The 57,671-nt window shown below is 46.4% G+C and carries 50 protein-coding genes, 1 other RNA gene and 2 pseudogenes (1 of these 53 only partly in view); 18 read left to right on the forward strand and 35 right to left on the reverse strand.

Going from position 1 to position 57,671, the window contains the following annotated elements; all coding sequences use genetic code 11:
- The 17 genes from Q365_RS0112810 to trmJ all read right to left on the reverse strand — a co-directional run.
- Window positions 1-268: the 5' portion of a YfgM family protein gene (locus tag Q365_RS0112810; RefSeq protein ID WP_028023712.1), read on the reverse strand. The gene continues 338 nt to the left of window position 1, outside the view; 268 of the gene's 606 nt are visible here — the first part of the coding sequence; it begins with the start codon at window positions 266-268; the stop codon falls past the left edge of the window.
- Window positions 269-281: 13 nt separating this feature from the next.
- Window positions 282-1,550: a histidine--tRNA ligase gene (hisS, locus tag Q365_RS0112815; RefSeq protein WP_028023713.1), complete on the reverse strand. Its 1,269-nt coding sequence runs from the start codon at window positions 1,548-1,550 to the stop codon at window positions 282-284.
- 54 nt (window positions 1,551-1,604) lie between these two features.
- Window positions 1,605-2,723 (reverse strand): flavodoxin-dependent (E)-4-hydroxy-3-methylbut-2-enyl-diphosphate synthase, encoded by a 1,119-nt coding sequence (ispG, locus tag Q365_RS0112820; protein ID WP_028023714.1) that lies wholly within the window; start codon window positions 2,721-2,723, stop codon window positions 1,605-1,607.
- Between the two features lie 15 nt (window positions 2,724-2,738).
- On the reverse strand, window positions 2,739-3,764 hold the full coding sequence (gene rodZ / locus Q365_RS0112825) for a cytoskeleton protein RodZ (protein WP_028023715.1): 1,026 nt from the start codon (window positions 3,762-3,764) through the stop codon (window positions 2,739-2,741).
- Window positions 3,754-4,509, reverse strand: coding sequence for a type IV pilus biogenesis/stability protein PilW (gene pilW / locus Q365_RS0112830; protein ID WP_028023716.1), 756 nt, complete (start codon window positions 4,507-4,509; stop codon window positions 3,754-3,756). The genes rodZ and pilW overlap by 11 nt, the downstream gene beginning before the upstream one ends.
- 25 nt (window positions 4,510-4,534) lie before the next feature.
- Window positions 4,535-5,656: a bifunctional tRNA (adenosine(37)-C2)-methyltransferase TrmG/ribosomal RNA large subunit methyltransferase RlmN gene (locus Q365_RS0112835; RefSeq protein WP_028023717.1), complete on the reverse strand. Its 1,122-nt coding sequence runs from the start codon at window positions 5,654-5,656 to the stop codon at window positions 4,535-4,537.
- A gap of 452 nt (window positions 5,657-6,108) precedes the next feature.
- A complete protein-coding gene (ndk, locus tag Q365_RS0112840; protein WP_028023718.1) occupies window positions 6,109-6,540 on the reverse strand; it encodes a nucleoside-diphosphate kinase in 432 nt (143 codons plus the stop codon).
- A gap of 154 nt (window positions 6,541-6,694) precedes the next feature.
- Window positions 6,695-7,996 carry an aminopeptidase PepB gene (gene pepB, locus Q365_RS0112845; protein WP_028023719.1) on the reverse strand — a complete coding sequence of 434 codons (1,302 nt, stop codon included), beginning with the start codon at window positions 7,994-7,996 and terminating at the stop codon, window positions 6,695-6,697.
- Window positions 7,997-8,425: 429 nt separating this feature from the next.
- Window positions 8,426-8,626 carry a Fe-S cluster assembly protein IscX gene (gene iscX / locus Q365_RS0112850; RefSeq protein WP_028023720.1) on the reverse strand — a complete coding sequence of 67 codons (201 nt, stop codon included), beginning with the start codon at window positions 8,624-8,626 and terminating at the stop codon, window positions 8,426-8,428.
- A 22-nt stretch (window positions 8,627-8,648) separates the two neighbouring features.
- On the reverse strand, window positions 8,649-8,987 hold the full coding sequence (gene fdx / locus Q365_RS0112855; RefSeq protein WP_028023721.1) for an ISC system 2Fe-2S type ferredoxin: 339 nt from the start codon (window positions 8,985-8,987) through the stop codon (window positions 8,649-8,651).
- Between the two features lie 2 nt (window positions 8,988-8,989).
- Window positions 8,990-10,837, reverse strand: a complete 1,848-nt coding sequence (gene hscA, locus Q365_RS0112860) for a Fe-S protein assembly chaperone HscA (protein WP_028023722.1) — start codon at window positions 10,835-10,837, stop codon at window positions 8,990-8,992.
- Between the two features lie 37 nt (window positions 10,838-10,874).
- A complete protein-coding gene (gene hscB, locus Q365_RS0112865) occupies window positions 10,875-11,390 on the reverse strand; it encodes a co-chaperone HscB (RefSeq protein ID WP_028023723.1) in 516 nt (171 codons plus the stop codon).
- 16 nt (window positions 11,391-11,406) lie between these two features.
- Window positions 11,407-11,730 (reverse strand): iron-sulfur cluster assembly protein IscA, encoded by a 324-nt coding sequence (iscA, locus tag Q365_RS0112870; RefSeq protein WP_028023724.1) that lies wholly within the window; start codon window positions 11,728-11,730, stop codon window positions 11,407-11,409.
- A 24-nt stretch (window positions 11,731-11,754) separates the two neighbouring features.
- Complete coding sequence (gene iscU, locus Q365_RS0112875) at window positions 11,755-12,138, reverse strand: Fe-S cluster assembly scaffold IscU (protein ID WP_028023725.1); 384 nt, start codon at window positions 12,136-12,138, stop codon at window positions 11,755-11,757.
- A gap of 28 nt (window positions 12,139-12,166) precedes the next feature.
- A complete protein-coding gene (locus Q365_RS0112880; protein ID WP_028023726.1) occupies window positions 12,167-13,381 on the reverse strand; it encodes an IscS subfamily cysteine desulfurase in 1,215 nt (404 codons plus the stop codon).
- Window positions 13,382-13,411: 30 nt separating this feature from the next.
- The gene (gene iscR / locus Q365_RS0112885) at window positions 13,412-13,933 is read right to left on the reverse strand and encodes a Fe-S cluster assembly transcriptional regulator IscR (protein WP_028023727.1); all 522 of its coding nucleotides are present in this window, start codon (window positions 13,931-13,933) and stop codon (window positions 13,412-13,414) included.
- 110 nt (window positions 13,934-14,043) lie between these two features.
- Window positions 14,044-14,775 carry a tRNA (cytosine(32)/uridine(32)-2'-O)-methyltransferase TrmJ gene (gene trmJ, locus Q365_RS0112890; RefSeq protein ID WP_028023728.1) on the reverse strand — a complete coding sequence of 244 codons (732 nt, stop codon included), beginning with the start codon at window positions 14,773-14,775 and terminating at the stop codon, window positions 14,044-14,046.
- A 218-nt stretch (window positions 14,776-14,993) separates the two neighbouring features.
- Between trmJ and suhB the strand changes: the two genes are divergently transcribed.
- Window positions 14,994-15,797 (forward strand): inositol-1-monophosphatase, encoded by an 804-nt coding sequence (gene suhB, locus Q365_RS0112895; protein WP_028023729.1) that lies wholly within the window; start codon window positions 14,994-14,996, stop codon window positions 15,795-15,797.
- Window positions 15,798-16,007: 210 nt separating this feature from the next.
- Here suhB and secF read toward each other — a convergent pair whose 3' ends face one another.
- The 8 genes from secF to Q365_RS0112935 all read right to left on the reverse strand — a co-directional run bounded on the left by secF (window position 16,008) and on the right by Q365_RS0112935 (window position 25,314).
- The gene (secF, locus tag Q365_RS0112900) at window positions 16,008-16,958 is read right to left on the reverse strand and encodes a protein translocase subunit SecF (protein WP_028023730.1); all 951 of its coding nucleotides are present in this window, start codon (window positions 16,956-16,958) and stop codon (window positions 16,008-16,010) included.
- A gap of 12 nt (window positions 16,959-16,970) precedes the next feature.
- On the reverse strand, window positions 16,971-18,824 hold the full coding sequence (gene secD / locus Q365_RS0112905; RefSeq protein ID WP_028023731.1) for a protein translocase subunit SecD: 1,854 nt from the start codon (window positions 18,822-18,824) through the stop codon (window positions 16,971-16,973).
- 26 nt (window positions 18,825-18,850) lie between these two features.
- Window positions 18,851-19,180, reverse strand: a complete 330-nt coding sequence (gene yajC, locus Q365_RS0112910) for a preprotein translocase subunit YajC (protein WP_028023732.1) — start codon at window positions 19,178-19,180, stop codon at window positions 18,851-18,853.
- An 81-nt stretch (window positions 19,181-19,261) separates the two neighbouring features.
- Window positions 19,262-20,389 carry a tRNA guanosine(34) transglycosylase Tgt gene (tgt, locus tag Q365_RS0112915; RefSeq protein ID WP_028023733.1) on the reverse strand — a complete coding sequence of 376 codons (1,128 nt, stop codon included), beginning with the start codon at window positions 20,387-20,389 and terminating at the stop codon, window positions 19,262-19,264.
- 183 nt (window positions 20,390-20,572) lie between these two features.
- A complete protein-coding gene (gene queA, locus Q365_RS0112920; protein ID WP_028023734.1) occupies window positions 20,573-21,628 on the reverse strand; it encodes a tRNA preQ1(34) S-adenosylmethionine ribosyltransferase-isomerase QueA in 1,056 nt (351 codons plus the stop codon).
- A 108-nt stretch (window positions 21,629-21,736) separates the two neighbouring features.
- Window positions 21,737-22,807, reverse strand: coding sequence for a S1 family peptidase (locus Q365_RS25700; protein ID WP_081796247.1), 1,071 nt, complete (start codon window positions 22,805-22,807; stop codon window positions 21,737-21,739).
- Between the two features lie 291 nt (window positions 22,808-23,098).
- Window positions 23,099-24,139, reverse strand: coding sequence for a S1 family peptidase (locus tag Q365_RS0112930; protein ID WP_028023735.1), 1,041 nt, complete (start codon window positions 24,137-24,139; stop codon window positions 23,099-23,101).
- A 164-nt stretch (window positions 24,140-24,303) separates the two neighbouring features.
- The gene (locus Q365_RS0112935) at window positions 24,304-25,314 is read right to left on the reverse strand and encodes a S1 family serine peptidase (protein ID WP_035024967.1); all 1,011 of its coding nucleotides are present in this window, start codon (window positions 25,312-25,314) and stop codon (window positions 24,304-24,306) included.
- Between the two features lie 191 nt (window positions 25,315-25,505).
- Between Q365_RS0112935 and Q365_RS0112940 the strand changes: the two genes are divergently transcribed.
- Window positions 25,506-25,964: a CBS domain-containing protein gene (locus Q365_RS0112940; protein WP_028023737.1), complete on the forward strand. Its 459-nt coding sequence runs from the start codon at window positions 25,506-25,508 to the stop codon at window positions 25,962-25,964.
- A gap of 99 nt (window positions 25,965-26,063) precedes the next feature.
- Window positions 26,064-26,663: an acyl carrier protein phosphodiesterase gene (locus tag Q365_RS0112945; protein ID WP_028023738.1), complete on the forward strand. Its 600-nt coding sequence runs from the start codon at window positions 26,064-26,066 to the stop codon at window positions 26,661-26,663.
- A gap of 138 nt (window positions 26,664-26,801) precedes the next feature.
- On the opposite strand, the gene aceA is transcribed toward Q365_RS0112945, so the two are convergent.
- From aceA to Q365_RS0112960, 3 genes are all read right to left on the reverse strand, one after another.
- Window positions 26,802-28,106, reverse strand: coding sequence for an isocitrate lyase (gene aceA, locus Q365_RS0112950; RefSeq protein WP_028023739.1), 1,305 nt, complete (start codon window positions 28,104-28,106; stop codon window positions 26,802-26,804).
- An 88-nt stretch (window positions 28,107-28,194) separates the two neighbouring features.
- Window positions 28,195-29,802, reverse strand: coding sequence for a malate synthase A (gene aceB, locus Q365_RS0112955; protein ID WP_028023740.1), 1,608 nt, complete (start codon window positions 29,800-29,802; stop codon window positions 28,195-28,197).
- Between the two features lie 721 nt (window positions 29,803-30,523).
- Window positions 30,524-31,420: a hydrogen peroxide-inducible genes activator gene (locus Q365_RS0112960; RefSeq protein WP_028023741.1), complete on the reverse strand. Its 897-nt coding sequence runs from the start codon at window positions 31,418-31,420 to the stop codon at window positions 30,524-30,526.
- Window positions 31,421-31,548: 128 nt separating this feature from the next.
- On the opposite strand from Q365_RS0112960, the gene Q365_RS0112965 reads away from it, so the two are divergent.
- The 4 genes from Q365_RS0112965 to Q365_RS0112980 all read left to right on the forward strand — a co-directional run bounded on the left by Q365_RS0112965 (window position 31,549) and on the right by Q365_RS0112980 (window position 37,354).
- A complete protein-coding gene (locus Q365_RS0112965) occupies window positions 31,549-32,151 on the forward strand; it encodes a peroxiredoxin C (protein WP_028023742.1) in 603 nt (200 codons plus the stop codon).
- A 189-nt stretch (window positions 32,152-32,340) separates the two neighbouring features.
- Window positions 32,341-33,075: a copper homeostasis protein CutC gene (locus tag Q365_RS0112970; RefSeq protein WP_028023743.1), complete on the forward strand. Its 735-nt coding sequence runs from the start codon at window positions 32,341-32,343 to the stop codon at window positions 33,073-33,075.
- 171 nt (window positions 33,076-33,246) lie between these two features.
- Window positions 33,247-34,083, forward strand: coding sequence for a polyphosphate kinase 2 (gene ppk2 / locus Q365_RS0112975; RefSeq protein ID WP_028023744.1), 837 nt, complete (start codon window positions 33,247-33,249; stop codon window positions 34,081-34,083).
- A 208-nt stretch (window positions 34,084-34,291) separates the two neighbouring features.
- Entirely contained in the window at window positions 34,292-37,354 is a 3,063-nt protein-coding gene (locus Q365_RS0112980) for a M66 family metalloprotease (protein ID WP_028023745.1), read from the forward strand.
- A 182-nt stretch (window positions 37,355-37,536) separates the two neighbouring features.
- Here the strand turns inward: Q365_RS0112980 and Q365_RS0112985 are convergent, their stop codons facing one another.
- Both Q365_RS0112985 and Q365_RS0112990 read right to left on the reverse strand, forming a co-directional pair.
- Window positions 37,537-37,887 (reverse strand): RnfH family protein, encoded by a 351-nt coding sequence (locus Q365_RS0112985; protein ID WP_028023746.1) that lies wholly within the window; start codon window positions 37,885-37,887, stop codon window positions 37,537-37,539.
- Window positions 37,880-38,311, reverse strand: a complete 432-nt coding sequence (locus tag Q365_RS0112990; protein WP_028023747.1) for an SRPBCC family protein — start codon at window positions 38,309-38,311, stop codon at window positions 37,880-37,882. The genes Q365_RS0112985 and Q365_RS0112990 overlap by 8 nt, the downstream gene beginning before the upstream one ends.
- Before the next feature lie 192 nt (window positions 38,312-38,503).
- On the opposite strand from Q365_RS0112990, the gene smpB reads away from it, so the two are divergent.
- The 8 genes from smpB (at window position 38,504) to Q365_RS0113030 (ending at window position 48,068) form a co-directional block, all read left to right on the forward strand.
- Entirely contained in the window at window positions 38,504-38,989 is a 486-nt protein-coding gene (gene smpB / locus Q365_RS0112995; protein WP_028023748.1) for an SsrA-binding protein SmpB, read from the forward strand.
- Between the two features lie 46 nt (window positions 38,990-39,035).
- Window positions 39,036-39,403: a transfer-messenger RNA gene (gene ssrA, locus Q365_RS26480) on the forward strand.
- 26 nt (window positions 39,404-39,429) lie between these two features.
- Window positions 39,430-41,001, forward strand: a complete 1,572-nt coding sequence (locus tag Q365_RS25705) for a site-specific integrase (protein ID WP_081796250.1) — start codon at window positions 39,430-39,432, stop codon at window positions 40,999-41,001.
- A gap of 73 nt (window positions 41,002-41,074) precedes the next feature.
- On the forward strand, window positions 41,075-43,282 hold the full coding sequence (locus tag Q365_RS0113005; protein ID WP_028023749.1) for an AAA family ATPase: 2,208 nt from the start codon (window positions 41,075-41,077) through the stop codon (window positions 43,280-43,282).
- Window positions 43,283-44,722: 1,440 nt separating this feature from the next.
- The gene (locus Q365_RS0113015; RefSeq protein ID WP_028023750.1) at window positions 44,723-45,100 is read left to right on the forward strand and encodes a hypothetical protein; all 378 of its coding nucleotides are present in this window, start codon (window positions 44,723-44,725) and stop codon (window positions 45,098-45,100) included.
- A gap of 220 nt (window positions 45,101-45,320) precedes the next feature.
- Window positions 45,321-45,887: a recombinase family protein gene (locus Q365_RS0113020; RefSeq protein WP_017098053.1), complete on the forward strand. Its 567-nt coding sequence runs from the start codon at window positions 45,321-45,323 to the stop codon at window positions 45,885-45,887.
- Between the two features lie 619 nt (window positions 45,888-46,506).
- Window positions 46,507-46,752 carry a type II toxin-antitoxin system antitoxin HipB gene (gene hipB / locus Q365_RS0113025; RefSeq protein ID WP_028023751.1) on the forward strand — a complete coding sequence of 82 codons (246 nt, stop codon included), beginning with the start codon at window positions 46,507-46,509 and terminating at the stop codon, window positions 46,750-46,752.
- A complete protein-coding gene (locus tag Q365_RS0113030; RefSeq protein WP_028023752.1) occupies window positions 46,752-48,068 on the forward strand; it encodes a type II toxin-antitoxin system HipA family toxin in 1,317 nt (438 codons plus the stop codon). Before hipB ends, Q365_RS0113030 begins: the two co-directional genes overlap by 1 nt.
- A 365-nt stretch (window positions 48,069-48,433) precedes the next feature.
- On the opposite strand, the gene Q365_RS0113035 is transcribed toward Q365_RS0113030, so the two are convergent.
- Window positions 48,434-49,474 (reverse strand): IS630 family transposase, encoded by a 1,041-nt coding sequence (locus Q365_RS0113035; protein WP_028023753.1) that lies wholly within the window; start codon window positions 49,472-49,474, stop codon window positions 48,434-48,436.
- A 1,113-nt stretch (window positions 49,475-50,587) separates the two neighbouring features.
- On the opposite strand from Q365_RS0113035, the gene Q365_RS25710 reads away from it, so the two are divergent.
- Window positions 50,588-51,238 carry an NgoBV family restriction endonuclease gene (locus Q365_RS25710; protein ID WP_035024972.1) on the forward strand — a complete coding sequence of 217 codons (651 nt, stop codon included), beginning with the start codon at window positions 50,588-50,590 and terminating at the stop codon, window positions 51,236-51,238.
- Between the two features lie 39 nt (window positions 51,239-51,277).
- Here Q365_RS25710 and dcm read toward each other — a convergent pair whose 3' ends face one another.
- The 4 genes and pseudogenes from dcm to Q365_RS27180 form a co-directional block, all read right to left on the reverse strand.
- Window positions 51,278-52,552 carry a DNA (cytosine-5-)-methyltransferase gene (dcm, locus tag Q365_RS0113045; protein ID WP_035024975.1) on the reverse strand — a complete coding sequence of 425 codons (1,275 nt, stop codon included), beginning with the start codon at window positions 52,550-52,552 and terminating at the stop codon, window positions 51,278-51,280.
- 60 nt (window positions 52,553-52,612) lie between these two features.
- Window positions 52,613-53,095, reverse strand: a complete 483-nt coding sequence (locus Q365_RS0113050; protein ID WP_028023755.1) for a DNA N-6-adenine-methyltransferase — start codon at window positions 53,093-53,095, stop codon at window positions 52,613-52,615.
- 187 nt (window positions 53,096-53,282) lie between these two features.
- Window positions 53,283-54,077 (reverse strand): annotated as a pseudogene (locus tag Q365_RS25715) (class I SAM-dependent methyltransferase); the annotation flags it as partial.
- Window positions 54,078-54,318: 241 nt separating this feature from the next.
- The gene (locus Q365_RS27180; RefSeq protein ID WP_245621547.1) at window positions 54,319-54,693 is read right to left on the reverse strand and encodes a hypothetical protein; all 375 of its coding nucleotides are present in this window, start codon (window positions 54,691-54,693) and stop codon (window positions 54,319-54,321) included.
- Between the two features lie 273 nt (window positions 54,694-54,966).
- On the opposite strand from Q365_RS27180, the gene Q365_RS0113070 reads away from it, so the two are divergent.
- Window positions 54,967-55,485, forward strand: coding sequence for an Hcp family type VI secretion system effector (locus tag Q365_RS0113070; RefSeq protein WP_028021530.1), 519 nt, complete (start codon window positions 54,967-54,969; stop codon window positions 55,483-55,485).
- 152 nt (window positions 55,486-55,637) lie between these two features.
- Window positions 55,638-57,545: pseudogene (gene tssI / locus Q365_RS27445) on the forward strand (type VI secretion system tip protein TssI/VgrG); the annotation flags it as partial.
- Window positions 57,546-57,671 lie beyond the last annotated feature (126 nt).

The raw sequence follows: 57,671 nt of genomic DNA on the forward strand, positions 1-57,671 counted from the left end.
CCAATGCCGAGTAAGAGCTATCGCTAGACTGAATAAATGCAGCGGCTTTCTCTTGTGCGTCAGCATCACCAGCAGCCAATGCGCTCACAACTTGCATGTACGCTTCTGACGCCTGCTCGCGGCTCGTTTCTTGTTCTGACTGGTAGTAGCGCCATCCATAAAGACCGCCCAGACCAATCACTGCGCCGAGGATGATGGCTTTGCCATTCTCCCGCCACCACGTTTTAATCGCTTCGACTTGTTGTTCTTCTGTGGTGTAGACGTCCACGTTTAGTCCTCTCTTAAACTCGTTGAGCCAATTTTTCGGCTACATCATCCTGAGAAATGGTCAGTTGCTCGCCACCTTTAAGATCTTTATAGGTCACAACCTTGTTCGCCACTTCGTCTTCACCCAATACCAATGCCACGGACGCGCCCACTTTATCAGCACGTTTAAATTGCTTCTTAAAGTTACCGCCACCGAAGTGAGTCATCACACGAAGGCCCGGTACACGTTCACGCAAAGTTTCTGCCAACTGCATGCCCGCTGCCATTGTTCCTTCACCCGCGGTGACCACGTAAACATCAACAACAGGGCGAGTTTCATTTAATTCCAATGTTTCCATTAGAAGCACAAGACGTTCAACACCCATGGCAAAACCCACTGCTGGTGTCGCTTTGCCGCCCAGTTGTTCAACCAGACCATCATAACGACCACCACCGCATACGGTGCCTTGCGATCCTAAACTCTCAGTGATCCATTCAAAAACAGTACGGTTGTAGTAGTCAAGACCACGAACCAGTTTCTCATTTACTGAGTATTGGATGCCTGCAGCGTCCAACAGTTCACACAAACCAGCAAAATGTTGTTTTGATTCGTCATCTAGATACTCAGATAGCTTCGGCGCATCCACCAGCACGGCTTGAATCTCTGGGTTTTTAGAATCCAGAACTCGCAGTGGATTGGTGTGCATACGTCGCTTGCTGTCTTCATCCAAAATAGCTTCATGCTGCATCAAGAACGCGACCAATGCTTCACGGTAGCCTGCACGCGCTTCCAACGAACCAATAGAGTTCAGTTCAAGGCGTACATGTTCATGAATACCCAGCTCACGCCAAAGGCGTGCTGTCATCATGATAAGTTCCGCGTCAACGTCTGGGCCATTCAGGCCAAACACTTCTACACCAAACTGGTGGAATTGACGGTAACGGCCTTTTTGAGGACGCTCATGACGGAACATAGGGCCCATGTACCATAGGCGCTGTTCTTGGTTGTACAGTAGACCGTTTTCAATACCCGCACGCACACAACTCGCCGTCCCTTCTGGACGCAACGTTAGGCTATCGCCATTGCGATCTTCAAAGGTATACATCTCTTTCTCGACTACATCGGTCACTTCACCGATGGCGCGACAAAAAAGATTGGTCATTTCAACGATAGGCATACGGATTTCGCTGTAGCCATATCCGCTGATCACGTTTTTAACCGTACCCTCTACTTTTTGCCAAAGAGGAGTTTGTGTTGGAAGGCAGTCGTTCATGCCTCGAATTGCTTGAATTGTTTTTGCCACGTTTACTCTCGAAACCGATCTTTTATTTATTCTGTTAGAAGTGAGCCTGAGGGCTTACTTCTGCGTGTTTACGTCAATGCGGTTGTTTTCATCCAGCATTGAGGCTTTAGCCCGGATCTTCGCTTCCAGCTGGTCGATCAGGTTGTCATTGTCAAAACGTTCTTTCTGACGAATACCATCGTCGTAATATGCGCTGCGCTTATTGCTGCCTGCTACACCAAGGTGTGACACCTCAGCTTCACCAGGGCCGTTAACCACGCAACCAATGATGGACACATCCATTGGTACCACAACGTCTTCCAGACGCTGTTCTAGCGCATTAACTGTCCCAATCACATCAAACTCCTGACGGGAGCAAGTTGGGCACGCAATAAAATTAACACCGCGCGAGCGAATGCGCAGTGATTTCAATATATCAAAACCGACTTTAATCTCTTCAATCGGGTCAGCCGCCAGCGAGATACGCAGCGTGTCACCGATACCTTCACTCAGCAGCATACCCAAACCGACCGCAGATTTCACTGCGCCAGCACGAGCACCACCCGCTTCGGTGATCCCCAAATGCAGAGGCTGGTCGATGCGTTTGGCTAATTGGCGGTAAGATTCAACTGCGAGAAACACATCAGAGGCTTTCACACTGACTTTGAATTGGTCGAAATTCAATCTATCCAGAATGTCCACATGACGCATGGCCGATTCTACCAGTGCTTCTGGTGTAGGCTCGCCATATTTTTCTTGGATTTCACGTTCCAGCGAACCACCATTCACACCAATACGGATAGGAATGTTTTTATCACGCGCAGCATCAACCACTGAGCGAATACGTTGTTCGTTACCGATGTTTCCTGGGTTAATGCGTAAGCAATCCACACCGAACTCTGCAACACGTAACGCAATGCGATAGTCGAAATGAATATCAGCAACTAAAGGTAAGTTGGTTTGTTCACGGATCAGCTTAAAGGCATCCGCAGCTTCCATTGTTGGCACAGAAACACGCACAATGTCGGCACCGACTTTTTCTAGCGCGTTAATTTGTGCAACGGTAGCAGCCACATCCGTGGTGCGCGTGTTAGTCATTGATTGAACGGCAATGGGAGCACCGTCGCCAATGGGCACATTGCCCACGTAAATACGCGTGGATTGGCGGCGTTTAATAGGAGATTCGCTATGCATTTGGTGTTCTCTGAATTACTTCGGTAGGCTCAAACGGGCAACACGCCCAGAAGGGTAACCACTTAAATCAACGTTGTCGCCATTGTAAACAAGACGCACAGCTGATGGCGCGCCTAATACAATCTTGAACGGCGCTTCGCCCGATAGGTCAACGGTTTCACCAGCAGACTTTATGCCAGTCAGAAGGCGTTTACCACTAGCATCACGTATATCAACCCAGCAGTCACCGTCAAAAGACAACGCCAACGTAGGTTGTTTGTTTAACGCTTCGCCATTGGTCGTCACGTCGTTCGTTGCCACTGTCGCTAGTGCCGAACCATTTGTTTCTGAATTTGGGGATGTTTCTGATGATGCGTTATTACTCGACTCGGCTTGTTCAACGACAAGCTCTTGAGCAGTACTTTCAACCTGCGCCATCTCTTCAATGACATCATCACTGGTATTTTCTACGACAGGTGTATCAACCGTCGTGTCACTAGGTACAGAAGCGTCAGTCTGCGCCACATCAGGTTGTGTCACTTGTTCAACTTGAGCGTTGATGGACAGATTATCGTTACCGTCGTCAGCGCCGACGACTTGAGCCATTATCGAGGTATTTTCTGATAGCGACATCAGAGGATCATTTTGCTGATTCTGCCACCACCAAAATGTGGTAATACCAACGACCACCGTCAAGATAACCCACGTTAGGCTCATTACACGGCTATCATGTTTATCGATACGTGTTTTACGCGAAAAACTCTGCATCTTTTGTGCTGATTCTTCGGTTTGAGGCGGCGCTTGATAGTCACAGATAAGCTCGTCAGCATTCAAACCGACCAGCTTGGCGTAAGAACGAATATAACCACGTGTAAACGTGGCTATTTGTTTGTTTTCGCAACAGTTTTCTTCAAGATCTAAAATAACGGATACACGAAGCCTTAGACGATCAGCCACGTCTTGAGCAGAAAGCCCGATAGCTTCACGGGCTTGCTTTAACACCTGTCCTGGGTGTGCGGACTCAACGTCTAACACTTGCTCTTCGTTTTGTTCAGTATTCATTCGCTAAGTACTGTCTATATTCGTTAGATTCGGGAAATTGTCTGGCCAACACATTGGCATATCGTGTCACTTCATTGGGACGTTCTGCTTTGCTTTCCAACTCAATGAGCGTCAGTAGCGAGTTCGGGCGATAACCATATCGCTTATGAAATTTAAACAAGCGTATTCGTGCATCATTCAATTCGCTGTCTTCAACTTCTAAACGCGCAAGTTGCACAGAAGACAGTGGGCGGTTGGGTTCATGATCAATCGCCTTTCCAAACCATATTTTCGCTTGTTGCCTTTCACCCGCTTTTAATGCACATAGTGCTGCATTCTCAAAGCTACCAGACATTTTGTAATAGTACGGCTGGTCTATTGCCTTCGCAAACGCCCTCTGCGCTTCACTATAACGTTCTTGGCGACACAAAAAGACACCATAATTGTTCTGAACGTCCCCGTTCTTAGGGGAATGGCGCAGTGCAGTAATATATTGCTGCTCGGCTTGGTCAAACTCTTCTACTTTTTCTAAGTAGTGGGCAAAGGAAATCAAGGAACGGTAGTATTTGGGGGCAAATTGCACCGCCATTTCTAGGTTTTGTCTCGCCCGTTCCCATTGACCCGCGTTTAAATAAGCAATACCGAGTGAAATTCTGGATTCAGCAGCCTGAATACTATCAAACTTCACGTTGCTTTGCTTATCCGTTACTGTGACACAGCCTGCTAATAATCCCATCAATAACAGTGTACTAAGCGTCCTTGCCATCATCCCATCCTATCAGTCTATGCGATCAGACTGATTTTACAGGGATTTGCTCCTCTACATTCAGTCTGCTTTGCGTGCGTTTGGTACGGTCGATAACATCACCAACAAGCTGTCCGCATGCCGCATCAATGTCATCACCGCGAGTTTTTCGCACGGTTACCGTGTAATCGTACTGCATCAGTGTTTTCATAAAACGATCGATGCGCGAATTACTCGGCTTCTTGTATGGTGACCCAGGATAAGGGTTAAAAGGAATCAGGTTTATCTTCGCAGGGGTATCTTTTAACAGCTCTGCGAGTTGGCGCGCATGGTCCATATCATCATTGACGTGATCTAGGAGAACATACTCTACAGTCACACGCCCACGGTTAGCATTTGATGATGCAATATAGCGGCGAACCGATTCCAAAAACGTATCAATGTTGTAACGATCATTGATTGGCATGATTTGGCTGCGAAGCTCGTCATTTGGTGCATGAAGAGAAATCGCGAGCGCAACGTCGATTTTGTCTGTCATTTGATCCAAGCCTGACACGACACCCGAAGTCGACACGGTAACGCGACGCTTCGAAAGACCAAAACCCAAATCATCCAGCATGATGTTAAGCGATGGGATCAGGTTTTTCATATTAAGCAAAGGCTCACCCATCCCCATCATCACGACATTCGTGATAGGGCGACGGCCTGTGTCTTTCTCAATACCAATCTCTTTCGCTGCACGCCAAACCTGTCCGATAATTTCAGACACTTTTAGGTTACGGTTAAAGCCTTGCTGTGCGGTTGAGCAAAATTTGCAATCCAACGCACAACCCACTTGAGAAGACACACACAGGGTCGCACGATCTTCATCAGGGATATAAACGGTCTCTACGTCTTGGTTACCCACACGCATTGCCCATTTGATGGTGCCGTCGCTTGAATGCTTAGCTAGCGTCACTTCTGGTGCGCGAATTTCACATTTCGCGTTCAGCTTTTCACGAAGCTTTTTATTGATGTTGTTCATCTGATCGAAGTCATCAACACCAAAGTGGTACATCCACTTCATGATCTGATCAGCACGAAACGCTTTCTCGCCTAACTCATCAGCGAAAAATGCTCGCAGCGCTTGCCGATCAAAATCGAGCAGGTTGATTTTTTCCGTTGTCATCAGATTGCCTCGTGAAACAGGTTAAATACAGGTTGGTATACCCAAACAACCTGAGGATGCAGGATTCAGCGAGCTTGACTGACGTTATGATCAAGGCGTCCCTTTGCCGATGTAGTAACTCTCCATCAAAAAGGGATAACACCGAGCATAGCGTCAGTCAACTCGCCCGAAGGGAGGTCCTCAGCGCGTCCACTTCGTCGTTAAATTCCTGTGAAATAGAATGACTATTCCTACAGGAATTTGCCTCGAATTGAACGCGCTGATGCCCTCTGAAATCGAGCATCTTCAGGTTGCTTGGGTATAGGGGCTTACAGCCTTAAATCAAGGCGCGAAATTGTACAGCCTTTGTGATCCGGATTCCACCTGTTACTTATGTGGCTTTTATTAGTCCAGAATAGAACAAAATAAAAAAAGGGAGCTCCAGCTCCCTTTTTATGTTCAATCACAATGCATTAGGCTTTGCGAGGGCAAATCTCATCACTGGCGAAAAAATAAGCAATTTCGCGTTCGGCAGAGGTTGGGCTGTCAGAGCCGTGTACTGAGTTAAAACGCATGCTCACCGCGTAATCAGCACGCAATGTGCCACATGCTGCTTCTTCAGGGTTAGTTTTACCCATCAACTCACGGTAATTGGCAATCGCATTTTCGCCTTCCAGCACTTGTACCATGACAGGGCCAGACGTCATAAACTCAACCAGATCATCATAGAAAGGCTTGCCTTCATGCTCTGCATAAAAGCCCTGGGCTTTCTCTTTGCTCAGGTGAAGCATTTTTGCTGCGACAACTCGCAGCCCCGCAGCTTCAATACGCTGATAGATAGCGCCAATCAGATTGCGTTCAACGGCGTCGGGCTTCACGATTGAAAAGGTGCGCTCAATAGTCATTCTATCTTCCTTATTATATTTTCAGACAGCAGGTAGAAAACGAGTTATCTGCTTGTAATGTCAAAGGTAGCCTACCAGAGCGCAATGTTAGACCCTACCCCAACATTGCGGAATCGTTAACTGTGTTGATAATTACCAGACACTTTTGTTTGAATTATCGTGAAGATTCATCCATCAAAATACGCGATAGGGTTTTCACGCCCATACCAGTCGCGCCCACGGCCCATTTATCACTGGCCCCTTTGCGGTAAGTACCAGAGCAGTCCAAGTGGACCCAACCGTTTTTATAGTCATCAACAAAGTACGAAAGGAAGGCTGCCGCCGTGCTCGCACCCGGTGAGTATTGGCCTGCACCCACGTTAGCCAGATCAGCAAAGCTTGATGGCAGCATGTTGCGATGGAAATCCGCGACTGGCAATTGCCACATGCCTTCGTTCTCTGCGTTCGCCGCGACAAGGCAACGCTCAGCCAAAGACTGATCAAAGCTAAACAGTGCATGATAATCGTTGCCTAACGCCATTTTCGCTGAGCCTGTGAGGGTGGCACAATCGATTGTCAAAGTCGGGTTAAACTTATTGGCGTAAAGCAGACCATCAGCCAAAACAAGACGCCCTTCTGCATCCGAGTTGAGCACTTCTACCGTCACACCGTTCTTGTAGGTGATGATGTCGCCCAGCTTATAAGCGTTGCTGGAAATCATGTTCTCTGCACAACATAAAATCAGTTTTACACGCTTGTTCAAGCCTTGAGCAATCGCAAGACCTAAACCGCCCGTTGCCATGGCTGCGCCGCCCATGTCTGCCTTCATGGCATCCATGAAACTTGATTGCTTAATGCTGTAACCGCCTGAGTCGAAGGTAATCCCTTTGCCTACGATACAAGCAAATACTTCGGCATCGGCATCGCCCGTTGGGTTGTAGTCCAGTTGAAGCATGGCAGGTTTACGCGCGGAGCCACGGCCAACGGTGTGAACACCTACCCAACCGTGTTCAAGCAAATCCGCACCAGAAACGATTTTGTAAGTCACGTGCTCAGGGCTAGGCGCTTGTGATTTAATGAACTCGCCAGCACGAACTGCTAATTGCTGAGGGCCGACTTCTTCTGCGGTTTCATTGATGATCTGGCAAACCCAGTCAATCGCGGTGATACGATCATTGAGGGCTTTCTGTGATGAGGATTCAAGCTCAGGTGTTTCAAACTCGACACCCGCTTTAGGACCACGTATCCCTTGATAGAATGCCCAAGCAGTTTCAAGGTCCCAGTTGTTACCCACCAAGCTGACTTTACGAATGCCTTGCATTTCAAGCTTACGCGCAGCTTGTTGAACGGGAGAAAGGGTATCCTCCCCTACCGCGTGGACGACCGCACCATCTTGACCAAAAGACACAACAGCATTATTTCCCCAAACCTCTGCCGCTGACTCGGTAGATAACGCAATACGCATTTTTTCTGTCATGCTGAACTCCTTTTTCAACTCGCCTTGCCAATCTCGGGCAACACGTAATGTTATTCTCGACTGATTTTAGTTATACACCCAAACGACCTGAAGATGCTCACATTCAGAGATCGTCAATGCGTTCAATTCGTGGCGAATTTTACGAGGAATAGTCGTTCTATTCCCGTGGAATTTAACGAAGAAGTGGACGAGTTGACTGACGCAGTGCTCTTTGTTGTCACTTTTTGATGGAGATGACTACACCTGTAAAGGGACGTCGCGATCACAATGCCAGTCAAACCCGCTGAATCCTGCATCTTCAGGTTGTCTGGGTATAGAGTACGCCATATATGTGACGTTTTATCAGATAAAACAAAGCGGGCATCCGCCCGCTTCAATATGATCAATGTGCCTTCAATATTCCGCTAACACAAGCGGAATAACCAAAGATTAATCCATTTCATCCATCCAACACAGGATGATCGCCTCTAGGATTTTCTCGTTAGAGTGATTAGGATCATCGGAGAAATCTTCCAGCTCCATCACCCAACGATGCAGATCCGTAAATCGTACCGTTTTAGGGTCAGTATCTGGAAATTTTTCAACAAGCTCTATCGCGATATCGCGAGTATCAATCCATTTTAAGCTCATAGCCCCGGCTCCCTATTTTGAATTAATGGTTCTCAGACGCGTGATTCAAGGTGTAACGAGGAACTTCCACAACCAAGTCTTGTTGCGCGACTTTCGCTTGGCAACCTAAACGAGATTCAGGCTCTAGTCCCCACGCTTTATCCAACATGTCGTCTTCAAGTTCATCGCTTTCGTTCAATGAATCAAAGCCTTCACGAATGATCACGTGACAAGTTGTACACGCACAAGATTTTTCACACGCATGTTCAATTGCAATGCCGTTGCGAAGTGCAACGTCTAATACTGTTTCTCCGGCTTCTGCTTCCAGAACTGCGCCTTCAGGGCAAAGGTCTTGGTGTGGCAGAACAACAATCTTTGGCATGTTTAAACCTCGTCAATGGAATGGCCAGCCAGCGCTTCGCGGATGGATTTATCCATTCGACGCGATGCAAATTCCTGGCTCGCTTTATCTGTATCTTTAATACCTTGATCAATCGCTGCGGCGTTATCACCATTACGCAGCGCGATAAGCGCTTCAATGGCAACGACCAAGGTTTTTTGTTCTTCATCATTCAACAATGTGTCAGCATCAGACTGCATAGCAACGAGCAGCCCTTCAATCACTCGATCTGCTTCGACACGTTGTTCCGCCAAATAGCGGGCATCTTTGTCTTCTTGCGCGTGAGTGAACGATGATTTGATCATGTCCATCACTTCGTCGTCACTCAGGCCATAAGAAGGCTTCACTTGGATCGAAGACTGCACCTCAGTGCTTTTCTCCATCGCCGTGACAGACAACAAGCCATCCGCATCAACTTGATAGGTCACACGCACATGCGCAGCACCTGCCGTCATCGGCGGAATACCTTTCAAGGTGAAGTTGGCTAGCGATCGGCAATCATCAACCATCTCACGCTCGCCTTGCACCACGTGAACCTTCATGCCGGTTTGGCCGTCTTTGAAGGTGGTAAATTCTTGAGCGCGAGCGACAGGAATGGTGGTATTACGTGGAATGATTTTTTCAACCAAACCGCCCATGGTCTCAATGCCGAGCGATAATGGGATAACGTCCAGCAACAGCATCTCACCATCTGGCTTGTTGCCGACCAAAATATCAGCTTGCGTTGCAGCGCCCATGGCAACCACTTTGTCAGGGTCAATGCTGGTCAACGGTGTGCGGTTGAAGAACTCGCCCACTTTCTCGCGAACCAAAGGTACACGTGTTGAACCGCCTACCATGACTACTTCCAACACTTCTTCTGCGCTGACGCCCGCATCTTTCATTGCACGGCGACAAGAAAGTAGGGTTTTCTTCACCAACGCGCCAATCAAATCATCGAACTGCGCGCGGGTGATTGAGCCACTCCAGCCCAGTACTGAAATGTCAGCACTGTCATTACCGCTCAAAGACACTTTGGTCGCGGTTGCAGCATTAAGCAGACGGCGACGGTCATCGCCAGACAAAGTCTCAAAGCCTGCTTGTTCAGCAATCCAATCTGCCACTAAGTGATCGAAATCATCACCACCAAGTGCAGAATCACCGCCCGTCGCCAATACTTCGAACACGCCTTTCGACAAGCGAAGGATAGAAATATCAAACGTACCACCACCCAAGTCATAGACGGCAATGACGCCTTCTTGACCTGAATCCAAGCCGTAAGCAATGGCAGCCGCGGTCGGTTCATTCAACAAGCGAAGCACATTAAGGCCAGCGAGTTTGGCTGCATCCTTGGTACCAGCACGCTGCGCATCATCAAAGTAGGCAGGCACAGTGATCACCACGCCTTCTAGCTCACCACCTAACGCAGCTTCTGCACGCGCATTCACCGTACGCAATATGTCAGCAGACACTTCAATAGGGTTTTTGGTGCCTAAACGCGTTGCAATCAAAGGCAACCCATTTTCAGAGGCGGACAACTGGTAAGGAAGGTGCGGATAACGCGATTGAACGTCAGACAATGAACGTCCCATCATACGCTTGATAGAAATTACGGTGTTGGCACTGTCCGTTTCAGACATTGCCTGCGCTTCGTAGCCGACGCTCACTGCGTCGCCATAGTGAACGACTGACGGGATCAGAGAGCGACCATCTAGGTCGTCTAACGTCGTTGCGGTGCCACTGCGAACAGAGGCCACGAGCGTATTGGTTGTACCTAGGTCAATACCGACCGCGAGCTTGTGCTCATGCGGCGCAGCACTTTGACCCGGTTCTGCAATTTGTAACAGTGCCATGTAGATTCCTGTGCCTGATCGTCTGCTGCTTGTGGGATTACCCCAGCAAACGATCTTCGATTCGTTCGATTTCTAGCTTGAGTTTGACTAAGAATTTGAGTTTGCGCACTGTGACAGCGGCATTAGCCCACTGTTGATCATTGAGTTGCGCTATCAGTTCATTTAACAGGGATTGATGAAGTGTCGATACCTGTTGTTCAAAGTCAAACAACAATACATCCGGCTCATCGCTATCTGCAATATCTTCAAGCTCTTCACGCAGTTCCATTTGCTGCATCAGAAACTCAGGGTCTTGCATTGTCTGCTGTTCATCGCGCAGCTCTAGCCCATTCAAAGAAAGAAGGTACTCGGCACGGCGAACGGGGTCGCTCAGCGTCTGATAGGCATCATTGATTTGCGCCGCTTTCTGAACAGCTAACAGGCGCTCTTGAGAAGAGGCCGTGGCAAATTTGTCCGGGTGAAAACGTCGTTGAAGTTCGCGATACTGCGAAGAAAGAGAGCTACCATCCAGCTCAAACTGAGATGATAGCCCGAATAGTTCGAAATGATTCATGTCATCTCACGTCGTGTTAAACGTTAAAGCTCTCGCCGCAACCACATTCACTGCTTACGTTGGGGTTGTTGAACTGGAAGCCTTCGTTCAAGCCTTCTTTGGCGAAGTCGAGCTCTGTACCCTCAAGGTACAGCATGCTCTTGCTATCAACGATCACTTTCACGCCTTTATGCTCAAACACTTGGTCTTCTTCATTGAGATCGTCTACGAACTCAAGAACGTAAGCCATGCCTGAACAACCAGAGGTTCTTACACCGAGACGAAGCCCGATGCCTTTGCCTCGGTTTTCAAGGAAAGTGCGAACACGTGATGCCGCAGCATCTGTCATAGTAACGGCCATAAATACAACAACCCTTCTTACGTATTAAGCTTCGTGCTTTTTCTTGTAATCGCTAACAGCAGCTTTAATTGCATCTTCCGCTAGGATTGAGCAGTGAACTTTAACCGGAGGCAGTTCTAACTCTTCTGCAATTTCAGCGTTTCGAATCGCTGCCGCTTCGTCTAGTGATTTGCCTTTTACCCACTCAGTAACCAGTGAGCTTGATGCAATCGCTGAACCACAGCCGTAAGTTTTGAACTTCGCATCTTCGATGATGCCTTGCTCATTCACTTTAATTTGAAGCTTCATAACGTCACCACACGCTGGTGCGCCAACCATGCCGCTACCAATGCTTGGATCGTTTTTATCGAATGCACCCACGTTACGTGGATTCTCATAGTGATCGATTACTTTTTCGCTGTAAGCCATGATCTATTCCTCGACATCCTTTAACCGATTAGTGATGTGCCCACTCAACGGTGTTTAAATCAATACCTTCTTTGTACATATCCCAAAGAGGTGACATTTCACGAAGCTTGGTGACTGCTTTCAGTACTTGCTCAATCGCGTGGTCCACTTCTTCTTCAGTGGTAAAACGACCAAATGAGAAACGAATTGAGCTGTGCGCCAACTCATCGTTCAGGCCGAGTGCGCGAAGAACATAAGACGGCTCAAGGCTGGCAGAAGTACATGCAGAGCCAGAAGAAACAGCCAGATCTTTCAGTGCCATCAGCAGTGATTCACCTTCAACGAAGGCAAAGCTCACATTCAAGTTACCCGCTACACGCTGATCCAGATCACCATTCACATAAACAGCTTCTAAATCTTTTACGCCATTAAGGAAACGGTCACGCAATGCCAGTGAGTGAGCTTGGTCTTTTTCCAGCTCTTCTTTTGCGATGCGGAAAGCTTCACCCATACCCACGATTTGGTGAGTTGGAAGCGTACCAGAACGCATACCGCGCTCATGACCACCACCGTGCATTTGTGCTTCTAGGCGAATACGTGGTTTACGGCGAACATACAATGCACCGATACCTTTAGGACCATATGCTTTGTGTGCGCTCATTGATACGAGGTCAACTTTGATCGCTTGCGTGTCGAGTGGCATTTTGCCAACAGATTGCGCAGCATCAACGTGGAAAATCACTTTGCGTTCACGACACAATTCACCGATAGCGGCGATGTCTTGGATAACGCCAATTTCGTTGTTCACGTGCATGATAGAAACCAAAATGGTGTCTTCGCGCATCGCATCAGCGAGCTTGTTCAAGTCAACGATACCGTTTGACTCAGGCTCAAGGTAAGTGACCTCAAAGCCTTCACGCTCTAGCTGACGGCAAGGATCCAAAACCGCTTTATGTTCGGTTTTGCAGGTAATGATGTGCTTACCTTTTTTACCGTAAAAGTGTGCAATCCCTTTGATCGCTAGGTTATCTGATTCAGTCGCTCCAGACGTGAAAACAATCTCACGTGAGTCCGCATTCAGATAATTAGCAATGTGCTCACGAGCAGTATCAACCGCTTCTTCCGCTTGCCAACCAAAACGGTGTGAACGTGATGCTGGGTTACCAAACACGCCGTCTAGCGTTAGGTGTTGCATCATTAATTCGGCAACGCGAGGATCTACCGGGCATGTTGCTGAATAGTCAAAATAAATTGGCAATTTCATTTGTGTCTCCAAGTACTCCGGCACGACTCATTACGAGCGAAAGTTCACACCCATGGTCACTGAGTTTTCACTGCCATTGGAATTTAAACCGTGTCTAACAATAGTGGTTGACTCATGAGTTGAGTCTTGACGCCCCGCGACCTGCTTGACTTCATTGTCTTGCATCAGTTCGCCGAGCGTAATGTCATTTAAAAAGCCGCTAATGCGCGAGCTTAGGTCACGCCATAGCGTGTGTGTCAAGCAGCGTGTTCCGCCTTGGCAATCGCCTTTACCTTGACACTTAGTCGCGTCTACTGATTCATCCACCGCAGCGATCACCATGCCAACTGCAATTTCGTTTGCATCGACACCAAGGCGATAGCCACCACCAGGACCACGTACACTAGATACCAATCCAGCTTTACGTAGACGAGAGAATAGCTGCTCAAGATACGACAAAGAGATCCCTTGACGTTCTGAAATATCAGCAAGAGGCACTGGCCCCATTTCTGAGTGCAGCGCGACGTCAAGCATCGCTGTTACGGCATATCTGCCTTTAGAAGTCAGTCTCATAACATCCTACCTGTGAGCGAGTAATGAAATGAGTTTGACATACCCGACTAAAACGGTCAAGTATTTAACCTAGTAAAACAGTCAAGCTTTTAGCCCTTCATTTTAAAAGGTTATTCTTGCGTCTTTTTGGTGCTTTTATCAACAGCAGAAAGCACACCACGCAAAATGTTCAGCTCCTGACTTTCAGGGCGAGCGCGGTTAAATAGACGACGCAATTTGGTCATCACCAAACCAGGATGTGATTTGTTGATGAACCCAGTTTTATCCAGCACATTTTCAAGGTGCACGTAAAACCGTTCAAGATCTTCCGCCAATGGGTAAGGTTGTTCTTTGACTTCTCCCTGATAGGCTTGGCTATCTAGCCATGCCATTCGCGCTTCATAACATAGCGTTTGAACCGCCATCGCCAAGTTCAGCGAACTGTATTCAGGGTTAGCAGGGATAGCGACATGGAAATGACAAGCTTGAAGTTCTTCATTGGTCAGCCCGGTTCTTTCGCGGCCGAAAACCAATGCAACAGGATGATGTTGAGCTTCCTCAATCGCCTTCTTGCCACACTCTCTTGAGTCCAGCATTGGCCACTCTAAAGTGCGACTTCTTGCGCTAGTGCCAACTACCAAACCGCAATCTGCCACCGCTTCTTCCACCGTATTGACGATGCGAGCATTGTTGGCAATATCGCTTGCACCTGCAGCAAGAGCGATAGCTTGACCATCTACTGTGCAGTCAGGAGAAACCAGCACCATGTTTTTTAGGCCCATCACTTTCATTGCTCGGGCAGCCGAGCCGATGTTGCCAGAATGGGTGGTACCAACCAGTACAATTCGAATATTATCTAACATTTAGCTATCACTGAATTACGTCGAGGAAATCGGCCCAGCCCCCGCGGTACGGGGTTTGAGCATTAAGCCGCGAGATTCTACCACAGTGGTATTTGATTTACCCTTTTTACGCCCACCAACAAAAGCAGATGAACAAAAAATAACCACTTCCCTTTTGCCGTAGCTCTGATATACTCGCCGCCGCTTTCCGTTCTTTAACATCCGTTGGGAAAAATTGTATGCATCCTATGCTAAACATTGCCATTCGCGCTGCGCGAAAGGCTGGCGACTTTATCGCTAAATCTGCTGAAAACCCTGATAACGTAGAAGCCACTCAAAAAGGCACTAATGACTTCGTTACCAATATCGATACTTCTGCAGAGCACATCATTATCGATGTAATCAAGAAATCTTACCCTGACCACAGCATCGTTTCGGAAGAAGCGGGCGCTATCAAGGGTAAAGATGCTGATTACCAATGGATCATCGACCCACTGGATGGCACCACCAACTTCGTAAAAGGCATTCCACACTTTTCTGTGTCTATCGCTTTGCGCATTAAAGGCCGCACTGAAGTTGCGTGTGTTTACGATCCAATTCGCAACGAACTCTTCTCGGCACAACGCGGTTCTGGCGCACAGCTTAACAGCAAGCGTATCCGTGTAAGCAGCCCGAAAGACCTAACTGGCACTGTGCTAGCGACTGGCTTCCCGTACAAAGCAAAACAACACTCTGAAGGCTTTATCAAAGTTATCAGCGCATTGTTTATTGATTGTGCAGATTTCCGTCGTACTGGCTCTGCTGCTCTAGACCTTTGTTATGTTGCAGCTGGCCGCGTTGATGGTTTCTTCGAGCTAGGCTTGAAACCTTGGGACATGGCAGCAGGCGAATTGATCGCTCGTGAAGCTGGCGCACTATGCACCGACTTCTCTGGCGCGACTGATTACATGCAAACCGGCAACATTGTTTCTGCTAGCCCGAAAGTACTGAAAGGTATTTTGGCGAAAATTCGCGACAACGCGAATGAAGCGATGAAGAAATAAGATTCGTTAAGAATCAAAAAACGGCGTCCTTCGGGACGCCGTTTTTGTTTGTGGGGTGGAAAGAGCGAGAGCAAAATCCTGAATACTGAATACTGAATTTCAGGACCTAGGGACTGCTTTTCCTAGGCCCTTATCTTCAGCTCTTTCTATACCTTGTTTTCCCCATAAAAAAATGGAGCCTTTCGGCTCCATTTTTTGTTACGACTGGCTCTAAGGCATCGCGTCGAATTCTTCGCCTTCTTTTTCTACAGGCGGCGGTGGTAGCAAGTGCTCACGGGTTAGACCCAATGTCAGTGCTAATGCCGATGCCACGTAGATAGAAGAGTAAGTACCCACAGTGATACCAATAAGCAGTGCGGCTGCAAATCCATGAATCATTGCCCCGCCCTGCAAGAACAGCGCAATCACCACGAACAAGGTCGTACCCGACGTGATAATGGTACGGCTCAATGTCTGCGAGATAGACTCGTTCATGATATCCGAAGCATCACCCTTACGCATCTTGCGGAAGTTCTCACGCACGCGGTCAAAGACAACGATAGTATCGTTGAGTGAGTATCCGACAACGGTCAACAACGCCGCAACAATGGTCAAATCCAGCTCAATCTGCAAGAAAGAGAAGATGCCCAAAGTAATGATGACGTCATGCGCCAAGGAGGCAACAGCACCGGTTGCCAAACGCCATTCGAAGCGTACTGACACGTAAAGCAAGATACAGATTAACGATGCAATGATCGCCAAACCGCCCGCTTCAGTCAGCTCTTCACCCACGTTTGGACCAACGAACTCAATACGGCGCATTTCCACCGCTTGACCCGTGCCCGTCTTGATAGCGTTCAGGATCTGGTTGCCCAGCATCTCGCCTTTCATGTCATCACGAGGACGCAGGCGAACCATCACGTCACGTGACGTACCAAAGTTCTGCACAATCGCATCACCAAAGCCTTTTTCGGCCAATGATGCACGAATGAGTGGCAAATCTGCTGGTTGTTCAAAACCGACCTCAATCAGCGTACCGCCCGTGAAATCCAAACCCCAATTCAACCATTTGGTCGACAAGGTAAAGATTGACGCAGCAATCATCAACGCCGACAGAATGTATGCTGGCTTGGTTAAGCGCATAAAGTCGAAATAAAAGTTTGGCTTTATCAATTGAAACATTTTAATGCCTCCCTAAATCGACAGTTTATCAACGCGCTTACCACCGTATACCAGGTTAACCAAACAACGGGTCCCGATAATGGCAGTGAACATTGATGTCAAAATACCGATAGACAAAGTCACAGCGAAACCTTTCACTGGGCCTGTACCTACCGCGAACAAAATAATCGCTGTGATCAGCGTGGTAATGTTCGCATCGGCAATGGTGCTGAATGCGTTCGCATAGCCTTGGTGAATCGCTTGTTGTGGGTTTCGCCCATCCAAGATTTCATCACGTATACGTTCGAAGATCAGTACGTTGGCATCAATCGCCATACCGACGGTCAAAACGATACCGGCAATACCTGGAAGCGTCATGGTGGCACCAGGGATCAAAGACATCACACCGATAATCAACACAACGTTAGCCAGTAGGGCAATGTTTGCAAACAGACCGAAACGACGGTAGTAAACAGCAGTAAATAGCATGACCGCAATCAAACCGAACAGACACGCTTTCACGCCCATATCGATATTTTGCTGACCCATTGATGGACCGATCGTACGCTCTTCAACAATAGAGATCGGCGCAATCAGTGCACCTGCACGCAGAAGCAATGCGAGGTTGTGCGCTTCAGGCTGAGAGTCGATACCCGTAATACGGAAGTTACGTCCCAACGCCGTTTGAATGGTCGCTTGGTTGATCACTTCTTCGTGCTTGGTAAGGATAACCTTGCCGTTTGCATCACGTTTACCGCTGTCTTTGTACTCAGCAAAAACCGTTGCCATTAGCTTGCCAACATTGTTTTTACTGAACGCAGACATTTTGCTGCCACCTTCGCTATCTAGCGAGATGTTAACTTGCGGACGGCTGTACTCATCAAAGCTAGAGCTTGCATCAGTGATATGCGAACCACCAAGAATCACACGCTTCTTAACCACCACAGGGCGGCCATCACGCGTTTGCTTGATTTCGCTACCAGGAGGAACACGACCGGCTGCCGCTGCTGCCAAATCTGCGCTGTCATCCACTTCGCGGAATTCTAGCGTTGCAGTTGCACCCAAGATTTCTTTCGCTCGTGCGGTGTCTTGTACGCCAGGTAGCTCAACCACGATACGGCTAGCGCCTTGACGTTGAACAATCGGTTCGGCAACACCCAGTTCGTTAACACGGTTACGCAAAATCGTGATGTTTTGCTCAACCGCATAGTTGCGGATCTCTTGAAGACGCTGCTCAGTGAACTTAGCAGAAACAGCAAAACGAGCACTGTCGGTGGTAAACACCATATCTGGGTGCAGTTTCGAGAGTTCAGACTCAGCTTGATCCATGTCTGCTTCGTTACGGAAGCTAACATCGATGTTGTCATCGGCACCGACACGAATACCGCGATAGCGAAGCTTCGCTTCACGCAGTTCGGTACGGAACGTATCTTCTTGCTGACTGAGGAGCTTTTCCATTGCTGCGTCCATGTCCACTTCCATCAAGAAGTGCACACCACCACGCAAGTCTAGGCCGAGTTTCATCGGGTTAGCACCGATAACTTCTAGCCAAGTTGGGGTTGCAGGGGCGAGGTTAAGCGCAACAACAAGTCCATCATCCTTATAAGCGCCGTTTAACACGTCACGGGCTTCAATCTGCTGGTCAGTGTTTTTGAAACGAACCAGAACGGTGCCGTTTTCTAGAGCAAGAGATTGGTAAGAAATGTCGTCTTTTTCGAGGGTATTTTTGACGGAGTCCAGAGTCGATAGATCAACCGAGGCGCCACGCGCCCCGGAGATTTGAACCGCTGGATCTTCACCGTAGATATTGGGAAGTGCATAGACAGCGCCGATGAGTAACACCAACACCACCATAATGTACTTCCACAAAGGATAACGGTTTAGCACTGCTATGATCCTTTATGGTTATCAGATTACAGCGACTGAATGGTGCCTTTTGGCATAACAGCAGTCACAAAATCCTTTTTGATGGTTACTTCGTTGTTGTCGCTCAGTGCGATAACAATGAAGTCGTTGTCTTCAGAAATCTTAGTGATTTTGCCAACAAGGCCACCACCAGTAAGAACTTCGTCCCCTTTACCCATAGATGCCATCAGGTTCTTGTGTTCTTTAACACGTTTTGCCTGCGGACGGTAAATCATGAAGTAGAAAATAACGGCAAACAGGCCAAGCATAATAAATAGCTGCATACCGCCACCCTGTGGTGCGCCTTCTGCTGCTGCATGAGCTTGTGAAATAAACATTCAGTCACGTCCTCGTATTAATTTGAACATTTTTAGCGATTTTGCCTCTCCGACAACGAATCATCGAAGAGGCAGAACTTCTTAGTCTTCTTTCAGCGGTGGCACTTCACGGCCACGGCGTTCGTAGAATTCTTTCACGAAGGTTTCTAATCTACCTTCGTCGATAGCGTTACGCAAACTCTCCATCAGACGCTGGTAGTAGCGTAGGTTGTGGATGGTGTTAAGACGAGCGCCAAGAATTTCATTACAACGATCAAGGTGATACAAATACGCCTTGCTGTAGTTGCGGCAAGTGTAACAGTCACACTCTGGATCCAGTGCAGTTGTGTCACTTTTATGCTTCGCATTACGGATCTTGATCACACCACCAGTCACAAACAAGTGGCCATTACGTGCATTTCGGGTTGGCATCACGCAGTCGAACATGTCGATACCGCGGCGCACGCCCTCTACCAAGTCTTCTGGTTTGCCCACGCCCATTAGGTAACGTGGCTTATCTTCTGGCAGTTTCGGACAGGTATGCTCCAGTACGCGGTGCATATCTTCTTTTGGCTCACCAACAGCCAAACCACCCACAGCGTACCCATCAAAACCGATATTGGTTAGGCCTTCAACCGACACATCACGCAGGTCTTCATAAACAGAACCTTGAATAATGCCGAACAGCGCGTTTTTGTTGCCCATTTTGTCGAAATGATTACGGCTACGTTGTGCCCAACGCAAGCTCATTTCCATCGACTTCTTGGCTTCATCGTGCGTTGCAGGGTACGGCGTACACTCGTCAAAAATCATCACGATGTCAGAACCCAAATCGTATTGGATTTCCATCGACTTCTCAGCATCCATAAACACGCGATCGCCATTCACTGGGTTACGGAAATGAACACCTTCTTCGGTGATTTTACGGGTTTTACCCAAGCTAAATACTTGGAAACCGCCTGAGTCTGTCAAGATAGGACCTTGCCAGTTCATGAAATCGTGCAAGTCGCCATGCGCACGCATGACTTCTTGACCCGGACGCAGCCACAAGTGGAAGGTGTTGCCCAGAAGGATTTGCGCGCCGGTGTCAGCCACTTCTTCTGGCGTCATGCCTTTCACTGTGCCGTAAGTACCCACAGGCATAAATGCTGGGGTTTCTACCGTACCACGTTCAAAAACTAGACGACCACGACGTGCGCGGCCTTCTTTTTTAATCAGTTCGTATTTCACGATACCTCCGAAATGCCAGATAAACAGTCTGGCGAATATGTGTCCAACACCCATAAAATTGGTATAGCGACACAGAGACAAAACTGGCTGCCAACTTAAAGAGCTGACAGCCAGTCAAAAAATTCTGCTCAATGGCATGGCGACAAAGGGCCATTGTCATTGGTATTCAGCGTCAGCCTGAGATTATACCTCAGTCTGACGTGTCACAAACATCGCATCACCGTAACTAAAGAAGCGATATTCATTATTCACCGCTTCCTGATAGGCATTCATGACATGATCGTAGCCCGCAAAAGAGGATACCAACATGATCAAGGTTGATTCAGGCAGGTGAAAGTTCGTCACCAATGCATCAACAAGCTGCCACTCATAACCTGGGTAGATGAAGATTTTCGTGTCGTTAAAGAAAGGCTTCAGTTCTGTGCCTTCTTGCTTGGCGCTTTGCGCCGCACTTTCCAACGAGCGCACGGACGTTGTACCTACCGCAATCACGCGATTCCCGCGTGCTTTAGCAGCCAACACGGCATCAACAACGTCTTGCGGCACTTCAGCATATTCAGCGTGCATGATGTGATCGTTGATATCGTCAACACGCACTGGCTGAAACGTGCCTGCACCGACGTGCAAGGTCACAAATGCGGTTTCAACGCCTTTTGCTTTCAGTGCTGCAAGCATGTTTTCATCAAAGTGAAGACCTGCTGTTGGTGCTGCTACTGCACCAGGCTTGGCGTTGTACACCGTCTGATAACGCTCTTTATCAGAGTCTTCATCAGGACGGTCAATGTACGGCGGCAATGGCATGTGTCCAACTTGCTCAAGAATATCCAACACGGCTTGCTCGCCGCTGAACCGGATCTCAAACAACGCATCATGGCGTGCCACCATTTCCGCTTCAAACTCATCATTCTCGCCAAGCAGCAATAGGTTGCCAGGTTTAGGGGATTTCGATGAACGCACATGGGCCAGAATAGATTTGTCATCCAGCACACGCTCTACAAGTATTTCAATCTTGCCACCCGACGCTTTTCGGCCATACACACGTGCAGGAATCACTCGGGTGTTGTTAAACACCATCAAGTCACCTGGCTCAACGAGGTCTAATACATCAGTGAATTGTTTGTGGTTCAATTCGCCTGTGTTGCCATTGAGGTGCAACAGGCGGCTCGACGTGCGATCCGGTTGCGGATAACGTGCGATGAGCGAATCTGGTAGGTCAAAATGAAAATCGGATACTTGCATTGAAAAAGCCCCATTCTGCAGCAGCCCGCTAGTATAGGGACACACGCTGCAATATCAAGCGAGATGGCGCTCGCTCGCCAAATTTCTGGTGAGCGAATTTGTCAGAAATTATGAAAATGCGAATCGTCTACGCACAGCGATAACACTGCCCACTAGGAGAGAGAGCCACGCTATGCCTCCTCCACCGACATCCGAAGGTGTATTGGGAGAGGGATAGACAATAGATCCATCTGGGTTTGAGTCATTCGGCGGCGCAGGCGTGGTTCTGTCAGCTCGGGAAAAAACATCACTATCAAAGGTTTCACGAGGGCGCTGATACCCCCCTTCTATTAATGCATTTATCCAATGAAAGTAATGACTGACTTGCGTAAATCCGTCTTCCGTATTTGGGTCGCCGCAACCATTGTATTTATGTCGAAAACTCACGACGCCAATAAGGCGGTAACCTCTGTCGCTATCTCCAGCATGACTTTGATCTTGCCAAACGAGTGGCCCGCCTGAGTCTCCATTGCATATGCCTGCACCTTCACGCTGATTAGCACACACGTAGGCATTGGCCTTAGCGGAGTGATAAACCCCGCCTGTCATCACCCATCGACACTGCCTGTCTTCGACACCATCTAAATAGGTGAATTGCAAATATCGACTTTGATAACCATTGGTTGAAACTCGCCCCCAACCGGAAACCAATAAGTTATGTTGAGCACCTGCAGAGAATTCAAGTTCAGCACTCGCATTCATGCTGGCATCCGCTAAGGCGATTGGCTTTGCATGTTCAGGCAATGTGTCATTGAGGCGCAGCAATGCAATATCTGCTGTGAAATTTGATGGATTGTAGTCAGGATGTATCCATAAGTTAGACGCAACGATAGCCGCCCTTCTATTTGCTGAGTCGTCGACTCCCGCTGTCACATAGACATCCGAAGCACTTAAGCCATCATCGACGCAATGCGCAGCTGTCAGCACATAGCTTGTTTCATCATCTGACGAAACAGACACCAAAGTGCCTCCGCAAAGTGTCCCTTTACTCGTTGTAACAAGCACTTGCCAAGGCACTTCTGCAATGGAAATCGTGGAGCCTTTTACAATGGTCGGCATTTTGTCATTTGCAAAGGCCAAATGACTCCCCGTAACCACCCCAATAAGCGACATACATACACTCAATAATGTCCTTGCCATTGCCACCACCCAAAAATTAGACAACCAATCAATTATTGAGAAAACGTAACAATCAAGGCGGCATTAATCACACGTTAACTGGTCAAAAACTAATCAAGTGATTCATTTATGAATCATTAGTGTCAATTATAAGTACACAGAAGAAGCGAATCGCACCGAATTAGTGCAATTATTGGATGAATTGGCAAAATGAAATGAAGGGGCAATGTACTGAGCGATGTGTTAAGTGGTAGTCAGTTTGTGAAGCAGGGTTTGCTCGCCAACACTTTTGGCGAGCAAGTTTGTCAGGCGTTATGAATAGGAGAAACGTCTACGCGCGGCAATCATGCCCGCAAAGACCAATGATAGCCAGCCGATAGAACCGCCTCCTCCGCCATCCGAAGATGAAGGCACCAAAAGTGCTGGCGGAGTGAAGCCCGATGTTGCCGTAAATATGTTGGAAGACAAACTATCTGACGGCTGAACATAGCCACCATCAATATTGTCACTAATCCAATCAAAATAGTTACTAATCTGAGTGAAACCATCTTCCGATTGCGTGTTTGCACACCCAAGTTCTCTGCTCGAGAAGCTAACGATTCCCACTGCTCGATAACCAAAATCTGCATCACTGGCGAATGAAGGGTCTTGCCATATCAATGCACCGCCCGAATCACCAGAACAAACACCCGTTGTAACCGTTTGATTTGCGCAAATCGTTGCATCTGCTAGAAACTGGCTAAAAACATTATTTGTATAGTTCCAACTACATTGCTGATCAGTAACACCCGTCAATAGCGTACGACGCAGGTAATTAGAAACCGACCCACCAGTTGTTGTTGCCCCCCAGCCAGAAACATAAAGATTATTGCTCTTGCCTGCTGAGAATTCAGCATCCAAGTCTATTTGGCCAGAAGTGCCTAATAAATCAATAGGTTTTGCGTTAGACGGCAGGGATTTAGAAAGGGTAAGAAGAGCGATATCAGCAGTGAAATTAGAGGAATCATAATTGGGGTTTACAACCAGATTGGAAAGAGTAATACCGTTCGATGCGTCTCTGGCATCATCTAAATCATCAATACCAGCATAGACCGTAATATCAGATGAGGAATGGCCTGAAACGCAATGTGCAGCTGTCAGCACATACTCGTCAGCGATTATCAGTCCACCACACACATTTTGATTGGGAGAAACCCCATCATCTATGACTAGAAACACTTGCCATGGTGCTTCGCTAATGGGCGCATAACTTCCCCCAACAATTAATGGTTGTTTGATATCTTCAGCCGCTACTCCTGCAGATCCTCCCAACATCAAAAGTGCCAGCGTTGCATTCCTTTGCCAACTTCTCATTCCTCGTCCCTCGCCAACTTTTTTTATAGTCAGCGGAGACCGTATCTCAACATTGTTTAAAGAAAAAGCGGGCAAACAAGAACATGCGGCTTTTTCTCGACTTTACACCGATAAACCAGAAATGAGTCAATCTATACTTCGAGCCATTCGACGTATTGTTGCATTCATCGCGATCTGGTCCTTTTCAGAATACGTCGTACGAGAACGTGACGACTCGTAGCCATTATCGACAACCACAGCAGAACGCCTAAACCCAGCGCACCTCCGCCACCGCCCCCATCACCCGATGAAGCGGTGACAACTTGAGAGCTATTGCTCGCACAACTGCCCGCTTGGCAACTGCTTATCCAGCTCAGGTAATTTGACACTTGCGTGTAAACATCAGGAAAGGTCGGAGAGGCACATTGGAAGTTAACCCCAAAACTGACTAAACCCACCAGCGTGGCTCCAGCATCAGAATCTGCCGCGCGCGAAGGGTCAAACCACACTAACGGGCCACCCGAATCGCCGTTACATGCACCTCGACCAGATTCTTGCGCGCAAAAATATTTACTTTCATAACCCGCAACATCCGTTATTGTTGTCCCCCAGCTAGACGCACACGCGCTGTCTGAGATCGTCGAGAGTGTGGCTTTTTGAAGGTCGTTGGTCGATGTATTGCGATTGGCATCTATGTACCCCCACCCTGTCAGCAGTAAATCTTGCTGCGATAAATCAGCGGTTGCATCCACTGCCGTTTGCACAGCGATGCTCGCCAACACAACACTTGAAGCATTGCTATGAATAGCCGAAGACAATTTGATTAATGCGATATCGTTGGCCAGCGTGGTTTTGTCATAGCTACTGTGGGCATGAATCGCGTCCACGCTAGATTGGAAAGAGGCGAAATCTGCCCCGTAGATGGTCGCGGTGCCCGTATAGACTGAGACCGAGTTTGCTGAGGCTAATGAGAAATCATCATCGTCTGCGGTATCAAGGCAATGCGCAGCCGTGAGCACCCATTCACTGCCGATCACTACGCCACCACAAAAAAAGTTGCCAATTCTTACAAACGCCTGCCAAGGCGCATCTGAAATGGCAGCATCACTTCCCCCTACCACACGAGGCTCGCGCTCCGCGCCTTGGGCAAAACAAGACAACAGTATGAGTAGCAATAAAGCAAAGTGTTTTCGCATCCCAAAAATCCTCATCACAGTTAAACGTTGATCACGCACTGACATCCGTGTTGCTACTACTGCTGATAGAAAGACAATGAGCCTTCGAAAACATGGTCACGCAAATCTTTGATTCCGGTCACCTTTCATGTGCCTCAATTTGGCTACATTCGACATATACCCTTTGTATTTGTAAGTCTTTAGGAGGTTATATGCTTACCGTCAAAGAAATGATGACACCAGAACCCATTACCTTGTCTTCTAAGCATACGATATATGACGCAAAGTGCCTGATGGATTCAAAACGAATTCGCCACATTCCTATCGTATCGGCAAGCTATGAACTAGAAGGTATAGTGACTCAACGAGACATCCTTGCAGCCCAAAGCTCTAGCCTTGAAAAGTCACTCGGTAGTGATGATCCTATGCTGGCGCCTTTATCGCGTTTCACGAAGCCGTCCTTATTTACCGTCTCGCCGTCAGCATCGTTAAAATCGGCCGCTTTGTTTATGCAGCAACACAAAATCGGGTGTTTGCCTGTCATTCAACATGACCAACTGGTCGGCATTATTACGGACTCTGACTTTATCGCCATTGCTATCAACCTACTTGAAATTCAAGAAGACGCTGAGCCCATGGAGATCGAAGAAGCCGAAGAAGAAATGGCGTAGCCGCACGATTGAGTCGCGACAATGTGGGGATTCTTCGGCATACTCGATCGCTGACACGTCAATGTGCCAAATGGACAGGCGCAGACCAAGCGAGGCCGATTGAATTATCTTGCACACCTCCATGTTGCATCACGTTGCGATAGTCAGTTGATGGGAAATTTGCTGGCAGATTTTGTGAGAGGAAAGCCTGACGGCATTTATTTGCCTGACACCGTCGATGGAATTTATCTGCATCGATTCGTGGATGGTTATATTGATGCTTTGCCGCAAATTAAAACCTGTCGAGCGCTGTTTCCAAAAGCGCTCTACCGCTACAGTGCCATTGCGCTCGATATCTTTTGGGATCACGCGCTGGTCAAACACTGGTCCGCCTTTCATGACGAGCCACTGCACAGTTTTGTAAAAGACGCTGAGACGTCCTGCCAGTTATCGATACAGAAAGAATCCGAAACACTTCCCGATCGCTTCTTGTTTATGTCAGAGAAAATGTGGCGAGAGCAATGGATCCTATCCTATGCGGATATCAACACCCTGCCTTTTGTTCTAGAGCGAATGTCGACACGTAGCCCCAGAATGGCACCTCTGGCTGATACTGCCGCAGTGCTTATCACGCATCAAGATCAACTGCTCGACGCTTTTCCCTCTATCTATCAACAAGTCTTAGATGCGGCTTCAACCTTTACGCGCACACCTAGTTAGCAGCTCCTAGTTAGGACAGTGGCAACGAAGCAAACACAAAAAAAGCGACCCGAAGGTCGCTCAAAGCGTGGATTCTAGGGCTCGATTAATGTGGCCCCTTTAGACTCGTTTTGATAACGCGTGTTGGCAACGCGTCAATTAAAACTGATCTTCTTCGGTAGACCCTGTCAGTGCCGTCACTGACGAGTTACCACCTTGAATCGTATTCGTCATGGTATCGAAGTAACCGGTACCCACTTCTTGCTGGTGCGCCACGAAGGTGTAACCACGCTCGGCAGCCGCAAACTCAGGACGTTGAACTTTCTCAACGTAGTGGCGCATACCTTCACCTTGTGCATAAGCGTGAGCCAATTCGAACATGTTGAACCACATGTTATGAATACCCGCAAGAGTGATGAACTGGTACTTGTAGCCCATGTCTGAAAGCTCTTGCTGGAAACGTGCAATCGTCTCTGAGTCCAGGTTTTTCTCCCAGTTAAACGAAGGCGAACAGTTGTATGCCAGCAGCTGATCTGGGTACTTCGCATGAATTGCTTCCGCGAATTGTCGCGCTTCTTCCAAATCAGGTTTTGCCGTTTCACACCAAATCAAGTCAGCATAAGGTGCGTAAGCAAGGCCACGAGAAATGGCTTGTTCAATGCCAGCACGTACTTTGTAGAAACCTTCTGCGGTGCGCTCACCCACGATGAAATCTTTATCGTACTCATCGCAATCAGAAGTCAGTAGGTCAGCGGCATTCGCATCGGTACGCGCAATCACAAGGGTGGTGGTGCCTGCAACATCGGCAGCAAGACGCGCTGCAACCAGTTTTTGAACGGCTTCTTGGGTAGGAACCAGCACCTTACCGCCCATGTGACCACATTTTTTCACTGATGCTAACTGGTCTTCAAAGTGAACACCTGCCGCACCCGCTTCAATCATTGAACGCATCAGCTCGTAAGCATTCAGTACGCCACCAAAGCCCGCCTCAGCATCGGCAACGATAGGCAAGAAGTAATCTGTGCCTTCTTCTGGCGTGCCGCCTTTCGACCATTGAATTTGGTCAGCACGACGGAAAGAGTTATTGATACGTTTAACCACTGCAGGAACAGAATCCACAGGGTAGAGAGATTGGTCAGGGTACATGCTAGATGCGGTGTTGTTATCAGCAGCCACCTGCCAGCCTGACAAGTAAATCGCTTCAATGCCGGCCTTCGCTTGTTGCACCGCTTGACCACCGGTCAGCGCGCCCAAACAGTTCACATACCCTTTTTTCGCAGAACCGTTGACCAGTTCCCACAACTTATCCGCACCACGCTGAGCAATAGTCTGCTCAGGGACGAAGGAACCACGCAGCGCAACAACTTCCTCTGCCGTATACGTTCGTTTTACATTATTCCAGCGTGGGTTTTCTGCCCAGTCTGCTTTCAGTGCGTCGATTTGCTGCTGTCTTGTCTTCGTCATTGTGATTCCCTCTCTCAATGTGTTCCTAAACTTGGGTTAACTCGTCTTGGGTTTAAACAAAATTTGGGGTCAAAAAGCATTCCGCTCATTAATCCAATAATTCATATCCGGATAAGGTTAAGAAATCGGCCAAATCATCACTGGTGGTCAGCTGCTCCATCATGCTGGCCGCCTGTTCGTATTTCCCTTGATTGAACACGTCTTCGCCTAGCTCGCCTTTAAGCACGGACATTTCTTCCGTTAAACACTCTCTAAAGAACGCTGCCGTGACGGTTTTGCCGTTGCTCAATGTCTTCTCATGCTTAATCCACTGCCATATCGAGGCTCTTGATATTTCTGCTGTGGCCGCATCTTCCATCAGGCCGTAAATGGGCACACAGCCATTACCTGAAATCCATGCCTCGATGTATTGCACCGCCACACGAATGTTATGGCGCATACCCTCTTCCGTTCGATCTCCCTCACAAGGGGCTACCAACTCTGCGGCGGTAATTGGCGCATCTTGCTCACGCGACACATCCAGTTGGTTCTGGCGATCGCCGAGCGCGGCATCAAACACTGCTTTTGCGGTATCCGCCAAACCTGGGTGTGCGACCCATGTGCCGTCATGACCGTTATTTGCTTCCAATGACTTATCTGTCTGAATTTTGTCGAGCACCCAAGCGTTTTTCTCAGGGTCTTTCGATGGGATGAATGCCGCCATTCCGCCCATCGCCATCGCACCGCGACGGTGACACGTTCTCACTAACAATCGTGAATACGCGTTCAAAAACGGTTTTTCCATGGTCACGGCTTGACGGTCAGGCAACACGCGGTCAGGGTGATTTTTGAACGTTTTGATGTAACTGAAGATGTAATCCCAGCGTCCACAGTTCAGCGCCACGATGTGGTCTTTCAAGTTGAACAAGATTTCGTCCATCTCAAACACTGCTGGCAAGGTTTCAATCAACACCGTTGCTTTAATGGTGCCGCGTGGCTGATTGAAGTGATCTTCTGTGAAACAGAAAACATCATTCCACCATGCTGCTTCTTGGTGTGCTTGCAGCTTAGGCAGATAGAAATAAGGACCAGAGCCACTCTCAAGCAGCGCTTTGTGGTTTCGGTAGAAATACAAGCCAAAGTCAAAAAGCGCACCGGGAATAGGCTGACCGTTCAACAGAACGTGCTTTTCTTTCAGATGAAGCCCACGAACGCGACAGATAAGCACAGCAGGATCGTCGTTTAGTGCGTATTGCTTGCCGTTAACGGGGTTTTCATAAGAGATAGTACGATTGATGGCATCGGTTAAATTGCGCTGACCATCAAGCACTGGCCCCCACGCTGGCGAAAATGAATCTTCAAAATCCGCCATGAAGACTTTCACATTGGCGTTCAGAGCGTTAATTACCATTTTGCGCTCAGGTGGCCCAGTGATCTCTAAACGGCGATCTTGTAAATCGTTTGGAATGCCACGAATTTTCCATGAATCTTCACGGATATTGGCAGTGTCGCTCAGGAAGTCAGGTAACTCCCCAGCATCAAATTTTTCTTGGCGTGCCACTCGGGCAGAAAGCAATGCAGGTACACGGTCTGCAAATCGCACGGCCAACATGTGGATGAATGAAAGCGCGTCATCGGTAAGAACATCTGATTCTTTGTCCGTGATCGGCGGAACGAATGATAGTTCCTGAGAAGCTTGCTGTGCGTGTGAATCCATAAATCGCCCTCCAATTCCATTTGTAACTAAATCACAACAATGTCAATTAACGCCTCACTGCTTCAATTGCTGCCATGTCGCCGAAACACGTCTTTAAGCTGACGTATTTAACGCGACACGTCAACACCACCAGCGGCATTAGACTTAAGTATAAAATGAGTAATATTGATAAATAACAATAATTTATGAACAAATAGAGTTTTAACTCAAAACACCAAATTAAAACAATTCTCAGATTCTTCTTCCGTTTGTGATCATTTCATCCTTTAGTGCCATTTTTGTAACCACTTACGAAATAAAATTACCAAACGACAACTATCGCAACCCAACAAAAAAGCCTGTTTTAAACGTAGCAGCAGAACCAAGAGTTTGCATAAATTCTTTTTATAACAAAAAGTTAACAATGAAGGGCGGATATCTACGCTAACAATGCTTGGCGATAAGCGCTTAATAATCATAAAAAAATATGTCTTGATATCGACAGAATTTAATTTCAGAAACGCCACGGAGTTACCACCCTGAAATCAGAGTGATCATCTGGAAAGTAAAAGTAGAACCAAACAATCAACCAAAGTTGAGATGAAATGCAATAAGAGGTAAAGAATCTAGAAAAAGGAGAGGTAATTTCATCGTTTTAAGCCAAATAACGTATGGCTAACAAATCGGTTCATCCTGTAGCCAACCGACAAATCCTTGTCAGTTGGCATATAAAGGAGGGCCATTACAGCAAGGTTTTGACCAGATCAGCCAATGCTTCGAACGTGGCTTTTCGGCTCGACGTGGGACGCCACACCAAGCCAATATCGCGATACGCTTTGCGGCCTGGCGGTTCCACGATCACGAGATCAAGGTTATCCAACAAACCGTGTTTAATCGCCATTTGCGGAATAAACGTCGACCCCAAGCCATTGGCGACCATTTGCACCAAGGTATGCAGACTGGTTGCTGAGAACGGGTTAATTTTCGCGGTTGATGTTAGTTGGCAGGCTGACACCGCATGATCGGTCAAGCAGTGTTCACGTTCGAGCAAGAAAACAGACTCGTCGGGCAAATCGGCATAACGAATAGGCACATTCACTTTATCCGCTTGTGATTTGCTCAATACCATCTTGAATGAATCAGCCCCCACAACACGGCTTTCCATCCCGCCGATATCGACGGGCAGCGCCAATATCAGCACATCCATTTCTCCGCTCTTTAAGGCTGCGAGTAAATTGACGGTGGTGTCTTCACGCAACAGCAAATCAAGCTCGGGAAAATGCTGGTTTACCGCGCACACCAAATCACACAGTAAAAACGGCGCGATTGTCGGAATACATCCCACCCGAAGCTTGCCCTGCATCGGGCTTTCTTTAACCTGAGTCAGCTCCATCAGATCTTGGCTACGCGCCAAAATCTCTCGGCTGCGCACAACAACGTCTTCGCCGATACCCGAAAAAACCAGCGTTTTGTTATCGCGCTCAATAAGCTGAGTACCAATCAGATCTTCTAAGTTCTGAATACCGGAACTTAGTGTAGACTGACTAACGAAACATTGTTTGGCCGCCTCACCAAAGTGACGCGTCTCATGCAGTGTCACGAGATAATGGAGCTGTTTGAGAGAAGGGAATTTTGTCATCGATTTTTCCGATTGCAATAATCTATTAAATTCGCTTTTTCCAATCTAACAGTTCCACTATAGTTTGTCCCGTTCATAGATGAATTAAGGCGTTAACGCCTGACAACACACAATTTAGGAGCTGAGAAATGGTACTAGTAGGCCGTCAAGCCCCAGATTTTACTGCAGCAGCAGTACTGGGCAATGGTGAAATCGTAGATAACTTCAATCTGAAAGCGTTCACCAAAGGTAAGAAAACGGTTCTTTTCTTCTACCCATTGGATTTCACTTTCGTATGTCCTTCTGAGCTGATCGCTTTTGACAAGCGCCACGCTGACTTCCAAGCGAAAGGCGTTGAAGTTATCGGTGTTTCAATCGATTCTCAATTCTCTCACAACGCATGGCGTAACACTGCTGTTGAAGACGGCGGTATCGGCCAAGTTAAATACCCATTGGTTGCTGACGTTAAGCACGAAATCTGTAAAGCATACGACGTTGAGCACCCAGAAGCTGGTGTTGCATTCCGTGGTTCTTTCCTGATTGACGAAGACGGTCTTGTACGTCACCAAGTGGTTAACGACCTGCCACTAGGCCGTAACATCGACGAGATGCTACGCATGGTTGACGCACTAAACTTCCACCAGAAAAACGGTGAAGTTTGCCCAGCACAATGGGAAGAAGGCAAAGCAGGTATGGACGCATCACCTAAAGGTGTAGCAGCGTTCCTGTCTGAGCACTCTGACGACCTGTAATATTTTTGGCTAACTGTTTCACGCAGTTTCCCCCTAACGCGTAAGCGTAAGCGTAAAGCCAAAGTCAGCATATAAAAACGAGGCCCGGACCACCGGGCCCTTTTTTTACCTAAATTTTACACCCTACCCGCTTCTCTTTCTTCGCTAACTCCATGATGATGTTCGCAGTCTTTTATTGAGGAATGCGTAATGTCTGTATTGATCGAAGTCTGTATCGATAGCCTTGAATCTCTTCCTATTGCACAAACCGCGGGCGCTGGCCGTATTGAGCTTTGCAGCTCATTGGCTACTGGCGGGCTAACCGCAAGCGCTGGCTACATGAAGCAAGCCGCTCGTGTTGCCACCATTCCTGTTTACGCGATCATTCGTCCGCGCGAAGGCGATTTTCTGTATTCAAGCCATGATGTCGACATCATGCTCGAAGACATACACACCGCAAAAAATGCCGGATTGAACGGTGTGGTTATCGGCGCACTGGCCGCTGACGGAAAAATCGATGAAGTCGCCGTAAAAGCGATGATCAGTGCCGCGTCCGGTATGGGTATCACCTTCCATCGTGCCATTGATCACTGCGTGGCCCCTTTTGATGCGCTTGAGTTTCTCATGTCCCACAACGTAGAGCGTGTGCTGACCTCCGGCCTTGCCAAGCGTGCCGATGAGAGTATTCAGACACTGAAAGACATGGTTCAGCTGACCCAAGGTCGACTCAGCATCATGCCGGGGGCTGGAGTTTCACCCGAAAATGCAAAACGCATTATCACGGAAACAGGCGCGACTGAAATTCACCTGTCAGGCAAAACCACGCGCGCATCATTGATGACCTATCGCAATGAAAAAGCCACCATGGGCAACGGCGAAAGCGACTTCGATATCACCGTGACTAGCCCTGACATCATCCAACAAACCGTGTTGGCGCTGAAATAGCCCGACAATATCTCGCTGAACAAGCACATTGATGTTGTTGGCTATAAGACAAACTCGCACTTTTCCAGACGGGGGATTGCAATGATCCCCCATCCTTCTTAGGGTGAGAAACGCCTGTTCGTTGTGCACATATCGCGAACAGGCATTCCCGCAGACAAGGAGCAGTGGCAAATGGCGAGTGCAGATACCCCAAAACATCCCCAGAAAAAACGTAAGCTGAGTAAAGAGGCCTACGAGCATAAGCTCGAGCACCTTCAAACCGAACTTGTTAAGCTTCAAGAGTGGGTGAAACAAGAAGGGTTAAAAGTCGTCGTGGTGTTTGAAGGGCGAGATGCCGCAGGGAAAGGCGGCGTGATCAAACGCATTACCGAAAAGCTCAACCCACGAGTCTGCCGTATTGTCGCTCTTGATAAACCCAGCGAGCGTGAACGCAGCCAATGGTATTTCCAACGCTATGTTTCCCACCTGCCCGGTGCGGGCGAAATCGTGCTGTTCGATCGCAGTTGGTATAACCGAGCGGGCGTTGAAAAAGTGATGGGCTTTTGCAGTGATGATGAATATGAAGAATTCTTCCGCACCTGCCCCGAATTCGAACGCATGCTGCAACGCTCAGGCATCATTTTGCTGAAGTACTGGTTTTCGGTTTCCGATGAAGAGCAAGAAAAGCGCTTCCAAGAACGTATCGACACGCCTATCAAGCGCTGGAAATTCAGCCTAATGGATTTGGAGTCTCGCAGCCGTTGGGTCGCCTATAGTGAAGCTAAAGATCGCATGTTTGCCCACACAGACACCAAAGAGTCACCTTGGTGGGTGGTAAATGCAGACAACAAAAAACGCGCCCGTCTTAACTGTATTTCTCACCTGCTCTCTAGCATCCCTTATGAGAACATTCAGTACGATGACATTGAGCTGCCTGAGATAAGCAAAGAAGGTTATGTACGTGTCCCGTTAGAAAGCCAAAGCTTCGTGCCCGACATCGCCTCTGACATGACCGAAAACAACGAATGAGAAACAGCAAATAGCCGTGTCTAGACAACAACTTGGGTAGCGTTATGCTGCCCTTTTTGTCCCGTGTGATTTCTTGCGCGCCGTTCCATCCCCCATCAATTCTATGTGCCATTTTGTGCGATTGCTTCAAATGCCAGAATGTGACACACGTCAAATTATTCATTGCGTTGTATATTCCGCAAAAAACCACTAATAACGAAGTAAAGTCATGAATAAGAAGTATATTGCCTACCTGATCTCAGCCATGACTGCTGGATTAAGCAGCTCTTTTGCGCTTGCCACTGCGATGACACCCGCGACAGCCTCAGACACCGTCTATTTCAGCCAAAAATCACTCCCTTCCGACACTCAAGGGACGCTCGCGGGCACTGTTAGCCTCGCGCAAAGTGTCATCATGCCGACCATCAATCACATTGACGGTGATCGCCAGCCTCATTTGGTGTCATTGCGCAAAGCGCTAGTGATCTTTGAACCTAGCGACACGAATGCCATCAGCGGCAATGCTGTTTCGGTATTGGTGAAAGACAGCCAAGGCAATCAAGTTCATCACGCGACCTTAAAAGCCCCAGCAGAACAACCAAAGCCGGCAGGTCAAATTGAAACAGACGTCACCATCGTAGTGCCAGATTCCTACGCACACACAATAAGCAGCAATAACACCATCGGCAGCATTGCGGGCGAGCAAGGACAAACCACCTTCAAATCCCTGATCGCCGAGCACGATTCCATTCACGTTGCCACCAGCGACGGTAACTTTGCTTACGAATTCATTCTGCCAGAAGGCGCTGAATTCACGGGCAGCATCGTCACCTTCTCCTCGCAGGCAGGCTACAACTCAACCATTCGTTATTCTCACGGCGTTGACACGTTAAGCAATGGCAACAGCATCACTTATAACAACGTCGATGGACTTTGGTACGCACAGTCTGACGTTGATTATGGCAAGCTTGCCTACAGCGACAACGCGTATACCACGGTACTGCCTGCTGAAGTGATTAAGCCGGGTTTTAGCCTAACGTTTGCTACTGGCAGCAGCGAAGGCATCGTTGAAGGCATTCAGGTTGGTGCGAGCACCACATTGATTCTTAACACCGTCGATGTGGGGTTACTGACACCACCACGCGGTGAATTCCAATTCATGGAAGATAAGAAGCTACATCGCGACTACTTCCAATCCCTGCAAATCAGCAAGCTGATTGTGAACCCCTACGCGCCCATCCACCTTGAAGAAATCATGCTGCCGGATGGTCGCCTACTGGTTGATGTCGACCCGAGTGAAGCCGATGGCTACGGCAGTGACTCTCACTATCGCATTGCGCGTGAGCTTATCTCTGCGGGCATCAACAGCGCCAACTATGGCGTAAACAGTTCATACGTGCGCGACCACGCAGCATGGAACTTCAGTGCGCCTTATCACGCTGCGCAAATCACAGTAAACAACTCGATCGGCAAATATAGCAATGGGCTGATTGCGCACGGCCTGCTGGGATCGTATGCGGGTGTGGCATCCGTTGTCAGCTCAACAGGCAATGAATTCAGCCACGAAGTTGGCCATGAATTGGGCGCGGGCATTGGCTCGGTTCACCCTGAAGCGCACTATTTGGGCGGCTTCAAAGGTTCAGTGCACAACAGCTCAACCAAAATCAACTCAACGTGGGGCTGGGATCTGTTTGAAAATACCTTCCTGCCGAACCTGAGCAAAGCGCGAAACAACGGCGCATCGTGTTATGAAGGACAATGCGCAGACCCATTCGAAGGCCACAGCTTTGGCTGGGGAACCATGGCTGGCGGTTGGCCGCTACACCCTGCTGCCAACGCCTACACGCTGCATACCCCGTATGAACTGAATGTGTTTCAGGCCCTATTGGAAAGCAAAGCCAATTTCGACGCTACGTCTCCAACCGGTTTCAGCAAGTGGGATCCAGAAAGCCTCACTATGGCACCGTGGGCAAATACTCTCACCGACGATTTGGCCTTTAACATTGTTGTCGTCAGCGGTAACAACGAGCTGAATGACTTCGATGAAAACAGCCGTCAATTCCATGAGCTGTTTGCCACCGCAGACGCAGTGCGACTCAACACGGGCAATGGCCATTGGGCGAGAGATTTCTACTTACCGGAAGATGAAAGCTTCGAAGGCAAAGTGGCGGTGTTCCGTTCTACCGCAGGCTACAACTCACACATCCACTTCGGTGACACGTCTCTGCTGCTCATCGATGGTAAGCAACATGCTTTCCGTTTCGAGGCAGGCCAATGGAACCAAGTCGATAGCAACATCATTGACGGTACCATTGATCGTGTTCCACACGAGCAAGGCGTTGCTGTGACAACAATTGTTGGCTATTACGACCCACAGAACATCTTGCCAAGTTACTTCTACCCCGCACTGAACGGCGCATACGGCGCAGTGTATGAAGACAACTTCACGCCTTCATCTTGTCAGCTTAATGTTCAGACTCACAACGATGGCACACTCACCTTTAACTTACATAACCGTCGCTTAAACGATGGCTTGATGAACCGATTCCACGTCAACGTGGCAACCGACAGTCAGCCGTATCGCGCCGAGCTTTACTGTGACAACACCTTACTCGACAGCATGACGATCACCCCGCCAACCACAGAGCTAAAAGCCAGCACCGTGACCACCGAACTTGGCGAAGCACCGACCATTCATGGCGCGGATAACATCACGCTGCAACTTAATGACCGCTTTGATCCGCTTGCAGGTGTGAGTGCTCATGACGTTGAAGATGGCGAGATCACCGCGAACATTACGATGTCAGGCGCAGTGAATACTGAACAAGCGGGTTTGTATGTGCTGACGTATACCGTTATCGACAGTAACGCACAGCAGACGAGCGTTGAGCGCGTTATCACCGTAGAAGCCAATGACGTCTGCACCGCGGATTGGCGCAAACAGGCGATTTACCTGAGTGGCGATCGCGTCGCGCATCAAGGTGTTGTGTGGCAAGCAGGATGGTGGACACAAGGTGAAGAGCCGGGAACAACGGGCGAATGGGGCGTGTGGAAGAAAGCGTCTGAGGATGTTTGCACAACGCCAGATCCTGAGCCAGAAGTGACACCACCACCGCCAGGCGAATACCCAGCCTATCAAGCGGGTTTCGCTTACCAAGCCGGTGACATGGTTGTCGGCGCGGATAACGCATTATACCAATGCAAACCGTGGCCGAATTCAGGCTGGTGCTCAAACGCCAGCTACGCGCCGGGCGTTTCTGCCTTCTGGCAAGATGCGTGGACTAAGCGCTAAAAAATAGCGCTAACCACTAGCCCAAACGAATACCAAGATAAATACCAAGACGATAACAAAAAAAGCGGTGATTTCTCACCGCTTTTTCATTGTGACTGTCGCCAGTTCAGATCTCATCTGAATCCATGAACCCCATGAACCCCATGGATTCAAATGAGATCAAATTCAATCAACAGAAAACGTTAATCTGTTTTACGTTGTGGATTCACTTTACCGCCCGTCACAGGGTCGGATTTGCCTTCCGCTTTCATGCGCTCTGCACGGCGGCGGCGAATTTCTTTCGGATCAGCCACCAGTGGGCGATAAATCTCAATGCGATCGCCATCGTGAACCAAAGCATCAAGCTTGACCAAGCGGCTAAACACGCCCACTTTATTCGTTTTCAGGTCAATCTCTGGGTAGGCGTCTAACACCCCAGAATGGCGGATGATGTCTTCCACATGCATATCTGGCGTAACAATCGCCTTAAACACACGCTGCTCATCAGGCAAGGCATACATCACTTCAATATGCAGCAATTTACCCTCACTCATACACTTCTCGCGCCCTTTGCGTAAATGCTTTTACCATGTTCAACGTTAACTCGTTAAACACCTTGCCGAATGCCATCTCCACCAAACCGTTGGTGAACTCAAAATCTAGATTTAGCTCGATTTTGCACGCATCCACATCCAGCGACGTAAAATGCCAGCCGCCCACCAATTTACGGAACGGACCATCGATCAGCTCCATCTTAATGGCCTGCCCATTCACAAGCTCATTGCGAGTGGTAAACGTTTTGCGGATGCCCGCTTTCGCCACATCCACCGACGCTGTCATCGCAATGTCACTGGCTTCTAACACACGTGAACCGGAGCAACCAGGCAAGAATGCCGGGTAGGCTTCAACATCATTCACTAACTTAAACATCTGCTCTGCACTAAACGGCACGAGTGCAGAACGGGTAATACGCGGCATACCAACTCCTCTACGTCGATGCCAACATCATATCATTGGACCTTAATATTACCCAAACGTCTTCAAAAGGCAGGAAATCACCCATGATAGATACCCCGAAACGACCCGAAACGTGAACACAGCGGGCGAGATCCCAAAAATCCTGCAAAAACTATATCGCCCTTCCCTACCACTACGTATAATGCAGCCATTATGGTAAAGAAAAATTCAAAGAATAAAGCGGGCAGCAATACAATTGCGCAGAACCGCCAAGCTCGCCACGAGTACTTCATCGAAGACGATGTAGAAGTCGGGCTTGAGCTACAAGGATGGGAAGTGAAAGCCCTCCGTGCAGGCAAGGTCAATATCACGGAGAGCTATGTGTTCTTCCGCGATGGCGAAGCTTTCATGTCCGGTGCGACAATCACGCCACTTAACGTTGCTTCTACTCACGTAGTTGCAGACCCAACACGTGTGCGAAAACTGCTGCTTAAGCGTCGTGAACTCGACACCTTAATCGGCAAAGTGAACCGCGAAGGTTACACGGTGATCGCACTGTCTATGTACTGGAAACAGTCATGGGCTAAACTTAAGATTGGTCTGGCGAAAGGTAAAAAGCTTAATGACAAACGCGATGCATCGAAAGAACGCGATTGGCAGCGCGATAAAGCGCGTATCATGAAGTCCTCAGCCAGATAATCGTTGACGCAGCAGAGCTTTATGCTAGTATCTGCGACATAATTCCGGGGCTGATTCAGGATTCGACAGGATCAAGAAGGCTCGTGGAGCATGCCGAGGGGCGGTTTGCCTCGTAAAAAGCCGCAAAAAAATAGTCGCAAACGACGAAAACTACGCACTAGCAGCTTAATAACCTGCTAGCGCACTTCTACCCTAGCTTCCGCTTGTAAGACGGGGAATCATAGAAGTTCAAACCCAAACGAGATAGCGAGGGATGCTTTGACTAGAGAGCTGAACCGCGAAATAGAATTCTGGTATGTCTTTTTGTAGCGTGTCTATTCGCAGCACACTGACGAGAACAAAGATAGACTAAGCATGTAGCGCCATTAGTTAGACTGATTTTGGACGCGGGTTCAACTCCCGCCAGCTCCACCAAACGTTTGGAAAGGACTTGTAGATCAATGATTTACAAGTCCTTTTTGTATCTACAAGGTTTATGTGATCCACAAAGTGCTGCACAATGTGATCCACATATGACAAATGCCACCTATCTAACAACCCGAAATAATACCTACTACTTCAAAAAACGTATCCCTTCTGATCTACGCTGTATCTTTAATAAATCACACTTCTATACGTCATTAAAAACAACAAAATGGGCAACAGCCCTTTGCATGTCATCATCACTTGTAAGTCAAACAGACTTACTTTTTTCAAATACAAGAAAGAAGATGAATACAATGACGAATGAAGATCTAACTGAAACCATCTATGCAATTATGCATGGTACAAAGCCTAAAACAATAAACCCAAATACAAATGAATGGATATCAGTGCGTCTTATCAATCATCCAGACGGAACTACAGAACAAGTAACAGAAGTTCACCATGAAGGACAAACAAGTGAAGAAATAGCAGCGGATCACTGTTCACTTGAAATATTAACTGCACAACAAGCCCCTACTTCTACATCAACATCCCTAAAAGAACCAATTAACACATTATCTGACGTAGTAGAACGCTTTATGGCATCCAAAACTGCATCAGGAACAGTTCAAGACAAAGGACTGGAAGCAAATAAAGCACATTTAACCTTACTTCTAGACTTCTTTGGTGCAGATACAAGTATCCGCACTATCCGACTTGAACAAGCAGAAGAATTTCGTAATTTACTATTAAAACTTCCACCTAATCGTTCAAAAAACAAGAAGTTAAAAGGTAAATCGTTATCTGAAATAGTAGATATGAATTTGAAACCACAAGCGATAGCGACTGTTAAAGGGACTATTCAAAAGTGTTCAACGTTTTTCCAATGGGCAACAAAAGCAGACTACGTAGATCAGAACTACTTCTACAAGATGCCAATGCCAAAAGATAACCGTAAAGAAAGCGAACAACGTGATCGTTGGTACAAAGAAGATCTACATAAACTGTTCAGTATGCCGATCTGGTCAGAACATAAGAATATTAAACATGCCTATTACTATTGGTTGCCCTTGTTATCCTTATATACAGGCGCACGTTTAAATGAACTTGCCCAAATGAAACCAGATAACGTTATACATGCAGATAATATTCAATGCTTTCAAATCACAGATGAAGATGAAGGTCAGAAACTGAAAAACACCAGTTCTAAACGTCTAATTCCAGTGCATCCACACCTAATTGAACTTGGTTTTGATGAATACCTAAAACAACGGCAAGGTAAAGAATGGTTATTTGATGGTTTACTTACAAATAATGGTGATTTACCACGTGATGGCTTTTCACATAACGCTTCAAAGTGGTTCAACCGCTTACGTAAGCAGAATAACCTTTCACATGTAGACTTCCATAGTTTCAGACATACTGTTGCTGATGAATTAAAGCAAAATCAAGTACCAGCACAACAAGCGTCTTCATTACTTGGGCATAAAGATCAGACAATTACATATGCACGTTATGGTAAAGATCTGAATATTCGATTAATGAATAAAACCGTTCAAGTATTAGATTTCACAGACGTATTGAAGAACGTAAAGCCTTGGCAGTAAGGCTTGATAGCAATCACATCCGAATTAAATGAAACTGGTATAGTATCCCGATAATGATAATCGGGATAACTTGATGTTTAAGAACATAAAATCAATAAAGAACTTCGGTATCTTCAAAGATACCAAGACTAATGCAGGTCAACCATTCCTTCAGTTTAACCTGTTCTATGGCTTCAACTATTCAGGTAAAACTACACTATCACGAATCTTCAGAGCCATGCAGCAAGGACATCTTCACGAAGACTTTGCAGGTGCAACTTTTACTGTTGAGCGTCATGAAGGTACATCAGTATCAAGTGCTGCGTTAACCCCTATCACAAACCTTCGTGTCTTTAATTCCGATTACATCAAGGACAACGTTAACTTTATCGATTCAAGTGTGAACCCAGTGCTGATAGTTGGTGAACCTAATATTGAATTGGAAACGGAGTTAAAGCGCATAGAAGACGTTGATATTCCAGCCAAAGAATTGGAACGCGATCAGCATAAAAAGTCAGCCGACGATAAACAGGCTGAAAAAGATAACCGACTGAAAACGGTTGGTCAGGTGGTCAGCGCCTTGAACGTATTAGGCGGTTCTACTTTCACCCGCACAGGCGTTACCCCTTTGTTGACGCAAGTTACTGCGAAAGACTTAAAGACATGTGCAGAACTTGATCAACTGATGGACACTGCACGTTCTAAACAGGCCGATACAGTAAATCTTGCTTCAATAAAAATCCCTGATATAACTGTTTTATTAGAACAAATAGAATCGGTTCTGGCGGAATCTGTAACCCGTACAACTATCGAAGAACTTGAAGCCAATGCAGTTCTTCGTAAATGGGTTGAGGATGGTCTGAAGCATCATCACGAACCAGAGGTATGCCAGTTCTGTAAGAACCCATTAACTGCTGATCGCCTTGATGAGCTAAATGGCTACTTTTCAGATACATACAAAAACTTATCTACAAAAATCAACGCCGCTATAAAGCAAGTTCAAGGCATTTCACTATCGCATTCTATTCCGAAAGCAACCAATCTATATGCGGATTTACAGCAAGGCTATGATGCCCTTAGTGATCAAATTCAGCCATTAGATGAACAAGTCGAAGGTGTTAAGAATTCACTTCTTAAAGCCTTGGAAGATAAGCGTGAACGAATGGAAGAAATTGTTCCATTTTCACCTTCTGATTATCCTATGCCTGATGCATTAGAATTAGTGCAATTGTTCAATACGCCAATAAACGAGCACAACCGTCGTTCATTACAGCATGGAGCCGAACAGACCAAGGCACGTGATGCGATTAAACGTCACTATGCTTATGCTGAAACTACTGAATACGACCATCCAGAAGCGACGATACAGGTTAAAGCGTTCAAAGATGAACACCAAGCCACCTTGACTGAAATTATCCGCTTGAATACCCGAATAAGGGAAATCAAGGCTGAACTTCGTAATGTTAAGCAAGGGGCTGATAATCTGAATGATAACCTTCGGTTGTATTTCGGTAAGACTGATATTGAAATCCAACCTATCGGTGAAACCTACCAGTTCGTGCGTGAAGGACGACCAGCGAAACACTTATCTGATGGTGAACGAACGGCTATAGCATTTGCATATTTCATCACAGAACTGGAAGATGAATCCTTGAAGGGCACGAAGCCGATTGTGTACTTGGATGACCCGATCTGTAGTCTTGATTCAAACCACATCTATAATGTACTTGGGATTATTAAAGATAAGTTGAATCATGACAAAGTTGAGCAGTTGTTTATATCAACGCATAACTTCGAATTCTTCAACTTGGTGAAGACATGGTTCAGTTATTACCAAAGAAAGCCACGACGTGCCCAGTTCTACTTAGTCAACCGTAAGGTAGATCAGTCAAGCATTTGTGAATTGCCTGAATTACTGCTGAATTATAAGTCAGAATACGCCTATCTAATCAGTAAGATTAAAGAAGCAATACAACATCCAGAGCAGTTTGATGCAATCAGTGTTCAAGCCTATATTCGTAAGATATTGGAAGTCTATTTTTCATTCAGATTTAATCTGTCTGAATTCAAGAAACAGGGACAAGATTTTATAGCCCCAAATTTCTTAAAAGGTATCGAAGGTGCAGAGGTTAAATCCAGTACCCTTTACGAATACATGAATGAGAAGTGTCACGCGAAGTCGATAGTACAAGGTTTAGAATTACCAGAAGCGGTTCAACCACAGTTAGTCCATATCTGGGATATCATTGGCGAAGCCATTAGAACGAACGATAAGCCACACTACGACGCTTATTACGCTTAACCCTGAACAATGTATTACTTCCCCTTATAAGCCACTGGTAGCAATGCTGGTGGCTTTTATTTTTGGACAAGTAATAATCGTGTGTCACGCGCGCGCGATCCTTTTAACTATAATGATACTTTAATATCAATGACTTACGATTAACAGAATACAGACTTAGTAGTGTGTTAGTGATACAGGACATCAGATGTCATCCAAAATTAAAGCATCAGTTAGTCGCGCCTTAGTCTAACAAATTCGATATAAATCAAGTGTTAGTCGCTGTAGTCGTATTAGTCGCGGATCACCACTTAAGCATTACGTTAACAACAGTATTTTTAGGCACTTTCAGAAGTCATGTCATAATAAAAGTATAACGAAGATAAAGTTATAAATACTATTGTAATCAGATGATTACCTTATACTGATCTATAGGCGGTGAAGTATAACGATGAACAAATTCCTATGTATGGCTTAGGCGATACAGACAAAATTAGTAGAAAATCAGATGTGTTTCACCGCCTAAAAGTTCAACACATCAGGTTTTTGAAAACATAGCCCGATGTGTAAAAGCATTGGGCTTTTTTATGCCTGATGAAAATTACAGGGAAGATAAATGGTAGTAAGACGTAACTACCACGTGTGTAGGGCTTCATAGGTATCTTAACAGACCGTGTGTTGCACATATGAAGGCAGGGCTTCCCCTGCGACTTGAAGAACTATTGATGTGCCCAAACGGAAGGACTACATATCGATACACGCGCAAGGATAAAGAAAGACGGACTTATGTGCCAATCGTAGTTGATTGGGTGAGCATAAATGGAAATGATGTAAATCTGATTTTTCGATTAGATTTCGGACTATTACAATAGTTTGCTTTGTTGTGATAGTGGTGGGGTTAACGCCCTGACCGTAGTGAAGAAAGGACGCACTGACACAGGTATAGCACTACCGCCTGTGGATTTAGGTGTAAGCAAATATTAGCGATGTACTGCTAAACTAAGACCCTTGTCCAGTGTGGATCAAAAGCACTGACGGGGGGAATAAAATATTGCTTCTACCAACTACCTAATGTGTCTTGAAAACACTTTGGTGTTTTCGTTAAAGATGATTGTTTCTTATTCCAATTAAAAGACATGCGGATTATCGAAATGATGCGCGAACAGCGCTTCAGTTTGATGGACGCAAAGCGATTGCTTGCAATCGGTTTCTTTATAATTACTTCATGCACTTCCTATTTCTTCCTTTAAATACTATGGCATCGCTGCACTTCGTTCCGCTACTACTTGGGCGTGACTGCGCACTTCGTTTGCCAAAGAAAACGGCTATTTGAAGCCGTCAGAAAGGAATTTACATGAACAACAAAGACACAATGAAAATACAAAAAATCATGCGTAATCCAGATGAAACAGATCCATGTATTCTAAAGGAAGTAGTTCTTCTTTTGAGTAAGGAGATGCAATGAGAGATATAACAAATGCACAAAGAAACACATGTATTTGCATTACATGTGATTACTTCAAAAGAAGCGGAATACATTTAGTACCCGACATGTTTCATGAAACAGATCAAGATGATTATAAATTCATAATGCAAGATGCATGGCTTGAATACATATTAGATATAGAAGACCTGTCGATCAGATACACAGTAAGTATATCAACAATGCAAAAACCAGAACGCTTTGTTGTGAACATTACTAATAACGGCGGAATGGATCATGTTAATGAGTACGAAACGTTTGAGATTCATGAACACTTAATGCAGCAATACATCAGTGATGATGAAGGTTATAAAGAAGAAGTAAATCAGAATCCAGTATTCAGCAATTGGCTTTGAGCAGTAACGTCATTACAACGTGACAGAGTTCGGTCTAAACACCGCGCACATTTGCTGGTGGTTTATATGCACAAATAAAGTAGCATCAAAAATTGACCGTTAGCTGATACCATTTCTAATATGCCATTTCAGTATCATAAATCATACCTATTGACTTTGTGATACCACAGAGTGATGATACCACCCATAGATGATACCAATTAAAACTAAACGGATACTAATGCGAACATTTGCTTACTGCCGAGTTTCAACAACGGAACAAACAACCGAAAACCAAATTGTTGCTATTAGAAATTCTGGCTACAGCGTTGACGACAGTCGCGTGATATCTGAAACGGTATCCGGTGCAACGTCAGCAATGCTACGTCCAAATTTCAAAGCACTGGTTGACCACAAACTTGAACCAAACGATACGTTGATTGTGTTGAAGCTTGATCGTCTTGGGCGTGACAATATAGATGTACAGCAAACAGTTGAATTGCTAATTCAGAAAGGAATTCATGTTGTTTGTTTAGACCTACCAACACCCGACCTTTCATCTTCACAAGGTAAGTTGATGCTTCAAATGTTCAGTGCTTTTGCTGAATTTGAACGCAACCGCATCAGTGAAAGAACGAAAGAAGGGCTTGAACGTGCAAAGCAGCAAGGGAAGAAATTAGGTAGACCAGAAGCACAAGAAACCACTAAGCAGGTTCAGTATTACAAGGCACAAGGATTATCACAGTCCAAAACTGCTGCCGCTACAAGCCTTGGAATCGCTACAGTAAAGCGTCACTGGAATAAGTAATACAACAGGACACACAACGGACAACAGCTTCATCATCGACGTTTAATGCAAGATTCTTATTGGTTCGCTTTTTAAAATAAGTAAAAGGCGAACAATAGTATTAAACCTATAACAGCGAATACCAGCCCGAAGCCCCCCATACCCTAAAATCAGCCAAAAAACCTATTCCTTACCCCACCCATCGAAAACTTTTGACCATTTTTTTATCAGCCAGCCTGACTTTTTAAGACGCGGGTTCAGTTCCCTACTGCGCATTTATTGCTAAATCTACTGATCCACAAAGTGCTACACATACTGATCCACATAATGCTATATTCAACGTAACTTATTATTATATAAGCCTTTGTTATGATGGTCTGACGGTCACAGCACTTCCCGCCAGCTCCACCAATCGATTGGAAAAGGCCAACCTGAAAGGGTTGGCCTTTTTTATTGTCCGATCCGACCTGAATCAAGCCGTTTTTGATTAATCCCTCACACTTACTATATTAAATTATCCGCGATAAGGGATATAACATTGCGTATACCTTATAAGGGATATAGCTTTAAATATAACGTAAAAGGGATAATTGACAGCATATACCTTTAAAGAGATATTTCCTTATAGGGAGCGGTTGTGATGATTTATAGCCCGCAACAATTAGCAAACCACTTAAAACTACTTCGCACTAAGCACAAGCTCACTCAAGCAGAGCTGGCCCAGCGTGTTGGTTTGAAGCAGGCTACGTTATCCAACTTTGAAAATAACCCCGACACCACACAACTCAAAACCGTGTTTAAGATCATCCAAGCACTCGGTGTGAAAATTGACATACTCTCGGAAGAGAAAACTCCCATCGCAAAATCCGATGAAGAGGTATGGTGATGGAAACCTTAGTGGCCTACATGAACGGAGAGCGTGTTGGTGAATTCATGAAGCTGTCGAACGGCGCACATGAATTTCAGTACGATGCACAATGGATTGAAAACCCCAAAGGCAGGCCGCTGTCACTTTCCTTACCGCTTCAATATAAAAAGCACGCATCCAGCCACGTCATTAACTACTTCGATAACCTGCTGCCCGACCTCAACGAAATTAGAGACCGTATTGTTGCGCGCTATCAAGCCGACTCTCGGCAAGCCTTCGATTTGTTGAAACAGGTCGGCAAAGACAGTGTTGGGGCCGTTGCGCTCTATGAACCCAATGAAGACACTCCCACGTTTAAGCAGCTGGACTATGACGTTCTCACCAATGAGCGCTTGGAGAAAGTCCTAAGTGCCTACAATGCCAACATCCCTTTAGGCATGCTTAGTGATGAAGACGATTTCCGTATTTCCGTCGCTGGCGCACAAGAAAAGACCGCACTTTTAAAACTGGGGAATGATTGGTGCATGCCTAAATACGCAACACCAACAACGCATATCATCAAACTGCCTATTGGCGAGATAAAACAGCCTAGCGCCACGCTTGATATGAGCGACAGCGTCGAAAATGAATATCTCTGCCTGCTGCTCGCCAAAGCGCTCGGCCTTAACGTGCCCAACGCAGAGATCATTCACTGTAACGGCATCAAAGCCCTTGCCGTCGAGCGCTTCGACAGACGCTGGTCAAAAGACAAAGCCTGGCTATTACGCCTGCCACAAGAAGACATGTGCCAAGCCTTTGGTAAACCTTCTGCCATCAAATATGAAAGCGACGGTGGAGTGGGAATTAAAGACATCATGAAGCTACTTCTGGGCTCAAGCAATGCACTGGAAGATCGTGAAGCCTTTATGCGTTTTCAGGTATTCCAATGGATTATCGGAGCGACGGACGGTCATGCGAAAAACTTCTCGATTTTCCTTGGTGCTGGCGGCAGTTATCAACTTACCCCGTTCTACGACATCCTTTCGGCTTACCCCATATTAGGAGGCAAAGGGCTGCACCTTCGCTCCCTAAAGCTAGCCATGGGGCTAAAGGCCAACAAAGGGCGAAAGTACAAACTCGTTAAGATATTTGCTCGCCATTTTTTGGCAACCGCCAAAGAGGTAGGATTTAGTACGCAGAGAATGCAGGCGATCTTGGATGAATTTGCCAACCAACTTCCTTACGCCGTCGAGCAGGTCAAACAGCAACTTCCAGAAGCATTTCCAGAACATGTTTCGACGGCGATTTTTGAGCAGTCGTTGAAGATGGTGAATAGAGATTCTTTGGTGCAATAATACGTTCTATCTCATTCTTTCAGTAAACACACCAGAAACCAGTAACGTTACAGGTCGCGAAAAATACCGATTAAGTCGTCAAACTCAACCCACAGTCAATTTCACAGCCAGTTACCACATATCACCAGGCATCAGCACATTAAGCTTCCAAGAAATGTTTAACAGTTATATTCCAGTATGACCCGCAAACTCCACCTCTCAAAAATATCTAAAACCATGGTGCGTCCATATTGTTCTTTGGTTTGCGCACGGGCTAGAATAAATTAGTTTTTTACCCATTACACTGTATTCGGTATACTCTTTACTTGGAACTCGCCTTGCAGTGGTTTGTAATTAGAGGTGAAACCAGTTCTAAATAACTGATCCTAATTGTGAGTCTTTTTCGCCATCCCATGCCCTGAGCCAGGATAAGGTGATAACGTCGCCATAAAGTGCTTTACCTGTGCTAAGAGTTGATACATGTATTTGCATTGATGATTGCGCTTGATCGTCTCATGCAATGCATGCCATAGTCTTTCTATCACATTGACCCAAGGGCAATAGACGGGCTGAAATAACAAGACAAATTTGGGGTTAGCTGCCAGCCATATATTCGTTTTTCGACTCTTGTGAATGACATAGTTGTCGAGCACCAAAATGATTTTTTTCGCCTTCCTATAATACCGTTTGAGCTTCTCCAGCATGGCGATAAGTAAGTTGGGATCTTTCTTGGTGCCTGAGACATAAATAACGTTCCCCGTTTTGGCGTGCAGTGCACCTGCGAGATAGTGTTTCTCGTTCTTTCCTAGCGTGACCACTTTTTTCTGTTGACCTTTGAGCGTCCAATCAGCGCCAATCTTAGGGTTCAAGTCTATATCGACTTCATCTTCGTAAAAGACAGGATTCTCCGGGTCACATTGGTCTAAAGCCTTTTGGATTGCCGCCAGTTTCTCTGCTTTTTCAGGGTCTTTAATACGTAGGGTTGGCGCGGCTCTTCGCCAGACGACACCCATCCTCGGTAGCCAACACCTGACTGTAGAAGCCGCGACACGAGATTTGAACGTTTTGTTGAGCTGATTAGCGAGAAGCTCTGTACTCCATCGGCTTCGTTGAAATCCAAAGTCTTGTGGTGACGTTTGGATAAGCACGAGCAAAATGGCACACATTTGTTCAACAGGTAGCGAGCACGGTCTCCCCGAAGGCTGAGATTTCAAAGCATCGATTCCACCGTCGGTGTACCAATTTATCCATCGACCAATGGAGGACCGCGCTGCACCCGTAGTTTCGCTGACAGCAACAATCGTTTTTCCTTGGGCTAAAAGCAACATCGCCATCAAACGGCGAGAAAATCCCTTATCTGCGGTGCGTTGAATTGCTTTGTGGATGCGTCGTCTTTCTGCTCGGTCGATCGGTGCTATGATGGCCATCACTCAGTCCTTTTTGTAGGTTTTTTCTGTTTGGCGATAGATCAGATCGCGCAAACTGGACTGAGTTTCTCTTACCTTTGAGATCTACTATTAGGAACAGCTATTTAGTTAGTCGTTTAGGATTAGCACACTACCAAAGTGAATACTAATGTGAGGCCATAATACGTAATATCTCTCCCCAACACTCGATAGAAAGCTAAAGCATTGAAATAATTATAATATTAACTCGCTCATCGTAGCCTGTCACAATTGCATCAGCGCACCCCTTACAACAATTAACCAGCATTTACCCCAAGATTTCGCAACACACATGTAGCAATTTAGATCTAATAGTATCAAATCTTCTTAGAGATAAGTTTATCTGCACTTGTAATCACGCAGAGATACCTAAGACGCCATTAAAGTCAAGTCCGTCCATTCAGTAACACCCAAGTTAAAGCACAATTAATTTCCAAAGAAGGGGGGAATCATGATACCCTGCGACTATTGATAAAGCAGACTATAAAGTTCGCGCTCTTTCCCGATCTTGCTCTTTTACATTTGACGATTTACATAAACCAGCATCACCTTTGGAATCATGAAATATTTAGTAAGCAATTTGACGAGATGATTTTCATTTTGGCCTCCAACCACATTAAAGAAGTATGTACCTCTCCCCCCCTCTCCAGAAAAAACGCTAAGACTTAGAAGTAAAACCAATGACTTTAACCATCATTTTAGGCAAAAAAAGGAGAGCCTTGTATATCACCGATGAATGACATGAGAATTTTACCCCCTATTTAAGCAAGAGGTCTGTATTGAAATTATAAATTTCAATTTTATTAATCACAGTAAGCCTACTGAAAACAAATTAATTTCTTAAACCGCATTCACTCTGAGAAATGTCAACTCTTTATTTAGTAAACATCTAACAACTCTCCCCCCCCTAGAGAAGCAATAAATGGATCAATATATTAAATAGAAAAACATCCCTCATTCAAGTCAAAACTCGAAACCACAATAGATTACACAAAATTTATCGATCAGAGCCAATAGTTATAGAGCACCTAGAAAGGCTTTCTACTGCAGCATTGAAAAGAGTACAAAACATTACAAAAGAAAAGGTACTGAACATTGGATTATCACCTAGTTAGTGAAGAAATATATAACAAACTATCTTTAGAAGCTGAAAGAGGTAAACTTGTTGGCGGAACTCAATTCACCCTTGGCCAGAGCTCCATTTTAATAGCATCAAAGGATGGAATAGGTAAGTTAATTGAAGAGTGGCTGGGGACTTGGGCCATTAAAAATGGCATTAATATTTCCCCAAACCAAGGAGGACAGTCATTTCCCGACTTTTACATTAACAAAGACAACAGTTACTTAGAAATTAAAGCATTTGATTTAGATGCTTCTGCCAATTTCGATATTGCAAATTTTGAATCTTACTGTGAATCTTTATCTTATAACCCTAGTCGATTAAATGCTGATTACTTAATATTTGGTTACCAGTTATGCGGTAGTGAGTTACGCATTGAGAAAGTATGGCTTAAAAAAATCTGGGAAATATCATGCTCATCAGAAAGATTCCCATTAAAAGTCCAAGCCAAAAGAGATGTTATTTATAATATCCGCCCAGCCACTTGGTATTCTTCCAAGGCAAGAACTCAAGTTTTCAGAACGGCTAATGATTTTGTAAATGCTCTCTACTCAACACAGAAAATTTATTTAAATATTGAAATTTCGGAAGAAGAAGAGCGTTTTCATAGGAACACAAGAAAATAATAAAAAATAAAGGATGGGGATAACCCATCCTTTACTTATTCAAATCACCTTCTTTGCCACCTCTTTAATTACTGGCACAACCACAGTATTTCCAATTAAGTCGTATAGCTCTTTTTGTTTGATGTTTACTTTATAATCATCAGGAAAACCAAATAATCTCAGACATTCACGGTCGGTTAAAGTTCTAATACCGTCAGCATCTAAAACACCAAGCTTACTAGTTTCAGTTGCTACAATTGTGTTTGAAATACAGTTTGGATCTAAAATCTTATTTAGTTCAAAGCTCAGTTTTCCAGTTACAATATTGTAACCTTTTGGCTTGGTTGAATCTGGCTCTCTTTTAGTTGTGCCATTTTCTAAGTGTATCAATTCTTTTGGATGTTCAAACTTTATATAACCCTTAAGAACTAGATCATCTAACATCGATTGAAGGTTATCTTTTGATACTGAAGTATAAAATGTCGCTATTTGGTCTAAAGTTAACGGCATTCCATCCATCCAGGCTATCCCTATCTCGGAAGCCCATTTTTTTTGTCTACGTTGCTTTAAAAGCATACCCATTAGTTTTTTTTGCTCTGGACTTACTGAGCCCTTTAGCTCTAAATCCCAACTATGAATGTTAGTTTCCCCCCCCCTTTTATCCTTAATGCTTTTTCCATATAGGTCGTGGCGTTCGTATAAGTTCAATAAACGTCGTCTAAACGGTGTATCTTGGCACGGTTGATGTTGCTCTAGGATATCGCCTAACTTTGCCGTTGATAGATTAAAATCACTTAAATCAGGTTTAAAATCCAAATGGCCAGCAATATAAATACGCTCTCTTTTTTGGGCAACACCGAATTTACTTGAATCCAAAACAGACCAAGACACTCTATAACCTAGCCCTTCTAATATAGTTAGAATAGTTTCAAGTGTTTCTCCAGTTTCTTTTCCTGGTCTTCTTTTAGGGTGAGTTACAAGACCTGGTACGTTTTCGAGCAAAAAACCTTTTGGTTTTTTTTCTTTAAGAATTCGTGCTATATGGAAAAACAACGTTCCTCTTGAGTCCTCGAATCCGTGTCTTTTTCCGGCAGAACTAAATGCTTGGCAAGGAAAGCCACCTAGTAGAAAATCAAAATCAGGTATATCTGTCGATTCTATAGAAGTAATATCCCCACTAACTTCATCTTTAAAATTATATTCATAGATACTTTTCGCATATTCTTTAATTTCAGATGTAAAAACACAAGTTGCTTTAATGCCTTTCTCTTCACAAGCCTGCTCAAAACCTATCCTTGTTCCACCCATTCCTGCAAATAAGTCAATAAATTTCATAATACTCTGTCGTTCCGTTAGTGTTCTGTAGATGCTAACTGATTTAGGGTTATGGATCCACTACTTTATGTAAATTAGTTTGCCGAGCAGTTGACTATTCTCTAAACGCCTTACTGCTTCCTTCCCATATGCAACTAGCACTGATGGTGCTCCACAGTTTTCTCTAGCTTGGCGGCCATCGGGAAAACAAAATTTAATTCTTGATTGAATGAAAAATATAGCTTGAGCTTTAGGCCAAACACTCTCGAAAAACATTTTGGTTTCTGTTCTGGCAAAAACCAACGCTACCCCATTGTTATGCTCAGCCATTTTTTTCAACCAATGTTGAGTTTGTGAACCGTATGGAGGATTACACCAAACAAAACCAAACCAGTCTTGTACTAACCCGTCATCAATCAGTGTAAAATGCGAATCGGCGGTAGGCCATGGCCGAACTTTTTCTGTACATGGGTCTAAGTCAAACGGGCCAATATCATCGATGATATACTTTGGCGTTAGCCAAACATCGGAAGTTTCAAGTGTTCTAGGACGTGTCGCTTTCATAAATTATATACTGTATAAAATCACAGTTCAATTCAACCAAAAGATTTATGATACCGATTAACACGTAAAGATAAACCATCGGTTTTCCACCTGAGAGAAATGCGCCTTCCGCTAAATCATCTGCAGTGAGGTCTTTGAGCTCCCCCCTCCCCACCACCCCGCATGATTATGGAGCTGGGTTTTTTGGTCGAATCCAGTAAAGCGCCACCAGCCCGAGTGGAATGGCAACACGTCCATCACTTCTATCGTTCATGGCACCGGGATGCGCGTCTGCAATACGCAGTAGCGTTCTCAACAATGCCAGCTTGTAGGTCGATGATTTATTGTCATTCACGATCACATGGCGAGCGGTGAGCAAATCGCCTGATCCATCATCGGGCAGCGTTAACACGACAGTCTGCCATTTGACGCTGTCACGCCCAAGGGAGTCGGCCCGCACGTCTGTTTTAAACCGCACTTGCAAGGCATGGTCTTTGGCGTATTACTCAATTTCCTCTACTGAGACTGAATGTGCGGTTCTCGCATCGTCAAAACTACCGTGACGAAGGGTGATCACCAATCAGCCATTTGGCGCTAACAAGTTGGCGAGTTTTCGAAAGGCGCGGGGTCTGTCTCTGGGCGCGATGTGCATCCAAACGGCTGACAGCAAAATGCAGTCAAAACGCAGGCTAAGCTGATTCACCACTTTCAATTCTGGCAAGGTGTCTGAAAGCCACGTGACGCAAAGCGATTGGGTACGAGATTCGCCAATCGCCCGAAACGCATCGGCGGGTTCAACGGCGTAAACGTCGCAGCCACGCTTAGCAAACCATGTGGCATCACTGCCATTGCCGGTGCCCACATCCAGCACTTTACAGGTGCGATCATTGCCTTCAGGCCAGTACGCGCGCCAGCTGTCGTGAACCTGCTCAAAACTCACTTGCTGATATTGGGCATCAAGTGTTTGTGCGTGGGTATGGTAATGCTGAATTGTTCGGTTCATGGCGGCGGTAATTATGAGTGGTTTGTCAATTTTACTTTGTATGGCCTTTTATGCACGGCTAATTGGATGAAAACGCGATGACGGTTGAATGCAGTCGCTACAAAATAAACGCATTACGCCCTCCAAATCAGTGGATCATTTACGCACCAACACATCGACTGATTGATAGACCGTAGGGAAGATGGATTCGTATTTCAGGAAAAATCTTGGCTCCAACTCCCCCTATCAATAAGCGTATAAATCACTCAACTGGTGTCATTGTTTCTCCATTCATTAAAGCAATCTCAAGTCCCAAGTAGGAGCCAAGATCCGTTAGAACCACTTCATCTAGGGCAGAGCCTTCATAGATAAACAGACCTTCATAATAAAGCTCATCAGGTGAGTTCATTGTTACCTTGATTCTATAATTTGGATGATCGGATTCGATAATTTTAAAGCCCACACCACCGTCAGGTGCGTCATACCAAATCACATCCCCAACCACCTGAGCATCGGCCTGTTTCCCTTTAGAGACGACGGTAAGAAGGCCATACATGAATATAGACAACGCCACGACGACAGCGGTCAGGAAAAACAAACACCACTTAAGGACTTTTTTCGTCTTATTTAGGGACATTGGGCGAGCCTATTACCTGTTGATTAGTCATGTTCAAAGTGACATTGGAGCAAAGATACACTAAAAAAACAGCATGCTTTTCACCCATTCTTTCATGTGGATTGATAAGCAACTTTTCGCCCGCTGAGCCATTTCTTGCCTAAATATCGGGTAAGATTTCGCCCTACCAACAAACAAAACAACATAACTTACTGTATTTATTAAATAATAGTGATGGCACGAATTGTGATTGGTTGTGTATTCTTCTTAATCGCAATCTAAAAGGACATTACGATGCCAACTCCTTGTTATATCGCCATCGAAGGCAAAACTCAGGGCAACATCACCGCTGGCGCATTTACCGCTGATTCTGTCGGTAACATCTATGTAGAAGGCCATGAAGATCAAATGCTGGTACAAGCCTTTGACCACATCGTGACGGTTCCAACTGATCCACAAAGCGGTCAGCCTTCAGGTCAACGTGTTCACAAGCCGTTTAAGTTCACCGTGGCGCTGAACAAAGCCGTTCCGTTGATGTACAACTCACTGGCATCGGGCGAAATGCTGCCGAAGATTGAGCTCAAGTGGTACCGCACTTCTGTAGAAGGTAAGCAAGAGCATTTCTTCTCGACCATTCTGACGGACGGTACCATCATCGATATCGACTGCCAAATGCCGCATTGTCAGGACGCTGAAAAGAAAGAGTTCACCCAACTGGTGACTGTGTCTGTTGCCTACCGCAAGATTGATTGGGAGCACACTGTAGCTGGTACTTCGGGTGCGGATGACTGGCGCGCGCCGATTGAAGCATAAGGCTTCTCGGCAACAAGCTGAGAGAATCACTCTCTCAGCTTTCTAACGTCACCCGCCCTTTTGGCGGGTTTTGTCGTCAAGCAATGAGGCATGACGGCACGATATGATTGATGTTCCGACTCTGACAAAAAAGGGTCGTGCTGGGATGATGTATGGCTACGGAAAGCGGTCTCCAATTTACACTCACCGTCGAAGGCTTACCTGACGACACCTTCGCTGTGCTTGAATTCTCGGGCGAATCAACGCTCTCGGCACCTTACTTGTATAAGGTCAAACTTGCCAGCCGTCAGGATAATGTCTCCAAGGACGTGGTGGTTGACTGCAATGTGACCCTGAAGCTTTGGCGTGACGGTGAACTTGCGCAGCGTGTGCACGGTATTGTCCGTCGCTTCACCCGTGGAGATACTGGTGCTCGTCATACCTTTTACATGCTGGAAATCGTCCCAGCCTTATCTCGGTTATCTCTGCGTCAAAACAGCCGTATTTTCCAACAGCAAACTGCGCCTGAAATCATCAGTATTCTGCTGCAAGAAATGGGCATTGATGACTATGCTTTTTCGCTGTCAGCTACGCCTCAAGTGCGTGAATACTGCGTCCAGTATCTCGAGACAGATTTAGCGTTCCTCCAACGTCTTGCCGCTGAAGAAGGCATTTTTTATTGCTTTTTGTCTGCCAAAGACAAGCACACCGTGTTGTTTTCCGATGACACCCAGACGTTACCGTCATCGGATCAGGCTTTCCTTTACAACGCCAACGTCGGTGGCGTCAGTGACCAAGCGTTCGTTAAAGGCTGGCAATTTACGGCGCAAGCCCGCCCGTCTTCCGTCACTCTGAAAGATTACAGCTTCAAAAAGCCCACCTACAGTTTTCTGCAAAACAAGGCCGGCACAGAGATGGGCTTTCAGCGCGGCACGTATGAACACTATGACTATCCCGGCCGCTTCAAAAGTGATGCATCAGGACAACCGTTTACCCAATACCGACTAGAGCATTTGCGCAGTGATGCGCTGACTGCCACGGCGTCGAGTAATATCATGCAGGTCGATGCGGGTCAGATCTTTGAGCTCGAAGAACACCCTGATACAGCAAACAACCGTGACTGGATCGTCGTCAGCATGCAATGTGAAGGTACCCAACCGCAGGCACTCGAAGAGCATGGCGGCGAAGGCATGACCACCTTTCACAATACCTTCGCGGTTATCCCCGGTCATCGACCATGGCGCCCCGAGCCACAACCAAAAACCTGTGTGCATGGCCCTCAAATCGCCATTATCACTGGCCCAAAAGGCGAAGAAATTTTCTGTGATGAACATGGCCGTGTAAAAGTGCAGTTCCCTTGGGACCGTTACGGCGACAGCGACGAAAACTCTAGCTGTTGGGTGCGTGTATCCCAAGGCTGGGCGGGGGCACAATACGGCATGATGGCGATACCGCGTATTGGCCATGAAGTGATTGTCTCCTTCCTTGAAGGCGACCCCGACCAACCGATTATTACCGGCCGCACCTATCACGCGACCAATGTGCCGCCCTACCCCCTACCGGCCAACAAAACCCGCACGGTGCTGAGAACCGAAACCCATCAGGGTGAAGGCTTTAACGAGTTGCGTTTTGAGGACCAAGCAGAGCAGGAAGAAATTTACGTTCATGCCCAAAAAGACATGAACCTGCTGGTGGAGAACGACCGCAAAGACAACATCAAACATGACTTGCACTTGGATGTGGAAAACGAGCGCTTTTCTCACATCAAGGTGGATGACCATTTAACCGTCGATGGACAAAGTAAAACGCATGTCAAAGGCGACATCAGTTTAACCACGGACGCTTCACTGCACATCAAACAAGGTAAGAAACACCTTCTGGAAGCAGGTACGGAAATCCATCACAAGGCTGGCGACAAAGTCATTATTGAAGCGGGAACTGAAATAACCATCAAAACCGCCGCGGGTTTTGTAAAACTCGACCCTGCGGGCGTGCATCTATCTGGTGCGGTGGTGAACCTGAACTCTGGGGGCAGTGCGGGAAGTGGCAGTGGGTTTGGTGGCGTTATGCCGATAATGCCTCTTTTGCTTGATGATGTTGACCCACTAAAACTGACAACTCAGCTCAACGATAATGAAGAGCATGCCTTAGAATCTAAATTTGCTCTCACTCAGCTCAATGGGCTGCCTAAAGTGTTCGATGAACAC

Origin of the sequence: Enterovibrio calviensis DSM 14347, from assembly GCF_000621165.1 — a bacterium.
Classification (GTDB): domain Bacteria; phylum Pseudomonadota; class Gammaproteobacteria; order Enterobacterales; family Vibrionaceae; genus Enterovibrio; species Enterovibrio calviensis.

Bases quoted from the DNA above. Each gene is read 5' to 3' on its own strand.
- ispG (WP_028023714.1), bottom strand. From the start codon at position 2,723: ATGCATAGCGAATCTCCTATTAAACGCCGCCAATCCACGCGTATTTAC.
- rodZ (WP_028023715.1), bottom strand. From the start codon at position 3,764: ATGAATACTGAACAAAACGAAGAGCAAGTGTTAGACGTTGAGTCCGCA.
- pilW (WP_028023716.1), bottom strand. From the start codon at position 4,509: ATGGCAAGGACGCTTAGTACACTGTTATTGATGGGATTATTAGCAGGC.
- Q365_RS0112835 (WP_028023717.1), bottom strand. From the start codon at position 5,656: ATGACAACGGAAAAAATCAACCTGCTCGATTTTGATCGGCAAGCGCTG.
- ndk (WP_028023718.1), bottom strand. From the start codon at position 6,540: ATGACTATTGAGCGCACCTTTTCAATCGTGAAGCCCGACGCCGTTGAA.
- pepB (WP_028023719.1), bottom strand. From the start codon at position 7,996: ATGACAGAAAAAATGCGTATTGCGTTATCTACCGAGTCAGCGGCAGAG.
- iscX (WP_028023720.1), bottom strand. From the start codon at position 8,626: ATGAGCTTAAAATGGATTGATACTCGCGATATCGCGATAGAGCTTGTT.
- fdx (WP_028023721.1), bottom strand. From the start codon at position 8,987: ATGCCAAAGATTGTTGTTCTGCCACACCAAGACCTTTGCCCTGAAGGC.
- hscA (WP_028023722.1), bottom strand. From the start codon at position 10,837: ATGGCACTGTTACAAATTGCAGAACCGGGTCAAAGTGCTGCGCCGCAT.
- hscB (WP_028023723.1), bottom strand. From the start codon at position 11,390: ATGAATCATTTCGAACTATTCGGGCTATCATCTCAGTTTGAGCTGGAT.
- iscA (WP_028023724.1), bottom strand. From the start codon at position 11,730: ATGGCCGTTACTATGACAGATGCTGCGGCATCACGTGTTCGCACTTTC.
- iscU (WP_028023725.1), bottom strand. From the start codon at position 12,138: ATGGCTTACAGCGAAAAAGTAATCGATCACTATGAGAATCCACGTAAC.
- Q365_RS0112880 (WP_028023726.1), bottom strand. From the start codon at position 13,381: ATGAAATTGCCAATTTATTTTGACTATTCAGCAACATGCCCGGTAGAT.
- iscR (WP_028023727.1), bottom strand. From the start codon at position 13,933: ATGAGACTGACTTCTAAAGGCAGATATGCCGTAACAGCGATGCTTGAC.
- trmJ (WP_028023728.1), bottom strand. From the start codon at position 14,775: ATGTTAGATAATATTCGAATTGTACTGGTTGGTACCACCCATTCTGGC.
- suhB (WP_028023729.1), top strand. From the start codon at position 14,994: ATGCATCCTATGCTAAACATTGCCATTCGCGCTGCGCGAAAGGCTGGC.
- secF (WP_028023730.1), bottom strand. From the start codon at position 16,958: ATGTTTCAATTGATAAAGCCAAACTTTTATTTCGACTTTATGCGCTTA.
- yajC (WP_028023732.1), bottom strand. From the start codon at position 19,180: ATGTTTATTTCACAAGCTCATGCAGCAGCAGAAGGCGCACCACAGGGT.
- queA (WP_028023734.1), bottom strand. From the start codon at position 21,628: ATGCAAGTATCCGATTTTCATTTTGACCTACCAGATTCGCTCATCGCA.
- Q365_RS25700 (WP_081796247.1), bottom strand. From the start codon at position 22,807: ATGGCAAGGACATTATTGAGTGTATGTATGTCGCTTATTGGGGTGGTT.
- Q365_RS0112930 (WP_028023735.1), bottom strand. From the start codon at position 24,139: ATGAGAAGTTGGCAAAGGAATGCAACGCTGGCACTTTTGATGTTGGGA.
- Q365_RS0112935 (WP_035024967.1), bottom strand. From the start codon at position 25,314: ATGCGAAAACACTTTGCTTTATTGCTACTCATACTGTTGTCTTGTTTT.
- Q365_RS0112940 (WP_028023737.1), top strand. From the start codon at position 25,506: ATGCTTACCGTCAAAGAAATGATGACACCAGAACCCATTACCTTGTCT.
- aceA (WP_028023739.1), bottom strand. From the start codon at position 28,106: ATGACGAAGACAAGACAGCAGCAAATCGACGCACTGAAAGCAGACTGG.
- aceB (WP_028023740.1), bottom strand. From the start codon at position 29,802: ATGGATTCACACGCACAGCAAGCTTCTCAGGAACTATCATTCGTTCCG.
- Q365_RS0112960 (WP_028023741.1), bottom strand. From the start codon at position 31,420: ATGACAAAATTCCCTTCTCTCAAACAGCTCCATTATCTCGTGACACTG.
- Q365_RS0112965 (WP_028023742.1), top strand. From the start codon at position 31,549: ATGGTACTAGTAGGCCGTCAAGCCCCAGATTTTACTGCAGCAGCAGTA.
- Q365_RS0112970 (WP_028023743.1), top strand. From the start codon at position 32,341: ATGTCTGTATTGATCGAAGTCTGTATCGATAGCCTTGAATCTCTTCCT.
- ppk2 (WP_028023744.1), top strand. From the start codon at position 33,247: ATGGCGAGTGCAGATACCCCAAAACATCCCCAGAAAAAACGTAAGCTG.
- Q365_RS0112980 (WP_028023745.1), top strand. From the start codon at position 34,292: ATGAATAAGAAGTATATTGCCTACCTGATCTCAGCCATGACTGCTGGA.
- Q365_RS0112985 (WP_028023746.1), bottom strand. From the start codon at position 37,887: ATGAGTGAGGGTAAATTGCTGCATATTGAAGTGATGTATGCCTTGCCT.
- Q365_RS0112990 (WP_028023747.1), bottom strand. From the start codon at position 38,311: ATGCCGCGTATTACCCGTTCTGCACTCGTGCCGTTTAGTGCAGAGCAG.
- smpB (WP_028023748.1), top strand. From the start codon at position 38,504: ATGGTAAAGAAAAATTCAAAGAATAAAGCGGGCAGCAATACAATTGCG.
- Q365_RS25705 (WP_081796250.1), top strand. From the start codon at position 39,430: ATGATTTACAAGTCCTTTTTGTATCTACAAGGTTTATGTGATCCACAA.
- Q365_RS0113005 (WP_028023749.1), top strand. From the start codon at position 41,075: ATGTTTAAGAACATAAAATCAATAAAGAACTTCGGTATCTTCAAAGAT.
- Q365_RS0113015 (WP_028023750.1), top strand. From the start codon at position 44,723: ATGAGAGATATAACAAATGCACAAAGAAACACATGTATTTGCATTACA.
- Q365_RS0113020 (WP_017098053.1), top strand. From the start codon at position 45,321: ATGCGAACATTTGCTTACTGCCGAGTTTCAACAACGGAACAAACAACC.
- hipB (WP_028023751.1), top strand. From the start codon at position 46,507: ATGATTTATAGCCCGCAACAATTAGCAAACCACTTAAAACTACTTCGC.
- Q365_RS0113030 (WP_028023752.1), top strand. From the start codon at position 46,752: ATGGAAACCTTAGTGGCCTACATGAACGGAGAGCGTGTTGGTGAATTC.
- Q365_RS0113035 (WP_028023753.1), bottom strand. From the start codon at position 49,474: ATGGCCATCATAGCACCGATCGACCGAGCAGAAAGACGACGCATCCAC.
- dcm (WP_035024975.1), bottom strand. From the start codon at position 52,552: ATGAAATTTATTGACTTATTTGCAGGAATGGGTGGAACAAGGATAGGT.
- Q365_RS0113050 (WP_028023755.1), bottom strand. From the start codon at position 53,095: ATGAAAGCGACACGTCCTAGAACACTTGAAACTTCCGATGTTTGGCTA.
- Q365_RS27180 (WP_245621547.1), bottom strand. From the start codon at position 54,693: ATGTCCCTAAATAAGACGAAAAAAGTCCTTAAGTGGTGTTTGTTTTTC.
- Q365_RS0113070 (WP_028021530.1), top strand. From the start codon at position 54,967: ATGCCAACTCCTTGTTATATCGCCATCGAAGGCAAAACTCAGGGCAAC.